General features: G+C 66.6%; 40 protein-coding genes. 36 read left to right on the top strand and 4 right to left on the bottom strand.

Translation table 11 applies throughout. The features are described from left to right. Positions 1–256: 256 nt before the first annotated feature. From H5T65_03840 to H5T65_03825, 4 genes are read left to right on the top strand one after another with little or no spacing between them, the layout of a single operon-like run. Positions 257–763: a DUF2795 domain-containing protein gene (locus H5T65_03840; protein ID MBC7258358.1), complete on the top strand. Its 507-nt coding sequence runs from the start codon at positions 257–259 to the stop codon at positions 761–763. Between the two features lie 10 nt (positions 764–773). Continuing rightward, complete coding sequence (locus H5T65_03835) at positions 774–986, top strand: hypothetical protein (GenBank protein MBC7258357.1); 213 nt, start codon at positions 774–776, stop codon at positions 984–986. 15 nt (positions 987–1,001) lie between these two features. After that, positions 1,002–1,421, top strand: a complete 420-nt coding sequence (locus H5T65_03830) for a YjbQ family protein (protein MBC7258356.1) — start codon at positions 1,002–1,004, stop codon at positions 1,419–1,421. 22 nt (positions 1,422–1,443) lie between these two features. Beyond that, complete coding sequence (locus tag H5T65_03825) at positions 1,444–3,459, top strand: DUF2723 domain-containing protein (GenBank protein ID MBC7258355.1); 2,016 nt, start codon at positions 1,444–1,446, stop codon at positions 3,457–3,459. Here H5T65_03825 and H5T65_03820 read toward each other — a convergent pair. From H5T65_03820 to H5T65_03805, 4 genes are all read right to left on the bottom strand, one after another. Further along, positions 3,398–4,438, bottom strand: a complete 1,041-nt coding sequence (locus H5T65_03820) for an NAD-dependent epimerase/dehydratase family protein (GenBank protein MBC7258354.1) — start codon at positions 4,436–4,438, stop codon at positions 3,398–3,400. The genes H5T65_03825 and H5T65_03820 overlap by 62 nt on opposite strands. A gap of 21 nt (positions 4,439–4,459) precedes the next feature. Then, positions 4,460–5,650 (bottom strand): MFS transporter, encoded by a 1,191-nt coding sequence (locus H5T65_03815; GenBank protein ID MBC7258353.1) that lies wholly within the window; start codon positions 5,648–5,650, stop codon positions 4,460–4,462. A gap of 86 nt (positions 5,651–5,736) precedes the next feature. Next, positions 5,737–7,458, bottom strand: a complete 1,722-nt coding sequence (locus H5T65_03810) for a hypothetical protein (protein MBC7258352.1) — start codon at positions 7,456–7,458, stop codon at positions 5,737–5,739. 26 nt (positions 7,459–7,484) lie between these two features. Next, positions 7,485–7,757, bottom strand: coding sequence for a MoaD/ThiS family protein (locus tag H5T65_03805; GenBank protein MBC7258351.1), 273 nt, complete (start codon positions 7,755–7,757; stop codon positions 7,485–7,487). A 512-nt stretch (positions 7,758–8,269) separates the two neighbouring features. Between H5T65_03805 and H5T65_03800 the strand changes: the two genes are divergently transcribed. The 32 genes from H5T65_03800 to H5T65_03645 form a co-directional block, all read left to right on the top strand. After that, a complete protein-coding gene (locus tag H5T65_03800) occupies positions 8,270–8,950 on the top strand; it encodes a response regulator transcription factor (GenBank protein MBC7258350.1) in 681 nt (226 codons plus the stop codon). A gap of 43 nt (positions 8,951–8,993) precedes the next feature. After that, positions 8,994–15,635: an Ig-like domain repeat protein gene (locus H5T65_03795; GenBank protein MBC7258349.1), complete on the top strand. Its 6,642-nt coding sequence runs from the start codon at positions 8,994–8,996 to the stop codon at positions 15,633–15,635. A gap of 135 nt (positions 15,636–15,770) precedes the next feature. Then, positions 15,771–17,240 (top strand): tetratricopeptide repeat protein, encoded by a 1,470-nt coding sequence (locus H5T65_03790; protein MBC7258348.1) that lies wholly within the window; start codon positions 15,771–15,773, stop codon positions 17,238–17,240. Positions 17,241–17,276: 36 nt separating this feature from the next. Continuing rightward, a complete protein-coding gene (locus H5T65_03785) occupies positions 17,277–18,629 on the top strand; it encodes a hypothetical protein (GenBank protein MBC7258347.1) in 1,353 nt (450 codons plus the stop codon). Between the two features lie 31 nt (positions 18,630–18,660). Next, positions 18,661–20,967 (top strand): GAF domain-containing protein, encoded by a 2,307-nt coding sequence (locus tag H5T65_03780; GenBank protein ID MBC7258346.1) that lies wholly within the window; start codon positions 18,661–18,663, stop codon positions 20,965–20,967. A gap of 280 nt (positions 20,968–21,247) precedes the next feature. Further along, on the top strand, positions 21,248–22,717 hold the full coding sequence (locus H5T65_03775) for a cobalamin B12-binding domain-containing protein (GenBank protein ID MBC7258345.1): 1,470 nt from the start codon (positions 21,248–21,250) through the stop codon (positions 22,715–22,717). Continuing rightward, positions 22,708–23,700 carry a radical SAM protein gene (locus H5T65_03770; protein MBC7258344.1) on the top strand — a complete coding sequence of 331 codons (993 nt, stop codon included), beginning with the start codon at positions 22,708–22,710 and terminating at the stop codon, positions 23,698–23,700. Before H5T65_03775 ends, H5T65_03770 begins: the two co-directional genes overlap by 10 nt. Before the next feature lie 87 nt (positions 23,701–23,787). Beyond that, positions 23,788–25,206, top strand: a complete 1,419-nt coding sequence (locus H5T65_03765; GenBank protein MBC7258343.1) for a glycosyltransferase family 39 protein — start codon at positions 23,788–23,790, stop codon at positions 25,204–25,206. 78 nt (positions 25,207–25,284) lie between these two features. Beyond that, entirely contained in the window at positions 25,285–26,739 is a 1,455-nt protein-coding gene (locus H5T65_03760) for a glycosyltransferase family 39 protein (protein ID MBC7258342.1), read from the top strand. Beyond that, complete coding sequence (locus H5T65_03755; protein ID MBC7258341.1) at positions 26,736–28,640, top strand: YfhO family protein; 1,905 nt, start codon at positions 26,736–26,738, stop codon at positions 28,638–28,640. Before H5T65_03760 ends, H5T65_03755 begins: the two co-directional genes overlap by 4 nt. 20 nt (positions 28,641–28,660) lie before the next feature. Further along, positions 28,661–29,014: an EamA family transporter gene (locus H5T65_03750; protein ID MBC7258340.1), complete on the top strand. Its 354-nt coding sequence runs from the start codon at positions 28,661–28,663 to the stop codon at positions 29,012–29,014. Positions 29,015–29,019: 5 nt separating this feature from the next. Next, entirely contained in the window at positions 29,020–29,763 is a 744-nt protein-coding gene (locus tag H5T65_03745; protein ID MBC7258339.1) for a glycosyltransferase family 2 protein, read from the top strand. 28 nt (positions 29,764–29,791) lie between these two features. Next, positions 29,792–30,742: an NTP transferase domain-containing protein gene (locus tag H5T65_03740; protein MBC7258338.1), complete on the top strand. Its 951-nt coding sequence runs from the start codon at positions 29,792–29,794 to the stop codon at positions 30,740–30,742. Continuing rightward, complete coding sequence (locus H5T65_03735) at positions 30,739–31,674, top strand: NAD-dependent epimerase/dehydratase family protein (protein MBC7258337.1); 936 nt, start codon at positions 30,739–30,741, stop codon at positions 31,672–31,674. The genes H5T65_03740 and H5T65_03735 overlap by 4 nt, the downstream gene beginning before the upstream one ends. Further along, entirely contained in the window at positions 31,640–33,706 is a 2,067-nt protein-coding gene (locus tag H5T65_03730; protein ID MBC7258336.1) for a hypothetical protein, read from the top strand. Before H5T65_03735 ends, H5T65_03730 begins: the two co-directional genes overlap by 35 nt. Further along, entirely contained in the window at positions 33,696–34,460 is a 765-nt protein-coding gene (locus H5T65_03725; protein MBC7258335.1) for a polyprenol monophosphomannose synthase, read from the top strand. The genes H5T65_03730 and H5T65_03725 overlap by 11 nt, the downstream gene beginning before the upstream one ends. Before the next feature lie 43 nt (positions 34,461–34,503). After that, a complete protein-coding gene (locus H5T65_03720) occupies positions 34,504–35,232 on the top strand; it encodes a glycosyltransferase family 2 protein (protein MBC7258334.1) in 729 nt (242 codons plus the stop codon). Beyond that, positions 35,233–36,123 (top strand): polysaccharide deacetylase family protein, encoded by an 891-nt coding sequence (locus tag H5T65_03715; protein ID MBC7258333.1) that lies wholly within the window; start codon positions 35,233–35,235, stop codon positions 36,121–36,123. After that, positions 36,120–37,358, top strand: coding sequence for a DUF2029 domain-containing protein (locus H5T65_03710; protein ID MBC7258332.1), 1,239 nt, complete (start codon positions 36,120–36,122; stop codon positions 37,356–37,358). The genes H5T65_03715 and H5T65_03710 overlap by 4 nt, the downstream gene beginning before the upstream one ends. Continuing rightward, a complete protein-coding gene (locus H5T65_03705) occupies positions 37,355–37,753 on the top strand; it encodes a DUF2304 domain-containing protein (protein MBC7258331.1) in 399 nt (132 codons plus the stop codon). The genes H5T65_03710 and H5T65_03705 overlap by 4 nt, the downstream gene beginning before the upstream one ends. Continuing rightward, positions 37,750–39,435 (top strand): glycosyltransferase family 39 protein, encoded by a 1,686-nt coding sequence (locus tag H5T65_03700; GenBank protein MBC7258330.1) that lies wholly within the window; start codon positions 37,750–37,752, stop codon positions 39,433–39,435. The genes H5T65_03705 and H5T65_03700 overlap by 4 nt, the downstream gene beginning before the upstream one ends. Positions 39,436–39,456: 21 nt before the next feature. After that, positions 39,457–41,046, top strand: coding sequence for a glycosyltransferase family 39 protein (locus tag H5T65_03695; GenBank protein ID MBC7258329.1), 1,590 nt, complete (start codon positions 39,457–39,459; stop codon positions 41,044–41,046). A 35-nt stretch (positions 41,047–41,081) separates the two neighbouring features. Continuing rightward, a complete protein-coding gene (locus tag H5T65_03690; GenBank protein ID MBC7258328.1) occupies positions 41,082–42,734 on the top strand; it encodes a glycosyltransferase family 39 protein in 1,653 nt (550 codons plus the stop codon). Continuing rightward, complete coding sequence (locus tag H5T65_03685) at positions 42,731–44,029, top strand: radical SAM protein (GenBank protein MBC7258327.1); 1,299 nt, start codon at positions 42,731–42,733, stop codon at positions 44,027–44,029. The genes H5T65_03690 and H5T65_03685 overlap by 4 nt, the downstream gene beginning before the upstream one ends. Further along, positions 44,026–44,991: an SDR family oxidoreductase gene (locus H5T65_03680; GenBank protein MBC7258326.1), complete on the top strand. Its 966-nt coding sequence runs from the start codon at positions 44,026–44,028 to the stop codon at positions 44,989–44,991. The genes H5T65_03685 and H5T65_03680 overlap by 4 nt, the downstream gene beginning before the upstream one ends. Next, a complete protein-coding gene (locus H5T65_03675; protein ID MBC7258325.1) occupies positions 44,988–46,604 on the top strand; it encodes a hypothetical protein in 1,617 nt (538 codons plus the stop codon). The genes H5T65_03680 and H5T65_03675 overlap by 4 nt, the downstream gene beginning before the upstream one ends. 86 nt (positions 46,605–46,690) lie before the next feature. Beyond that, on the top strand, positions 46,691–47,338 hold the full coding sequence (locus H5T65_03670) for an acyltransferase (GenBank protein ID MBC7258324.1): 648 nt from the start codon (positions 46,691–46,693) through the stop codon (positions 47,336–47,338). A gap of 98 nt (positions 47,339–47,436) precedes the next feature. Further along, on the top strand, positions 47,437–50,463 hold the full coding sequence (locus tag H5T65_03665) for a DNRLRE domain-containing protein (GenBank protein MBC7258323.1): 3,027 nt from the start codon (positions 47,437–47,439) through the stop codon (positions 50,461–50,463). A gap of 13 nt (positions 50,464–50,476) precedes the next feature. Further along, the gene (locus H5T65_03660) at positions 50,477–51,904 is read left to right on the top strand and encodes a radical SAM protein (GenBank protein ID MBC7258322.1); all 1,428 of its coding nucleotides are present in this window, start codon (positions 50,477–50,479) and stop codon (positions 51,902–51,904) included. 25 nt (positions 51,905–51,929) lie between these two features. Next, complete coding sequence (locus tag H5T65_03655; GenBank protein ID MBC7258321.1) at positions 51,930–52,628, top strand: class I SAM-dependent methyltransferase; 699 nt, start codon at positions 51,930–51,932, stop codon at positions 52,626–52,628. Then, positions 52,625–54,100 carry a lipopolysaccharide biosynthesis protein gene (locus tag H5T65_03650; GenBank protein ID MBC7258320.1) on the top strand — a complete coding sequence of 492 codons (1,476 nt, stop codon included), beginning with the start codon at positions 52,625–52,627 and terminating at the stop codon, positions 54,098–54,100. The genes H5T65_03655 and H5T65_03650 overlap by 4 nt, the downstream gene beginning before the upstream one ends. Position 54,101: 1 nt before the next feature. Further along, the coding region (locus H5T65_03645) for a glycosyltransferase family 4 protein (GenBank protein ID MBC7258319.1) at positions 54,102–54,937 on the top strand (836 nt) is incomplete at its 3' end.

Below are 54,937 nucleotides of genomic sequence, written 5' to 3'. Positions count from 1 at the left end.
CTTCGTGCACGTAGCGCGGGGGTTTAGCCCCGCGCGGCCATGCCGACCTCACCCCCTCTGTCCCCCTCTCCGCGCGCGGAGAGGGGGATGCCCAAGGCACGGGGTGAAGTGCGTGTGCCCACGGCGATTGCTTGGGCGCTATGCGCCCTCGCAATGATAGTCGTCAGCACACGTCGGAACAGTGGCGTCAGGGATGCCCTTGACGCCTCTTTTGTTTCCCGCTATACTTGGTGCATCACCGCAAAGGAGGTGGCCTATGGCGCTCTATTGCAGCCGAGAGATTTTTGAGGCCCTGGAGGGCCTGTCGTTTCCCGCGACCAAGGCGCAGATCATGTCCTACGTAACCCAGCGCGATGCCCCCGAGGCGGTTCTCATCTCGCTGAACAGCCTGCCCGACGGGGTGGAGTTCAGCGATATCGGGGCCGTCTGCGACAACGTCAGCATCGTGTGCTCGCTAGACGTCTACCGCGCGCTGGAGGGCATCCGCTTCCCCGCGACCAAGGCCGAGTTGCTGGCCTACGCGGTGAGCCGAAACGCGCCGGAGAGCGTCCTGTCGGCTCTGCGGGCGCTGGCCCCGCGCCATCGCTACCTCAGCATCGGTGAGGTCTGCAGCAACGTGCTGGTGGTGGAAGGCGAGGAAGTGCTGGCCAACGTTACGGTCAGCGCCATCTACGAGAGTGGCGTGTTCCGCCCTGTAGAGGCCGTCCCCCTTCCGGACGGGTTGCGCGTGCGCCTGATTGTAGAGCCGCTCGGAAAAGCGTAGCGAGGTGCGCATGAGACAGCGTAGAGGGTGCCTTGAGGGGCTATTCCAGGTCTTCTTGCTCACCGCGGCCTTTGACTGGCTGGAAAAGCGGTTCGGGTTCGGTCGCCGCACTTCCTGCACGGGCTGCGGCTGCGGGGTCATCCTGCTCATCATCTTTCTCATCCTGCTGTGCAACATCATCGGCGGCACAGATTGGTTCCGGCTGAAGGCGCTGTTGCCTTAGCGGTTGGGGGGAGCGATGCGGGTGGTGATTTCCGAAGAGCGCCTGGAAACCCGTGGCCACACAGACATCCTGGACATCACGGCCCGCGTCCAGGCCGCCGTGTCCCAGGCGGGCGTGGTCAACGGCGTCGCGGTGGCGTTCGTCCCTGGCTCCACGGCGTCCATCACGACGATTGAGGACGAGCCTGGACTTCACGCCGATTTGCGGGCGGCGCTGGAGCGCCTCGCGCCCGAAGGCGCTGCCTACCAGCACGACCGCCGCTGGGGCGACGGCAACGGCTACGCTCACGTGCGGGCCGCGATCCTGGGGCCTTCGGTGGCCGTCCCCATCCAGGGCGGCCGGCTCATGCTGGGCACCTGGCAGCAAATCGTGCTGGTGGATTTTGACAATCGCCCCCGCGCCCGCCGCGTGGTGATTCAGGTCATCGGCGAGTGAGCCTATGCTGTCCCGCCGCGTTGTGCTTCTCGCGATCGCCATCGCGGGCGTGGCGCTGCTGGTCTATCTGCTGACCCTGGCCCCCGGCGTCGGATTCACCGACAGCGGCGAACTCATCGTCGCCGCGTACACGCTGGGCATTCCCCATTCGCCCGGATTCCCGCTGTACGTCCTGCTGGGCTGGATTTTCGGCCGCCTGCCCTTCGGCGCGGTCGCCTGGCGGCTGAACCTGATGTCGGCGATGTGGGCTGCGGTGGCGGTGGGCGCGTTCCTCCTGCTGGCGCGGCGCACCCTGCACGAGGAGCCGCTCCACGAACCCGAGCGAACGGGCGCGAAGAAACGGGAAGTCGTCCGCGCGGATTCGCGCCATTCGCGGCTGGCCCCCGTTCTCGCCGCCGGGTGCGCGGGGCTGTGCCTGGCCTTTGGCATCACGCTGTGGAACTGGGCGACCGTGGCCGAGGTGTACACGCTCCAGGCTGCGATTTTGACCCTCATGCTGTGGGCGTTCTTCGCCGCGCTGTGCGGCGGGGGCCGCGGAGCGTGGTTCGCCGCGGGGTTGTGCGTCGGCCTGGGGCTGGCGAACCACCACGTGATGACGCTGGTGTTCGCGCCCGCCATGCTGTTCCTGCTGCTGTCCGCGCGTGAGCACAGGCGCGCTTTCGGGCGCGGCTGGATTCCCGCGATGCTGGGGCTGTTGCTCGGCCTCTCGCTCTACCTGTACCTGCCCATCCGCGCGGCGCAACAGCCGCTCTTGAACTGGGGCAACCCGGTCAACCTGCAACGGTTCGCGTGGCACGTCACGGGCCGGCAGTACCAGGTCAACCTGTTCGCCGTGCCGCTGTCGGCCATGCTGGACAACCTATCCTTCGGCCTGCGCCTGTGGTGGGGGCAGTTCACGCCGACGGGGCTGCTGCTGGCGGCGTGGGGGTTTGCGGCCATGGCCCGGCGCGACCGCCGTCTGGCGCTGTTCTGCGCCCTCGTGGTGGCCGTGGATGTGGCCTTCGCGGCGCACTACGACATCGCCGAGGACAGCGACGCCTATTACATCCCCACGTTCCTGATGACGGCGTTGGGAATCGCCTGGGGTGCGCACGCGGTTCTGGCCCGGTTCCGCGGCGCGCTGCGCGCTTCGGGGCGCGGTGGGCGTGGAAAGTCCAACCGCACGGCGCACCTGCCCATCGCCTACGCGGCGCTGGCCGTGCTGGTTGCCCTGAACCTGGGCCTGCACTGGCGGCAGTCCGACAAGCATCGGCTGTACCTGCCCGAGGACTACGCCGCGCAGGTTCTGGCCGAGTTGGAGCCGGGAGCGACGTTTCTGACCCGCGACTGGCAGGCGTACTCGCCGCTGCTGTACGGCCAGCACGTGGAGGGGCTGCGCCCCGACGTCCGCATTGTTGACGTGGAATTGCTACGCCGCACGTGGTACCTGGACTACCTGGCCCGCCAATATCCCGACCTGGTGTCGCGGTGCCGCGCCGAACTGGACGCCTACCGCGAGCAACTGCGCCTGTTTGAGTACGGCTTGCCCTACAACCCCGCCACGATTCAGGAGCGGTACATCGCCCTCATCAATGCGCTCATCCGCGAGGGGCAGCCCGCCCACGTGGGGCTGGACATGGAGGAGGGCGTGGGTAGCGGATACGTGGGGGTTCCCCTGGGGGTAACGGTGGCCCTGCGCGAGCAGGACGCATTTGAGCCTTTTGACACGGCCAGCGTGCGTGGCCGTGGGCTGAACGACGGCACGATTCCCGTGGATGCCGTGGTCAAGAAGATTCGCCGCACCTACGCGGCGGTGCGGGCGTACCGTGGCGTGTACCTGGCCCGCCACGGCCGCCCCGACGAGGCGCTGGGGACATGGGGCGAGGCCGCCGCGCTGGATCCCGAGTATGCGCTGCCGCACCGCCTGGCGGGGGACCTGTACGCGCAGATGGGCCGCGCCGCCGATGCCCGCGCCGCCTACCTGCGCGCGCTGGCCATCAACCCGTGGGACGCGGCGGCGCAACAGGGGCTTCAAGCCCTTGGCGGCACGCCGCAATAGCCTCTTGCAGCGCCAGGCGTATGGGCGTGTAGGTCAGGCCGAGTTCCCGCTCGGCCTTGCTCCCGTCAAATCGGAACCCCTCGCGCGTGGTGCGCATGGCGTCCACCGAGATCACCCAGCCGCGGTCGCGGGACATGCCCCACACAGGTGGCCGCTTCACCCGATCCGCAATCCACGTCAGCACGCCCGCGATGGTCATGATGGCGAACCCCGGCAGGTGCAGTCGGGGCATGGGCGCACCCGACAGTTCGCTGATGAGGGCGCTGTACTGTCGGTTGGACAGTTGCTCCTTGCCCAGGAGGTACTTCTCCCCGATGTTGTCGGGCTTCTCCAGCGCCCGCGCGATGCCTTCGGCCACGTCGCGCACGTGCACGTAGGTGAACACGGCGTCGTCAAAGCCGGTGGCGGGGATGCGGCCCCGCAGGAAGTCGCGGATGTACAGGCCGGTGAACTTGGGGTCGCCCGGGCCCAGAACCACACCCGGGTAGATGACGACGAGCGGCAGGCCGCGCTTCTGGTGCAGTTCCCACGCGACAAGGTCGCCGGCGTACTTGGTGCGGGCATATTCGCTGAACCGCACGGGGCCGACGGGACTGTCCTCGGTGAAAGGGCAATCGGCGGGGCAGCCGTAAACCGCTGCCGTGCTGATGTGGACGATCTTGGCGATGCCCGTTTCCAGCACGCTCTCCATGACGTTGCGGGTGCCGTCTATGTTGACGGCGGCGTACAGGGAGCGGTCGGGCTGCCAGAACGAGTAGAGATTCGCCAGGTGGACGGCCCAGTCGCACCCCCTCATGCCGGCCAGGACGGAGTCCTTGTCCAGCACGTCGCCGATGATGACGGTGGCGCCCACCTCGCGAAGCCAGGCGGGGTCGCTGGTCTTGCGCGCCAGGCACACCAGTTCGTGCCCGTCCTGCATCAGGCGGACGACTACGTGCCTGCCGATGAACCCCAGCGCGCCGGTGAGGAAGACTCTCATGGCCGCTCCTTGCTGTGCTGCCTACGCCTCGCGTTCGGGCGCGGGCTGCGGCGTGGGCAGACGTGCGCCGTTGAGGAAGACGAGCGAGCCGAGGAAGCCGAGCAGCATGATGACCGCACCGGTGTAGTAGGGCATGTGGTAACTGATGCTGAAGACGGCGCCGCCCCACAACGGCCCGGCCACCCGCCCCAGGCTCATGAATGACTGCTGCAATCCCATCGCCGTGCCCTGCCCGGCATCGGCGCGCTTGGACACATACGACGAGAGCGAGGGGTTCAGGAACGCGCTGCCCAGGTTCTGCACGGCCACGAACCCGATGAGCGTCAGCAAGTTGGTGGCGCGGGTAACCAGCACGTACCCGATGGCCGTCATCAGCAGGGCCGCGCGGCTGACGGTGATCTCGCCCCAGCGGTTGACGGCTTTCCCCACGGCGACGCCTTGCAGCACAACCCCGATGATGCCCACGACGGTGAACACCGTGCCCACCTCGGCGCTGCCGAACCCCAGTTTGGCTTCCACGAACAGCGCGAACATGGATTCCAGGTTGCCCATGGCGAAAGCCACGAGGAACGACAGAAAGAAGACATACCCCAGATTCCCCTTGAGCGCGGCCCAGAGCGACGGGCGCCGCGCCCGAGGCCCCTGCTGCGTGCGCCGTTCGGGCGGGAGCGATTCGGGCAGCAGGAAGAAGGCGAGGGCGGCCGTGAGGAAGCCCAGCCCTGCCGCCATGAAGAACGGTGCGCGGAAACTGAGCACGCCCAGGTAGCCCCCAATAGCCGGGCCGAAGATCATCCCCAGGCCCATGGCCGCGCCCATGAGGCCCATCCCGCCGCCCCGATCCCGCTCCGAGGTGGAGTCGCCGATATACGCCATGGCCGTGGGCAGGGTGGCAGAGGTCAGGATGCCGCCCAGAATCCGCGCTGCGAACAGCATCCATAGGCGCGTGGCCATCGCGAACATGAGGAAGGTGAAGCCGAAGCCCAATAGCCCCAGCAGAAGCACGGGGCGCCGCCCGACGCGATCCGAATAGCGGCCCCAGAGAGGCGCGCAGAGGAATTGCATGAGGGAATAGGACGCCATGAGCAGGCCCAGGTGCAGCGACGTGGCCCCCATGGATTCGGCAAAGTACGGCAGGATGGGGATGATGATGCCGAACCCCACCATGATGATGAACAGGCCGATGAACAGAATCAGAATTTGGCGGTTCTTCATGGGCAATCCTTGGGTGAGATATTTCGCAACGCGAATTGTATGCCTCTGGGCGAGGCGTGTCAATTCGCGACGGGGGTGAACCGTGGCTATCCGCCCCCCACTTCCCGCGCCAGGATGCGCCGCACGATCGCCGCCGAGGCCGCATAGGTCGCGTCCACGCCAAAGTACGACAGGCTCTTGGACAGCAACTCCTGCCGTCGGCTGTAGGGGGTGTCCGATGCGTAGTGGATGATCCCGATGTCAAACCAGGCGTTGATGAACAGGTTGACGATTTCGTTGATGGGGTAACGTTTGGGGTAGATGTTCTCGTACACGGCGCTCAGGTAAGGCCCTGCCTCCATCTCAATGTCGGTGTAGCCCTCGCGGTAGAACACGTGCATGAAGTCGCGGTTCTGCAGGAAGGTTCCGCGAACGGTTACGGCCTTCTGGTTGTCAAAGACCGCGCCTTGCAGCAGGTAGGGGGCCACATCGCCCGCCGAGAAGCAGTTCTTGAACAGGAAGGTGTTCTGCGAGTGCTCGTCGTATACGACGTTGGGGATCATCACGTCGCCGACGCGGCCGTTCAGGGTGGCGGCCTTGCCCATGGCGTAGAACCCGCGGAGTTCGCCCAGGTTGGCCGTGGCCTGCGTCAGCACCAGGTAGGCGGCCATGCCCAGCGGATAGTCCACGTTGAAGATGAGCGCAGGGCTTTCGGCCAGCCGCTCCAGGCGCGGCATCTGGATCCGACGGTCAAACCGCTCGGGGCGCAGTCGGCGCAGGTCAATCACCTGCGCGCCGATGTCCAGCGCCGCCGGCGCCGAAATCCGCAGGATGCCGCTCTCGGCTTCCCACGCCCGCATGGCCTCGCGCAGATGCCGATACGACGGGTGCGAGGCGCACAGGCGGTAGGCGTAGTACAGCAGGTTCTCCATCCCCGGCTCGCCTGTCCGACGGAGCCGCTGGTACTCGTCCCACAGACCCTCGGGGTTTTCCTGCCGCAGGTACTCGGCGATCTCGGCCTCGCGCGTTACGGCGAACCCCGACAGGAGATTCGCGATGCTGTGGGTGTTGCTGGAGACGAAGTACACGGGGCGCTGATTCAGCCCCAGGCTATCCGCCGCCCGCTCAATCTCGCGCCACCACTCTTCGGTAGCCTTGCGGTAGTCCACGAACGAGCCTGCCAGCAGCAGGATGGACATGGACTTGCGCCGCTGGGCAATGGTCAGAAGGTGGCGCGGCCATTCCTCGCCCCACAGGGCGTAGAGCCGCGCGAAGTCGGCCTCGGACAACTCCAGGGCCAGGCGGACGCTTTCGGCTTCCGACGGGGTCAGGGGGGCGTTGTTCTCCGCGTGCTTCCGAAGGATGTCCTCGGCGGGCGTGTTGGCCAGGTGCGCGTGGATCTTGTTCCATTCTATCTGGAGCGCCACCAGCATGGGCACCAGGTCGTCTATGTCCGAGACACTGGCGATCTGCGCGGCCAGGGTGTCCTTGCCGTCAAAGAAGGCCCTGCGCCGCCGCCCAGGGGACTGGACAGGCATCCACTCGCGGATGTCGGGGTATCCCCGGCGCATGAAGACCTCGGGTGTCTGGCCCAGCACGACGAGCCGCACCCGCTCCATCACGGGGGGCAATCGGAGATAGGCGTAGATGAACGCGCCCAGGTCTATGATGGGGTCTTCGGCGTGCAGGTGCAGCGAGGAGTTCATGCCCGCGTGGGTCTCCTCCAGCGAGCGTATCTGAATCTCGCCGCTGCTGCGAAGGAGAGAGTAGTACGTGCGCGTGTACAGCGCGATCTCTTCGTTCCCCGGCGATGGGATCGTCCTGTCCATATGGTGCCTCTCCGCGCGTGGCGCGGCTATCCGCCCGCCACGGGTTCAAACAGGTACAGCGTGTCCCCGTCCTTGAGCGCAAACGATGCCGCCCGTCCTCGCGGCACGATGCGGCTGTTGACGAACAGCGAGTAGGGCACGGCGGGCGCCCGCAGCATTGGCTCCAGTTCGGGCCATCGGGCCGAAAGGGCCGCCAGGCAGTCGGCCACGGTTGCCCCGTCGGGCAATTCCAGCGTGATTGGGCCTTCCCCGCCGATCTTGGAGCGAAACAGCGGATCCAGTTTCAGCGTGATGCGCATGGCGGTTGTCGTCCCCGTATCCAGGGTTCTGCACGCTCGTTGACTAGGTAGAGACCTGTGTGCACCTGCATTCTAGCATGGATTGCCGTGTGGGACAAGTGGGGCGGGCTGGCCCGCCTCTTGCACACCGGCTCTGGGGGCGGAAAGTCGCACGCCGGTTGCGTCGTTGTTTCAGCGCGTAGGGTGGCTATCCCTAGCCGCCGGGCTGATGGTCGGGTATGGAAACCCGACCTACGGTCAGGTATGGAAACCTGATCTGCGGATGGGGCCGAAAACCGTGGATTCGGTTCCATCTTGTGTTGGCGGCCGGGGCGCGACGCGCTTTCGGAAGTGCGTCGCACCTATGCCCATGGCGCGACCAACAGACTTTGGAACCGAGACAACCCGCGGGCACGGTTGCGCTGTTATGTCAGGCGTGGTATAATGAGCCACAAGGCAGTTGCCGGGTCGCCCACCTCGCCCTGGCAAACTGCGCAACCTAGGGTGTATTTGCGACCGCGGAGGAAAGGCAAATGCACGTTCTCGTGGTAGATGACGATGCCCCCAGCGTGAAGATGATCGCCTTCCTTCTACGGGAGGAAGGGTACACGGTAAGCACGGCCGACAACGGCATCAAGGCCCTGGAACTGGTAGAAAAGGAGTCGCCGGACCTGGTGATTCTGGATGTGATGATGCCGCACATGGACGGGCACGAGGTTTGCCGCCGCATCCGCAGCAAGAAGAAAGTGCCCATCATCTTCCTGTCGGCGCGGGGCGAGACGGCGGACCGCGTGCAGGGTCTGGAACTGGGCGCGGACGACTATCTGGCCAAGCCCTTTGAGCCGGCCGAGTTGCTGGCGCGGGTGAAGGCCGTCCTGCGGCGCACCGAAGCCTACGCCACGGGCGAACCGCAGGGGCGGCTCGTGGTCGGCGACTTCGTTCTGGATCCGCTGGAAAACAAGGCGACGGTGCGCGGCAAGACCGTGGACCTCACGCCCATTGAGTTTCGGCTGCTGTACTGCCTGGCCCGCAACGCCGGACGAGTCCTGTCGCAGGACTTCCTGCTGACGGCCGTGTGGGGGTACGACTACGAAGGGTACAGCAACCAGGTGGCCGTGTACGTGAGGCGGCTGCGCAACAAAATAGAGGCAGACCCGGCCCATCCGGAGTATCTGCTCACCGTGCGGGGGTTGGGCTATCGGTTTGAGGCGTAGCGCCGGGGCTGCCCCGGTATTCGCATTGCGGAGCGGTAGTCTTATGAAAAACACTGAAACCCGAAGGCAACAGGGCATTCGCCTTGCTGTTGCGTTTGGCGTCGCGGGCCTCTTGCTGCTGGGGGTCTTCTTCATTGGCGGCCAGGCGGCTCGCGCGGGCGTTACTCCCCATGCGGGCTTCCTGGACACCCCCGCCGCGCCCCCAGTACCGCCCCAGGCGGCCGAGGCGGCCACGTGGGACGAGTTCGCGCCCACGGGCTGGATCACCCAGAGCCTGGTCTCGGCCAGCGTCTCCGTTACCGACGCGGACGGGCTACAGGATACCACGGCGCAATACTCGTACTCCACCGATGGCGGCGGGTCCTGGTTCTCGTGGGGGCAGACGGGCCTTTCCATCGCCGGCGACCTGACGACCACCAAGCGGATGACCGTTACCAACCTGTTCCTGCCCGACTCGGCCACCGACAACCTCATCATGTTTCGTATCCTGGACGGGGCCGCGATGACGGAGACCAGCCCGGCCTATCCGCTCCAGGTGGACTCCACAGCGCCCGCCTCTTCGGTAACGACCGACGGCTGGTTCAAGACCCTCTCGGTCATCACGGGCACGGCGTCGGATGCCACGTCGGGCGTTGCGCGGGTGGACATCCTCATCCAGCGCGGCGACAACAATCAGTACTACAACGGCGTCGGCTGGCAGGGGAGTCCCTTGTGGCTCCTGGCCACCGGCACGACGAGTTGGTCCTATTCTTTCGCGCCCACCGAGACCGTAACCTACAACGTGTCCTCGCGCGCCACGGATGTGGCCGGCCTGGTGCAGACCGCGCTCGGCTCGGGCACCATCCACTTTGACAACACCGCTCCCACCTCGGCCGTCGGGACGTCGGGCTTCTACCGCGCCGCCACGTGGACGGGCTTCATCACGGGCACGGCCAGCGACGTGGGTTCCGGCGTGCAGAAGGTGGAGATCACGCTGAGGCGCGTGAACGACGGCCTGTACTACGACGGCAGCGGGTGGGTCGGCTCGGCCGTGTGGCTGCTCGCCAGCGGCACAGAATCGTGGTCCTACGCCTTCACGCCCGAGCCGGGGATGACCTACGAAGTGCGTTCGCGCGCCACCGATAACGTGGGCAACGTGCAATCCCCTCTGTCGGCGGCGGCCACGTTCATGCTGGACATCGGGCTGCCCACCTCGGCCGTGGGCACCAGCGGCTACTATGGGACTCTCACGTGGACGGGCAACATCACCGGAACCGCCGAGGACGCCGAATCGGGCGTTGCACGGGTGGACATCACCATCCAGCGCGGCGACACCAATCAGTACTACAACGGCTCGTGGTGGCAAGCCACTCCGGTGTGGCTGCTCGCCAGCGGCACGACGGCCTGGCACTATCCGTTCGCGCCGGAGCACGGCAAGACCTACACCATCCAGTCCCGCGCCCAGGATGCCGCCGGCAACCAGCAAACTGCCTACGGCACGGGCACGCTCGTCTACGACAGCGGCGTCCCCACGTCCTCGGTAACCACCAGCGGGCTGCTGGGCAAGACGGCGTGGACCGGCACCATCGCCGGCCTGGCGTCGGATGACTTCGTGGGCGTGGATGTGGTGCACATTACCGTGCGCCGCCCCGACGGCCAGTACTATGACGGCAGCGGGTGGGCGTCCTCACCCACGTGGCTGCTGGCCTCGGGCACCAACGCCTGGACCTACCCGTTCACCCCGACGCAGGGCATCACGTACACGGTGCAGTCCAGGGCCACCGACCGCGCGGGCAACGAGCAGACCACTTACGGCTCAGCGTCATTCTCCTACGACGGCACCGACCCCACGTCCACGGTGGGTGTATCCGGCTACTACGGGCCGCTGACGTGGTCGGGGGCCATCACCGGCACCGCGGCGGATGCCGAGTCGGGGCTACAGTCGGTGGCGCTGTCCATCAAGAAGTCGGACAACACGTTCTGGAACGGGACAACGTGGCAGCCGATTGAGATCTGGCTGCCCGCCACAGGCACGGCCAACTGGTCGTACCCGTTCTCGCCCCAGCACGGCGAGACGTACACGGTGCGTGCCAAGGCCACCGACCGCGCGGGCAACGAGCAGACGACGCCGTCGCAATCCACCTTCTCCTACGACGCGGCCATCCCCGTCTCGGCCATCGCGACCTCCGGCTTCTACCGCCTGGATACGTGGACGGGGCAGATTACCGGCACGGCCTCGGACGAAGGCTCGGGCCTCCAGCGGGTGGAACTGACGGTGCAGAGACCCGATAACTACTACTATAACGGGTCCGGCTGGCAGGCGACGGAGTTTTGGCTTCTGGCCACGGGCACGGATGCCTGGCAGTACGCCTTCACGCCAACGGATGGCTTGACGTACACGGTGCGTTCGCGGGCGCTGGACGTGGCAGGGAACATCCAATCCGTCTATGCGAGCAGTTCGTTCTGCTACGACCTCCAGCCGCCCGATTCGCAGGTGGCCACCAGCGGCTACTACAACGCCCTGACGTGGACAGGCGCCATCACCGGCACGGCTACCGATGCCACTTCGGGCGTGCTGGCCGCGGCCATCACGGTGCAGCGTTCGGGTGATGGAAGGTACTGGAACGGCGCCGTCTGGCAGGTTGCGCAGACGTGGATCACCGCGACCGGCACGACGACCTGGACCTACCCGTTCAGTCCCGAGTCGGACCGGGTGTACACCGTAACCTCGCGCGCCGTGGACAAGGCCGGCAACACCGAGACCACCTACGGCAGCGCCTCGTTCGCGCTGGACGTGCAGGAGCCCGACTCCATCGTGGGCACGGTGGGCTTCTACCGCGCCACCACGTGGACGGGTGCCATCACCGGCACGGCCTCGGCGGGGGTTTCGGGCGTCGCCCGCGTGGAGATCACCGTACAGCGCAGCACGGACGACAAGTACTACAACGGCAGCGGTTGGCAGTTGACCTCCCAGTGGCTCACGGCGACGGGGACCCTGAACTGGAGTTACCCCTTCAGTCCGACGGAGTCGGTTACCTACACGGTGCAATCTCGCGCGTGGAGCGTCTCGGGCAATCCGGAGTTGACCTACGGGACCGGCCAGTTCATCTACGACAGCACGCCGCCGACGGCTACCCTGGAGACGTCGGCGGCCTACCGCACGGCCACATGGCCCGGCGCCATCGCCGGAACGGCTGCCGATGCGGGCGTAGGCGTGGATTTCGTGGACTTCACCCTGCAGCGCAGTTCGGACAGCAAGTACTTCTCCGGCAGCGTGTGGGTGGGGAGTCCGGTGTGGTTGCGCGCCACCGGCGCCGAGACCTGGGCCTACACCTTTGCGCCGCCGGTGGAAGCCATCTACACCGTGCAGATGCGCCCGACGGATAAGGCCGGCAACGCGCAAGATCCGCCGACGCCATCTACGTTCATCGTGGACAATACCGCGCCCTTCGCGCCCACCGAGCCGCAGTACTACGACGGCTGGAAGAATACCAACGTGTTCACCGTAACCTGGACGAACGCGCCCGACCTGTCGGGCATTGCCGGCGCGTACTACAAGTTCACGCCGCCGACCTCGCCCACCGACGCTGTGCGCTTCGTCAGCACCACCAACACCATCACGGACATCAGCGTGCCGGCCGAGGGGGTTTGGGATATCCACCTGTGGCTTCAGGACAACGCGGGCAACGTGAACCACAACCGCCGCCTGGTGTGGCCGGGCATGTTCAAGTACGACGCCACGCCGCCCCAGACGACCCATGCCCTTTCGGGGCCAGCCGGCGACAATGGCTGGTTCCGTGGCGCGGTAACAGCCACCCTGACCGCGGTGGATCAGCCGGGGCTGTCCGGCGTGGATCAGCGCTTCTACCAGGTGGACGCGGGCGCATGGCTCACCACCACGGCTTCGTTCGTGATGTCGGGCGATGGCGTCCACACGTTTGAGTACTATTCCACCGACAACGCCGGCAACGTAGAGGCCACCCATGCGTACAGCGTGGGCATAGACACGGCCGCGCCGTCGGTTACGCACACCCTGTCGGGCACGTTGAGCGCGACGGGGTGGTACACGTCGCCGGTTACCGTGATTCTGGACGGCACCGACGCCACATCGGGCGTGGGGGAAGACGGGTATCGCTATCGCATGGGGACGATCGGCCCGTGGCTGTCGGGCAAGACGTTCGTCGTGGGCGGCGAAGGGACGCGCACGTTCTACTACTACGCCATTGACCGCGCGGGCAACGAGAGCGAGGTCATGTCGGGCACGGTGCGCGTGGACACGATTCCGCCCACCAGCAGCATCCAGATCAGCGGCGCGGTCGGCGACAACGGGTGGTATCGCTCGTCGGTCGGCGTTACAATCTCCGTTACGGATACGACATCCGGCCCGGCCGAGGGCGAGGTGTACTACCGGCTGGACGGTGGCCCGTGGGTCAAAGGCAACACCGTGGGCATCTCCGCCGATGGCGACCACGTCCTGGAGCATTACGGCGTGGACGAGGCGGGGAATCGGGGCGAACCGCAGGCAAGCCCGGTGCGCATTGACACCACAGCGCCCGGAATGCCGATGGATTTGACGCCTTCGCCCACGACGTGGACCAACGTGAACCACTTCAGCATCTCGTGGACCCCGCCGGCGGACACGTCGGGGATTGCAGGCGCCTACTATAAACTGGACGCCGAGCCGACGTTCAACACCGACGGCACGTATGTCCCCGGCGGCACCCGCATTGACGACATCACCGTGTCTGGCGAGGGCAGGCACAGCATCACCGTCTGGCTGCGCGACATGGCGGGGAACACCAGTTTTGTGAACCGTGCCGCCCGCATCAATGCGTTCCTGTACGACCCGCTGCCGCCCATCACGAATGCCTCGCTGAACGGCACGCTGGGCAACAACGCCTGGTTCACTTCGCCGGTTACCGTTACTTTCGTGTCGCAGGATCAGCCGGGGCTGTCCGGCGTTTCCGGCGTGGCCTATCGGGTAGATGCGTCGGCGTGGGTTACCGAGACGGGCGTCGCCACGGCGATGGCGGCGATCAGCACGCCCGGCAAGCACGTCGTGGAGTACCGCGGGCTGGACGCGGCAGGCAATGTGGAAGTCGTGCGCTCCCTCACCGTCCGCATGGACAATCGGCCGCCCGCCGCCCCAACCGATGTGCGCGTAACGCCTTCGGGGTGGTCCAGGGGCAGCACCTTCACGGTAACCTGGAAGAACCCGCTGCCCGCCGATGATTCCGGCATCGCGGCGATGTACTACAAACTCAACGCCCCGCCATCCGGGCCGACGGACGGGACGCGCGTGGCCGTTGTGGTCCCCAGCGCCTCCATCAACGTTACGGCCAACGGCGAGCATGACCTGTACGTCTGGCTGGAAGACGTGGCCGGGAACGTGGGCTATCAGAACTACGCCTGGCTGCCGCGGGCGATCCGCCGCGACGCGCTGCCGCCTACCGTTACGCACACCCTGGCGGGCACGCTAGGCTCCGAGAACTGGTACGTGTCGCCGGTTACGGTAACATTCGCGGCCACCGACACGCTATCGGGCCTGGCCGCCACCCGGTACCGAGTGAACGGAGGCTCGTGGCAGACGGGCAATTCCGTCGTTGTGAGCACGGACGGCGATCACACAGTGGCCTACAAGGCTGCGGATGTGGCCGGCAACGAGTCGGGTGTGATTACGGTGTCGTTCCGCATTGACCGCACGGCGCCTATCGTGGCGTTCATCCCGCCTGGTTCGTTCCAGACCGGTACGAACTTCACCGTGTCGTGGGTGGGGCTGGATCCTGCGCCCGGGTCGGGCCTGGCGCGTTACGATGTGCAGGTGGTCGATGGTCTTGGCGGCGCCTGGACCGACTGGCTCACCAACACCGACCTGACGTCGGCGCCGTATGTGGGACAGCGGGGGCACACCTATGGCTTCAGGGCCCGCGCGCGGGATGTTGCGGGCAACCAGGGCGACTATCCCCTGTCGGCCCAAATCCTGGTGCAGGTCTCGCCGGTGGTGAACGGTGACCTGGAGACCGGCAGCTTCAGCGGCTGGACGCTGGGCTGCACGCCCAGGTTCAACCGCAGCGTGGTGCGCGCCACGGACTATCGCGGGGTTGAGGGCTGGGTGGCCCGCCTGGGCGACCCCGCCTACACGCGCACGGACACGTTGCCCAGCGTGCCGGTCGGGGCGGCGTGCATGTCGCAGACGTTCACCGTGCCCACCGCCGACCAGGTGTTGACCCCGGTCTTGAGTTTCTGGTATCATATCTACACGTATGACGTGGTCGTGGGGAGCGATGGGATGCTCTACGATTCGTTTGACGTAACGATCACGCGGCAAGGCGGCTCGCCGCAGTTAGTCCTGCGCGACGGCAACTTCACAGAGCCGATCACGTCGGTGCTGATTCTGCGGGACCTGGGCTGGCGCTACGCGCAGATAGACCTGTCGCCCTACGCCGGGCAGACGATCACCGTGGAGTTCGCCAACTGGAACCGCGAGTACGATTACGACCCGCAGCAGGGGCTGGGCTGGTACAACACGTGGACGCTGGTGGATGGGGTACAGGTGCGCACGCGGCTTGCGCCAAAGGTGCGCCTGCCGCTGGTGCCGCTGAACTTTGACGGCACGCGCGCCGGGCGCACGTCGGCCGTTGGGCCGCAGGATGTGCCCGAGGCGCTTTGGGCCATACCGCTGACGGAGGGGCGCCCGAGACGCTAGGGGGCCGCGGCGAAGCGCGTCGTGTCGGCGGCACGAGGCCAAACGAGTTGCCGCCGTTTGAGGTTTTGGAATGCTTGGGGGGAGAAGAATGCGAGTTGCAGTATGTTGCACCGCGCCTGGGCATCGGGAGGGGCTATGGATGATCCCCTGAATAAGATGGCCCAGGAGGCTGCTGGGGACCCGAACCCCGACGAGGAACTGGACGCAGAGGCGCTCTACACACGGGGCATGGCCCATTACCGTCGCCGCGAGTGGCAGAGGGCCATGGAGTACTTCGTGCGCCTCAAGGCGCTTGAGCCGAATCGGCCTGGGATTGACGCCCTGCTGGACGAATTGGATTGGTTCATCCAACTCCAGGCCATGGGACCTGAAGGCCAGGCGACAGAGACCGAGGCGGTGCGTACCGGGCCGTCTGCGGAGCCGGAAGTCCGCGAGGTGGTCGCGCGCCCGCCGAAGGCCCGCCGCGCCCCCATCCGCTTCAACTGGCGCGTCCTGATATGGCCGCTGGTGCTGGTCGTCGTCGCCCTTGGGGCGTTCCTCATCTTCAAGACCCAGCAGCCCGATCCCATTGATGTGCTATACAACCGCGCCCAGGCGAAGATGACGGTCGGGGATTACGAAGAGGCGATCCGCATCTACGAGCAGATTCTGGAGCGCGATCCCAATCACAAGGGCGCGCAGTTTGGCCTGGACAAGGCACGCCGTTTGTCCAATCTCAGCATCCTGTACCAGAACGCGAGGACGTACATTGCCAACGAACAGTGGGACCTGGCCTGGGCCGAACTCAACAAGATTCTGGAGATAGATCCCAGTTACAGCGATGCCAGCACGTTGGCCTCGTTTGTGGAGCGCCGCAAGACGGTCGCCGACCTGTACAAGGAGGGACAGGGCTACTACGAGAGCGGCGAATGGGGCAAAGCGATAGACCGCCTGGAGCGCGCCCGCAGTCTGGAGCCATCCTACAATGAGCAGTTGGTCCGCAAAATGCTGTTTGAGTCGTATGTGAACGAGGCGAAGCGCCTGATAGACGATCAGGCGAGCCAGGTGGCCGACCTGCGGCGCGCCATCCAGCATCTGTCCAGCGCGCTGACTCTGAACCCGCAGGACAGTCGGGTGGCGGCCATCAAGAGCGACGCCGAGTCGTACCTGGCCGGCGTCGTGGCCTTCGGGAATGGCGAGTTTGATTTGGCCCACGCGCGTTTCAACAAACTCTACAGCGCGCCGGGCGAGTATCCCATTCGCAACGCGGGCTATTGGCTGTACAAGACCTACATCGCGCGCGGCGATGCTCTGCGAGATGCTGGCCGCTACACCGAGGCGCTGGCGCAGTACGGCCAGGCGCAGGCCGTGGCGGGCGTGGATACCGCCGAGGCGCAAGCGCGAATCGCCGACATCCTCACCAACTATGCGACGCCGACGCCCACCACTACGCCGACCCGCACGCCGACGCGGACGCGCGCGCCCACGAACACGCCGGTGCCGCCCACGGCGACGCCGGTGCCGCCGACCCAGCCGCCTCCGCCGCCGCCCACAAAGCCGCCGACGCCAACCCAGCCGCCCACGGCGACGCCGGTGCCGCCCACGCCCACGAGGCCGCCGCGCTAGGGGATGCCCATGCAAGTCCCGATAACCAGGGCCCGAGTGATTCAGGCGCTAGCGGCTAGCCTGGTCTTCTTCGCGCCTCTGCTGCTGGTGTTCGCCGTTCCGCGGGATTCTCTGGCGAACGCCTGGCGGCCCCTGGGCATGGAGGGCAGCAAGGTGGATGCCGTCTATGCCTTGAGGAGCGACGGGGAAACCCGATACCTCTGCACCACGTCGGGGCTTGGCGTGTGGCATCTGACGGACGGACGCTGGCGCGCGCTCAACGGCGGCCTGCCCACAGGCGCGTGGGGCCAGGTTCCGCGCGTGCGCCTGGCAGCCCAGGATGGGGAGCAGATACGGCTGTACCTGGCCCTGGGAGAGCGGGCGGATTCGGTGGGCTTCTACGCCCAGACGTATCCCGCGTCGTGGGCCTTGCTGCGCGTGGACTTCGGGAAGGATGTGGTTCGGGCGGTGGCGTTGGAGTCGGACCCGAACATCCTGTACGCGGCCACCGGTACGGATATCTATCGCAGCGCCGATGGCGGGCTGACCTGGCAGCGGCTGGGAGGCCCTGCCGCCGCCAGCGCGCCTTCGGTGCTGGTGGTGCACCCGCGCAGCCCGGGCGAACTCTGGCTGGGCACGTCGCGGGGCGAAGTGTACATCTCGCGGGATCGGGGCCAGACGTGGGCCCTGTCGCTGCGCCTGTCGCTGGAGCGGGTGGTGAACTCCATCGCCATTGATCCGGTGGAACCCAACATGGCGTACATGGCCGCCGGGGCCAGCGTGTATGCGACTACCGACGGCGGGGGGACATGGACGCGCCGCGCGGCCGGTTTGGGGTCGGGGTTTGCCGTCGCGCTGCTGGTGGATCCCGCCGTGCGCGGCACGGTGTTCCTGGGTACAAACCCCGACGGCGTGTACTGGAGCAACAACTACGCCAGGACATGGCAGCCCTTCCGCGAGGGCATGGGGAGGCTTGGGGTGAACAGCCTGGCGCTGGATCCGCTGGACAACGAGACGCTTCTGGCGGGCACCGACAACGGCGTGTGGGCGCGGTCGCTGGCATGGGTGAGGAGCGGCGCTGGGATAACCGTGCCGCCGCCGTACACGCCCACGCCGCTGCCCCCTACCGAGTCGCCGACGCCCACGCGCTCGCCCACGGGAACGCCGACGCCGACCCGCACGCGCCTGCCCAGCCCGACGGCTACGGCGACGCTGGCGCCGACCGCCACGCCGGCACGGACGGCGACGGTTGCGCTGTCGCCCACGGCCACGTTCTCTCCGAGTCCCTCGCCGACGGCGGTCGTTCAGGAGCCGACCCGCCCCGCGCCCACGTTCACGCCCACCGCGCCGGGGCCGTCGCCCACCCCAACGCCGGCGCCGACGGCGACGCCGACCTTGCCGCCGCGATGACGGCGCGACCGAGGATGAGGGGGGCTTCGCCATGAGCGCATCCACGACGATCTACATCCCACCGCCGACGCTCCACTACCGCAAGGATGGGTTGTTGCGCCTGGAACGGCGGTTCGGCGCGCCGTTGCGCTGGGGCATGTTCCTGGTGGGCGCCATCAGCGTGTGGACGACGCAGCAGGTGCCGTTCCCGCGGGCGGCGGCGCTCGGCCTGGCGGTGTTCATGGCCTTCGCGTTCCTCATCTCGGTGCTGGTGTACGGCACCTGGCGCGACAGGATTCCCGTCTGGCTCGTGCCGGCGGCCACCATCGTGGACTCGCTGGCCATCCTGTTCCTGATTCCGTACTCCGGCGGCGTGGGGAGCGAACTCTACCTGCTCTACTTCGTGCTTGCGGTGAAAGTGGCCCTGTGCTACCCGTTCGCGCACTGGCTCATCTTCCTGCCGTTCCTCTACGGGCCGCTGTACATCCTCGGCGTGTACCTGCAGATTCAATCGCTCTTGTTCCTGCTGTCGCCCGGGTTCGTGCTGCGGTATCTCATCCTGTTCGCGATGGTGCTGGCGGCGCTGTACGTGGCATGGCTCTTGGAGCGCCGGTATCGCCTCGTGCGCGGGCTCAACTACGCCCTGGAGGAGCAGGGGCAGGAACTCCGCCGCAAGACGTCGGTGTTGCAGCGGACGGCGACGGACTTGGGCGACCGGGTCATGCAGTTGCGCTCCCTGCAAGAGGGGATCAAGACGATCAACTCGGCGGTGGCCCTGGAGTCGCTGCTGGGGATGATTGTCGCCAACGCCTCGCAGGTGCTGCGGGGCACTCGCTGCTCCATCGCGCTGCTGGACGAGGCGACGGGCGAGGTGGTAACCCTGGCGGCGTCGGGCGTGCCCGCGCAGAGCCTGTGGGGGTCTCGCTTCCCCGTGGGCAAGGGCGTCGCCGGCTGGGTCGTGGCCAACGCGGCGCCGGCGCTCATCGGCGACGTGAGCCAGGATGCCCGCTACATCCGCCTGGGCCAGATGCCCGTGCAGTCCATCATCAGCGTTCCGCTCATGTCCGACGGGAAGGCCATCGGGGCCATCAGCGCCACCAGCCCCGAGGCCAACGCATTCGGGCCGGATGACCTGAACCTTCTGGCGGCCTTTGCCGACCAGGCGGCCATCGCGGTCAAGAAGGCGCGGCTCTACGAAGACCTGGCCCGCGAGAAGCGCCAGACGGAGCAGATTTACCGGAGCGTGCAGGAGAAGAGCAACGAGTTGGAGGCGGTGCTCCAGGGTATTGGCGACGGCGTCCTGGTTACCGACACCGACCTGAACCTGGTGATGATGAACCCCGTGGCGGTGCGCATCTTCGGCGTGGAGGACGCCCCCTCGCTGGGCAAGCCGCTGGCCGACACGGTGGGCCACCGCGAACTGATGGGCGTGATGCGCGAGGCGCTGGCGGCCCCGGGGAAGCCTGTCATCCGCGAGATTCGGGTGCCGATGACCCGCGAGCACCCGGAGATGATCTACCAGGCCCTTGCGACGACCGTCCCGGGCGCTGCCGGCGAGGCGCGCGGCGTCGTTACCGTGCTGCGCGACATCACCAGCCAGAAGCAACTGGAGCAGATGAAGTCCAATTTCCTGTCCGTCGTCTCGCACGAATTGAAGACGCCGCTCCACTCCATCAAGGGGTTTGTGGACATCATCCTGATGGGCAAGACGGGCAAGATCAACGACCTCCAGCGCGACTTTCTGGCTACGGTTCGCGAGCAGACCGACCAGTTGCAGAATCTCATCAGCGAACTCCTGGAGTTCTCGCGGCTGGAATCGGGGCAGATTCGGCTGCGCATAGAGGAGATTTCGTTCGCCGACATCGCGGCGCGCGTCGCCGAGAAACTGGCGCCGCAGGCGCAGGAGGCGCAGATCGCGCTGGAGTCCACGATTCCCGCCGATTTCGCCACGGTGGAGGCCGACGCGACTCGCATGGAGCAGGTGCTCACCAACCTGGTGGACAACGCCATCAAGTTCACGCCGGCGGGCGGCCGCATCGTTATCCACGGCGAGGATTTGGGCGACCGCGTGCTCATCTCGGTGGCCGATACGGGCATCGGCATCCCGCCAGCCGAGCGCGAGAAGGTCTTTGAGCGGTTCTACCAGGTGGACAGCGGCGCGACTCGCCCCTATCGCGGCACCGGCCTGGGCCTCAGCATCTGCAAGCACATCGTGGAGCATCACCGCGGGCGCATCTGGGTGGAGGGCGCGGAACCGCAGGGCAGCGTGTTCAAGTTCGTCCTGCCCAAGCGCCTGGAAGGCGGGCGCGACCTGTCGCTGGACTTCACCACGTTGCCCTCCGAGGGCGCCCGACAGTGAGGTCTCGTGTCCTCGCCCTGGCGTCGGTTATCATGAACAGTTTGTCATGCGCGCCCGACGGGTTTGTCATCCGTTTTTCATCAAGGTTGTGTATAATCGGGATGAGGAGACCTATCATCACAAGTGGGCCGCTGCCTGCGTCGGCTCCCGGCACTCGGGGCCGACGTAATTGTGCAGGTGGGATGGCGAGGGATGCGCGGCCCGAACATGGGGTGCAAAGAACAGTAACGCCCGACACTTCTGCCCTTCCTCCACATCCGAATCCAGAGGAGATGATGATTTGAGAGTTGCGCTGATTGCGCCGAAGTGGCACGAGAAGATCACCGACTACCCGCCCTTGGGGCTGGCGTACTTGGCGGCAGTCCTGGAGCGTGGCGGGCACGAGGCGCGCATCTTTGACTTCGGCCTGCATCCCCACCGCCCACAACAGGAGGACGTGGCGGACGTGGTGGGCTACGCGCCCGCGCTCATCGGGTTCACGGTGATGACGGGCGGGTACCACAGCGTAACCGAAGCCATCGCGCTGCTGAAGCAGGCGCTGCCGTCGGTGCCCATCGTTCTGGGCGGGCCGCACCCGACCGTCTTCCCGGAGGCCGTGGCGTCGGATCCGGGCGTGGACTTCGTGGTCTACGGCGAGGGCGAGGAGACGCTGATGGAACTGATCGCCGCGCTGGAGGCCGGGGCCGAGGATTTTTCGGGCATTCGCGGCATCGCCTACGCCCGCGACGGCGACGTGGTGCGCACGCCAGAGCGCCCGCTCATCGCCGACCTGGACGCGCTGCCGCTGCCCGCGCGCCATCTGCTGGAACTGGACAAGTACCCCCTCGCCGCGCCCGACGGCGGCAAGATGCTGACCGTCCTGTCCAGCCGCGGCTGCCCCTTCAATTGCAGTTACTGCTTCAAGGGCATCGTTGGGCGTACCTACCGCCAGCGGAGCGCCGAGAACGTGGTGAACGAACTGCGCCTGCTGCGCAATCAGTACAACGTGCGCAACTTCTACTTCATTGATGACCTGTTCACCATCAACACCAAGCGCCTCATGGCCATCTCGCAGATGATCATAGACGAGGGCCTGGACATTCGCTGGCAGTGCCTGGGGCGCGTGGACCGCGTAACGCCCGAGAGTTTGGCCATGATGTACCGCGCCGGCTGCCGCGAAATCCACTACGGGATTGAGTCGGGCAACCCGCAGGTCCTGGCGGCCACCGGCAAGAACATCACCATGGATCAGGTGCGCCAGGCCGTGAAGTGGACGGCGGAGTCCGGAATCCGCAGCAAGGGCTACTTCATGCTCGGACTGCCGGGCGATACCGAAGAAACGATGGAGCAGACGATTCGCTTCGCCTGCGAACTGGAATTGGACGAGGCCATGTTCAGCATCACGACGCCATTCCCAGGCACGCGCCTGTGGGACGAATTGGTCAAGAAGCGCCCGGAGACCCGCTACAATGCCGACTTCACGCGCGCTTACTATTACAACGCCTACACCGAGGAGATCGCGCCTTTCCTGAACGTGTCGGAGGTGTCGGACTCGCGGCTGGGGAAACTGGCCCTGATCGCGCGGCGGCGGTTTGAGGAGAGCCGCCAGCGTCGCCGGTACCTGAAGGCTTTCGGCCCGCGCCTGGGCGCTGTGGCGTGGGCTATCTCGCGCGTCAAGCCTATCCGGGCGCTGGGCCGCAGGCTGATGCGCCTGGGGCTGTTCAAGCGTTTCGCATCCCTACGAAAGGAAGGAAAACACGCATGGGCATAAGGATTCCGCGGGGCCGCCGCCTGCGAAAGCGAGCGGCTTCCCTAGTCAAGTATCTCGGATACAAGGCCGGCCTGGTTCGGTTGCCCTACTATCCCGACCGCATGTACTTGGAGTCCACCAACGCCTGCAACCTGAATTGCATCATGTGCCCCAACGGCATCGGCACCATGAAGCGCAAGCGGGGCTACATGGATTGGGATCTATTCCGGAGCATCGTGGACGAGATGGCCGGCCACGTGCCGGTTACCACGCTCCACATCTGGGGCGAGCCGCTGCTCCATCCGAAACTGCCCGACATGATCGCCTACGCCCGCCAGAAGGGCATCCGCCCCGAGATTTCCACCAACGCCACGCTGCTCACGGAGGACCTCAGCAAGGAGATCCTGCGGGCGGGGCTGGGGACGATCTATATGTGCCTGGACGGCGCGTCGGCCGAGACCTACGAGACCATCCGCCGTCGCGGCGACTTTGAGCAGACGCGGGCCAACATCCAGCGGTTCATTGACCTGCGCCGCCAGGTGCCCGGCGCGGAGCCCCAGGTCAACGTGCAGATCATAGAGATGCAGCCGACCCTGCCCGAGGTGGAGGAGTTCACGAAGCAGTGGCGGCAGGCGGGAGTGTACCGCGTGAGCGTCAAGCCCTTTGACTCGTGGGGCAATCAGGTGGACGCCATCGCCAGCCTGCGGGCCGCCGAGGCCAAAGTGCCCCCCAAACGCTGGCATTGCCCCAACCTGTGGTTCCATGTCCACATCTACTGGGACGGCACGCTGGTCTGCTGCGACCGCGACTTTGATGCCCTGTACCCGCTGGGCAATGTGGCGGGCGGCGTGATGAAGGCGTGGAACGGCCCGGCCATGCAGGAACTGCGCCGCAAACACCTGGCGCGCCGACTGGACGACGTGCCTTCGTGCCGCAACTGTGTGGAGTGGTCGTGGTGGAAGCCCACGCCGTTCCAGTCCTTCGGCAACCGCCCGCAGGAGTAGGCACCAGGAGCACGCACACACGAGGTCAACGTGAAGACCCAACCCGCCACCGCAACGAGAATCGTTCGGACAACATGGATTGCGCCATTGGCATTGTTCTTGCTGGCCCTGGGCGTGCGATTGTGGCGCATCGGGGCCGAGAGCCTGTGGCTGGATGAGGCGACCAGCCTGTTCCTGGCGCGCAAGTCGGTTGCGGGCGTCATCGCGTGGACGGCGAAGGACATCCACCCGCCTCTGTATTACCTGTTGCTGCATTTCTGGCGGGTGTTCGGCGAGAGCGAAGCGGCGCTGCGCAGTTTGTCGGCCGTGGCGGGCGCGTTGAGCACGGTCGTGCTCTACGCGCTGGGCGCGCGCCTGTTTGACCGTCGCACGGGGTTTGCGGCGGGCGCGCTGCTGGCCCTGGTGCCCATCCACGTGTGGTACTCGCAGCAGGCGCGGATGTACGCCTGGCTCGGGTTCTGGGCGCTCCTGTCCAGTCTATGCCTGGTGGCGTTTCTGGACACCCGAAGGGCGCGCTTCGCCGTGGGCTACGCGCTCGCCAGCGCGGCGGCGCTGTACACGCACTACTACACGGTGTTCGTGTTCCTGGCGCAGGGGGTGTACGTGCTGTACGAGGCGTGGCGGGCGCGCCGCTGGCGGCACGTGGGCGAGTTCGCGGCGGGCGTCGGGGCGAGCGTGCTGCTGTTTGCGCCGTGGACTCCGACGATGCTGTTTCAGGTTACGTCCGGCGGTGGGGGCTGGGTGGCCCGCGGGGGCACGCCGGGTTTGCGCGCCCTGGCCGATATCCTGGTCGGGTTCAGCGTGGGCAACGTGAGGGCGCTGTACCCGTTTTGGCTGCGCTGGCTGGCATACGGTTTGCTGGCAGGGTTGAGCGTCTGGGCCATCTGGGCGGGGCTGCGCTGGCCCGACCGCGTGCCGCGCCGGGGGGTGTTCTTCGCTGCCGTGTATCTCGCCGTGCCGGTGGGGACGGCCTGGCTTATCTCTCAAGTCAAGCCGCTGTACTCGGAGCGGTACCTGGTAACCTTCCTACCGGGCTACCTGCTTCTGGCGGCCGGGGGTGTGGGCGCGCTGCCGAAGGCGTGGCTGCGGCGCGTCGCGGTGGCGCTGCTCGTGGCGGCGATGGCCTTCGGCCTGTGGCAGATGGGCAGCGTGTTGCAGACCGAGGACTGGCGCGGCGCGGCGGCGTATGTCTCCGAGCGCGCCGCCGATGGCGACGTGGCGGTCTTCTACCCCGGCTGGAACGAGAAGCCGTTTGGCTACTATTCCACCGTGGACCTGCCCGCGTGGACGTGGTTCAAGGTCCCGCTGCCGCCGAACGAGGTGGAATCCAGCGTGCGGCCCGGGGTGGAGGGGTATCGCCGGGCGTGGCTGGTCTGGTCTATCGGACACTACGGCGACCCGCGCGGCATGGTCAAGCAGTTCATGGACGAGCACTACACGCGGGTGGACGAGCGGCAGTTTCGCGGGCCTATCGGCGTGGCGCTGTACATCTTGACTGCACCGTAGGAGGCGCGTCTGAAACTATCGGATTGGCGTGGGCAGCGGCGTGATGCGCTGATTTCATATTGGGGGCCGGCCCTCCCTATGGACAGGTGGATCGTCGTGGAACTGGTGGCGATCGCCGTGCTGCTTCGCATCGTCGCGCTGGGGGCCGAGAGCCTGTGGTTTGACGAGGCTTACAGCGTGGCGTTCGCGGGGGCGGATCTCTCGCTGTTGAACTTCTTGCGTCCGGGCGGGTTCGCGTTCACCGATAAGAACGTGTATCACATCCTGCTGCACTTCTGGCTGGGCCTGGGCCGGACAGAGTTCGTGATCCGCCTGCTGTCGGTCCTCTTCGGGGTGGCGACGGTGCTGGTGGTGCTGAGAGTGGCGCGGCGGCTTTTCGGCGGGCGCGCTGCGGCCTGGGCGGCGGGACTCCTCGCGGTCTCGCCGTTCCACATCTGGTATTCGCGCGAGGCGCGGATGTACGTCCTGGCGGGGCTTTTCGCCTGGCTGGCGGTGTTGGCCGTGCTGGAAGCCGTCCAGCGCCGACGTGTGCTCGCGCTATGGGGGATGTACGCCCTCTGCGCGGCCCTGGGGCTGTACACGCACACCTTTTCCATCTTCGTCGTCGCGGCGGTCAACGTCTGGGTGGCTGTGGTGCTCATCGTGGAGCCGGCGCGGCGAAAGATGCTGTGGCCGTGGCTGGGCGCCAACGCCGCGCTTGTGGCGCTGGCGGTGCCGTGGTTCCTCGGCATCTCTGCCCAGCAGAGCGCGGGATGGTGGGCCTGGATCGGCCAGAAGTACGGCACGCCAGGGCTGAAGCAATTGCTCCTGCTTCCGGTGGATTTTGCGCTGGGCACGATTCGGCCCCCGTGGTCGTGGGCCTTGTGGCTGGGGGCGGGATGCTTCGGGCTGGGCCTGCTGCTGGGTGCGGTGCCGCCTCCGCGACGGCGCGGGGAATCGTGGTGGCAGGCCGGCGGGCGCGAGTGGGCCTGCGCCGTGCTGCTCGCGGTTCTGCCGGCGACCGTCGCGTTCGCGCTGGCCCAGGTGAGGCCGATGTTCGTGTTGCGGTACATGGTGCCGTTCGCGCCCGCCTTCGCCATCGTCGCGGGCAGGGGGTTCTGCCAGATTCGGCGCGTGTTCCTGCGGTGGGCGGTGATGATCCCGTACCTGGCGGGGGTCGCGGCGGTGCTGCTTGTCATGTACTTGGTGCCGCAGAAGGAAGATTGGCGAGGCGCTGCCGCGTACTTGACCCAGCACGTGCCGGCCGGGGGCACGATCTTCCTGGTGGATGAGGACATCCGCGTGCCGCTGGTGCACTACTACCAGACGCCTGCGGATTTGCACCCCGTGTGGCGCGGGCACACGAGCGACGCGGATCTGGAGCCGAAGGTCGCGCCGGTGATGGCGACGGTTTCCGAGTTCTGGCTCGTGGTCAGCCACACGGACAACGACGCGCTGGAGCAGTATCTGGGGCGTTTTGCGGATGTGGTAGAGCGGCGGGAGTTCCGCGACATAGTGATTCTGCATTTCCGGCGGCGCGGAGGCGCGGGATGAAGGCCGGGGGCGCGATGTCGTGGCGGGAGCACCTGGCGGTCTTGGCGGCCTTCGCGGTGCTGGCGGCAGTGGGCACCTGGCCGCTCGTCGCCCATCTGTCCGATGCTGTGCTGGGGCCGCCGGGCGACAACTACGAGTACCTTTACAAGATAGGGTGGTTCAAAACCGCCCTGCTGGAACGCGGGCAGTCGCCGCTGTTCAATCCGGACGTTTTCTACCCATCGGGCTACGACGTCAGCCTGTCGGAGACCACGCTCGCGAACATGGCGCTGGCGTTGCCATTCGCGGCCATCTGGGGCGAGGTGGCGGCGTACAACGCGGTGGTGCTGCTGTCGTTTGTGTTGTCGGGGTGGGCCATGTACTGCCTGGCGCGGTACCTGACCGGTAGCCGACTGGCCGGGGCGGTGGCGGGGGCCGTTTTCGCCTTCAGCCCCTACCGCATGGCCCACCTGGGGGCGGGGCATCTGCCGCTGCTGGGCACGCAGTGGATTCCCCTGGCGTTCCTGTTCGTGGAGCAGGCCTTTCGGATGCGGCGGGCAAGGGACGGCGCGCTGGCCGGATTGTTCTTCGGCCTCACGGCGCTGTCGTCCTGGTATTACGCCTACATGGTGGGGTTGTTCCTGGGGCTGTTCGGCGTGATCCGATGGGTGCAGACGCGCCGCGAGTGGGAGCCGCGCCGCTTGGCGGCGGTTGTCGCGGCCCTTGTGTGCGTGGCCGGCGTGGTGATGCTGCCCGCGGCGATTCCCCTCGTGCGCAACGCGGGCGCGGGGGCCACGGAGTACCGCGACCTGGCCTACATTGACCAGTGGTCGGCGAGCGTGGCCGACTTCCTGTGGCCCAGCGTGCTGCATCCCCTCTGGGGCGAAACGCTGGCCGCCCGCTATATCCCCAACATCCACGAGGGCGTGCTCTACCTGGGGTGGGCGGCGGTGGCGCTGGCGGGGGTCTGGCTGTGGAAGCGGCGCGACCGGCAGTTGCGGCCCTACGCCTGGCTTGGGCTGGTGGGGCTTGCGCTGGCGCTGGGGACGACGCTGCACGTCGCGGGCGGCCCCGTGCGCATTCCCGCGCCCGAGGCAGTATCGCGGGCGTTCGCGGGCGGTATGTACTTCCTGACGGAGAAGGCGGCGCTGAACCCGCTGGCGTTCGGCAAGATGGATGTGCCGGGTACGGTGCTCGTGCCCATGCCGACGCTGCTCTTGTACCTGTTCTTCCCGTTCTTCACGGCGATGCGGGTTCCGGCGCGTTTCGCGCTGATGACGGTCGTCTCCGTGTCGGTGCTGGCGGGGGCGGGCGCGGCGTGGCTGGCGGGGCGGGCGAAGGCTCGCGGGGGGCGGGTCGCCGTCATCGGCGGCCTGGCGCTCTTCCTGGCGCTGGATTTGGCGTCCGCGCCGTTTCCGTTAGGATATAGCGAGGCCAGGGGGCAGCCGGTGGACGCTTGGCTGGCGGCGCAGCCCAGGCCGTCGCCGGTGGCCCAGTTCCCGCTGGAGCGCACCTGGTACGGTTATCCGCTGTACCAGCAGCGGGTTCACGGCCAGCCCATCGCCTACGGATACGGGACTTTCGTACCCCTGGCGTTCCGGCAGGCGGAGCAGACTCTGCGAGGGTTCCCCTCGGACGAGGCGCTGGACTGGCTGGAGGACAACGGCGTGCGCATCGTTCTGCTCGCGCAGGGGAGTCTGGGCGCGTCTTGGGATGAGGCCAGGGCGCTCATGGACGCTCGCAACGGGTGGGAGTTGGCGGGCCGGTTTGAGGACACGGCGCTGTATCACGGCGGCGCGCTGATGCGCCTGGTGCCGCCCACGCCGGCAATCCCGTCGAGCGAGTGGGTAAACGGGGACAAGAAGACCTATATCCAGGATACGATATGGGCCTACCGATTCACAGGCGTGGAGCACAAATGACGCGATCAAGGAGAACGGGCATGAATCCGGTGATATTCCTGCTGCTGGCCGTGTTACTGGGCGTGGCCGGCCAGATGGTGATGAAGACGGGCATGACGCAGGTGGGGGCGCTCAACACCCTGACCTTGCGCGCGCTGGTTCGGATGTTCTCCAACCCCTACGTGGTGCTGGGGATTCTCTGCTATGCCCTGTCGTCCATCGTGTACCTGGTGGCGCTGTCCAGGCTGCCGTTGAGTTTTGCCTATCCGATGGTGGGCCTGGGGTACGTGGTCGTGGTCTTTCTGTCGTGGCTGGTTCTCAAGGAACCGGTCTCGCCAGCGCGATGGATCGGCGTTCTGCTGATCTGCGGCGGGGCGTTTCTCATCGGCAGGTGAGGGGAATGGACGAGCGGACAGAGGATAGACCCGAAATCTCCATCTGCGCGCCGGCCTACAACGAGGAGGAAGGCATCGCGCGGGTGGTGCGCTACTGGGCGCAGGTCATCCGCGAGGATGGCATTCGCGGCCAAATCGTCGTGGCCAACGACGGCAGCACCGACCGCACGGCGGACATCCTGCGCGAACTGCAGGCGGAGATTCCGTTCCTGGTGGTGGTGGACTACAAGCCCAACGGCGGCTACGGGTACGCCCTGTCGCAGGCCATCGCCCACGCCGACGGCGACTACGTGGTTACCATTGACTCCGACGGGCAGTTTGACGCCGCCGAGTATCGCCTGCTGCTGGCCGAACTCCGCCGCGGCGGGTACGATCTGGTAACGGGCTACCGCAAGGGCAAGCGCGACACCTTCGTGCGCGTGGTGGCCGACCGCGGGCTGAACGTGCTGGTGCGGCTGATGTTCGGGCTGCGCCTGCGCGACACAAACTGCGCGTTGAAACTGTTGCGCCGCGACGTGGCCCAGGCCATTCCGATTGAGGCGCGCGGCTATCCGACGCCGACCGAGATTCTCGTCAAGGCGCAGACGCTGGGCTACCGCATCGGCGAGGTGGGGATTACGCACTCGGAGCGGTTGGCGGGGCAGTCCAAACTCAAGACGTTTCGCACGGCCTGGCAGATGGGCTGGTTTCTGGTCTATCTGAAGTTCAAGCAGATTCTGTATCGGGCGCGGGTGCTCAACCGCATCTAGGCGGCGACGCCCGTCAGGGGGTGGGTTCATGAATGGCAAGATGATCGGAGTGATTCTGGCGGCGGGGCAGGGAAGCCGCATTGAGCCGCTGAGCATCTATCGGCCCAAGCCACTCCTGCCCGTCTGCAACAAGCCGATTTTGCAGTACCAACTGGAAGACATGCGGCGCATCGGCATCCGCGAGGTCATTCTGGTGGTGGGCCACTTGAAGGAGGGCATCGTCTCGCGCTTCGGCGACGGCGCGTGGCTTGGGATGCACATCACCTACGTGGAGCAGAAGGAGAAACTCGGCATTGCCCACGCGGTGGGCCAGTTGGAGCCTTACGTCAACGACCCCTTCCTGCTATTCCTAGGCGACATTTTCATGGCGGCTCCGCGGCTCCACGAGATGGTGGAGATGTTCTGGGAGCGCAGGGCCGGCGCTGTGCTGGCCGTCAAGCGGGAGGCCGACCCCGCCCGTATCAGCCGCAACTTTGCCGTCGTCGTCCACCCCAGCGGCATTGTTACGCGGGTCATTGAGAAGCCTCGGTGCCCGCCCAGCAACCTGAAGGGCTGTGGCATCTACGCCTTTGACCTGTCCATCTTTGACGCTATCCGCCGCACGCCTCGGACTGCCCAGCGCGACGAGTACGAACTCACCAATTCCATCCAGATTCTCATTGACGACGGCTATCCTGTGTATCCCGCCGAAGTGGTGGACATGGACGTGAACGTTACGGTGGCCAAAGACCTGCTGGAATGCAATCTGGCGGAACTGCAGCGGCTGGGCGTCAACGCCGTCATCGGCGAGGGGGTAACGCTGGCCCCAGGCGCGCGCGTGCAGAACTCCGTCTTGGGCGACGGCGTCGTGGTGAAGCATCCCATTCTCGTGCAGGACTCGCTGATTCTGTCGGGCACCGTCGTGGATGCGCCCCACGACCTGGTGCGCCAACTGGTAACGCCGGAGGTAACGCTGGACTTGAGGGAGACCGCGCCATGAACGGGCCTGGATTCCGACGGGCGCTTGTAACAGGGGGCGCCGGGTTCATCGGGTCGCACGTGGCCGAGCGGCTGCTGGGGTTGGGCGCGCAAGTGCGCGTGCTGGACAACCTGTCGGTGGGCGTGCGCGAGAACGTGCCCGACGGGGCCGAACTCGTCGTCGGCGATGTGCGCGACCCCGCGGCGGTGGAGCGCGCCCTGGATGGCGTGGACATCGTGTTCCACCTGGCCGCGCGCGTGAGCATCCGTGCCTCGGTGGATCGCTTCTACGAGGACGCGCAGACCAACGTCATGGGCACGCTGACCCTGCTGCAAGCCTGCGCCGAACGCAAGGTGCGGCGCTTGGTGTATGCGTCGTCCATGGGGGTGTACGCCGACGCCCCGACGCCCGCCCCGATTCCGGAGACCCACCCCACGGAGCCGATTTCGCCCTACGGCGTGGGCAAACTCGCCGGCGAGAAGTACCTGCTGTGCCTGGCGGAGACGCTGGGCCTGGAGCCGGTCATCCTGCGCTACTTCAACACCTACGGCCCGCGCCAAGGCTACACGCCCTACGTGGGCGTCATCACGATTTTCATCAAGCGGTTGCTGGCCGGTGAGCCGCCCGTCATCTTCGGCGATGGCGAGCAGCGCCGCGATTTCGTGTACGTGGGCGATGTCGCCGACGCGACGGTGCTGGCGTCGCTGAAGGACGTGGCGGGCGAAATCTTCAACATCGGCACGGGCCACGCCACGTCGGTCAACGAAGTGGCCGCCCTGCTGTGCCGCAAGTTGAACCCGACCATTCGGCCCGAGCACGCTCCCGCCCACCCGGGCGAGTTGCGCTATTCCGTGCCCGACATCTCTAAGGCGCGCCGCCTGTTGGGCTACGAGCCGAAGGGACGGCTGGAGGACAAGATTGACGAGGTCATCGCCTGGCACCTCCGCGGATAGCCGCGAGGGGTACAAGCGAATACTCGGCAGCCGCTGGGCGCACTGGGCGTTCCTGGGCGTGGTGATGCTGTTCTTCATGCGCGGCTGGCTCAATGGGCGGTTGCCCACGTCGCCCCGCATGGAGATGATCGTGCAGTTCGCCACGTCGTGGTTTGTGCTGGACGAACTGCGCCAGGGCCGATTCCTGACGCCGTGGAACCCGTGGGAGTTCGGCGGATTCCCGTGGATGCGCCTGCTGGCTTGGCCGCTGTACGCGGGCATGGCCCTCATCGGGTGGGTTGGCATCCCGATGGAGCAGGCGCTGAAGGGCGTGGCGTTTCTGGGGTTTGCGGCGTCGGGTGTGGCGATGTACGAATACGTGCGGCTTCTCACGGGGCGATGGCAGGCTGCCTTGGTGGCCGGGCTGGTCTACATGATCGCGCCGTACCATATCCACACGGCGGTGGATTGGTGGGAGTTTGTTCCGTTTTGGGCGCTGCTGCCGCTGCCGTTTCTGTTCTACGAGTTGGCGCTGCGCCGTCCCGAAAGGCGCGCGCGGATGCTCGCCCTGGCTGCGTTGTGCCTGGGGCTGTTCCCGTGGGTGAGTCCGGAGCGCGCGCTGGTGTCGGCGGTGTGGTTCGGGGGCTACGCGGCCCTGCGCGAACTGTCGCGGGTGGCGCGCCGCGAATCCGCACCGGGCGGGGCGTTGCTGCGCCTGGCCGGGGTGGCCCTCGGCGCGGCGGTGGTGGCGCTGGGCATGGCGCTTCCGGCGACGGTGGAACTCAAGCACCTGGGCGCGTACCACATGCGGGGGAGCGCGGGGGGCGCGGCGACGGCGCTGCTGGCGGACTACTCGGCGGCGCCCGCGCTGTTGTGGGGCGCGCTCCTGCGGCGCGTTGGCGTGCCCGTGGACACCGCCGCCCTGCCGACGATATGGAAATCCTTCGGCGGGCTGTTTGCATGGTACCTGGGCTGGCCCGTGCTGGGGCTTGCGGCGCTGGGCCTCGGACAGTTGCGCAGGCAACGCGAGGCGTGGGTGGTGGCGCTCCTGGGGGCGCTGGCCCTCTGGATGGCGTTCGGCCCCACGGTGGCGTGGAATCCATTCCAGGCGCTGCCCCTGTTCAAGACGCTCATCCCGTTCCGCGCGCTGATGCTGGTGGTCTTCGCGTTGGCGGTACTGGCGGGGCTTGGGCTTCTGACGCTGGAGCGCGCCGTGCGCCGCGTGCCGGTGAATGGGTGGCTGGCGCTGGCCGCGCTGGTGATTCTCGTGGATTTCCGGCCCGCCGGCGGAGTCTTCACGACGACCGACTCTTACTTTACCCGCGATGAGCGGGCCGCCTACGCATTCCTGGCCCAACAGGGCGGGGACTGGCGGCTGTGGGAACCCGCGAGTCAGAACGCGGTGCGCTACGCCGCGTCCTACTCCCTGCCGCTGGCGCCGGTGCTGCGCTTCGCGGGCCACTGGGTGGAGGGGACGCCGATTCACACGTGGGAACTGCTGGACTGGGGCGATTACAACACGGCGCTGCACATCCTGAGCGCGCGCTACGCCATGCTGCGCAAGACCGACCCGCAGTACAGCGCCATCCGCGCCGGTGCCGTGGCCGCCGGATTCGCGCAGACCGTGTGGGATTCGGATACCGTGGAGATACTGGAGAAGCCGGACTACCGTCCGTTCGCCGTGTTGCGTTCGCCTGCGGCGTCGGCAGAGCCTGTGGGCGGCGACGTGGCCTACGTGCGCGAAAGCCCCACGCGCATCCGCGTGCAGGCGGCGCCGACCTCGCGGGCGCTGCTCGTGGTCAGCGAGGGCTGGTATCCGCACTGGCGCGTGTCTGTGGATGGCGCGCCCGCTGCGCTGGAGCGCGTGGACGACATGCTCCTGGGCGTGGAACTGGAGGCTGGGGAGCACGAGGTGTTGTTCGCGTACAGAGAGCCATCCTATATTGCGGTTACGTGCGTGCTGAGCGGGCTGGCGGCGATGGCGCTGCTGGTTGTCGCGGTCTGGAATCCGAATGTACTTGTATTGCAGGATGAGGTGAAACATGCAGTCTGATCCCATTGCCGTTGTCATCCCGACATACAACGAGGCCGAAAACATAGAGCCGCTCGTGTGGCAGTTGCTGGCCCTGCCGCTTGATTTGCGCGTCATCGTGGTGGATGACAACTCGCCCGACGGGACAGGGGCTATCCTGGACAGGCTGGCTGCCGAGGATGGGCGGATTATCCCGATTCATCGCCCCGCCAAACTGGGCCTGGGCACGGCTCACATCGCGGGGTTCAAGCGGGCGTTGGCCGATGGCGCGGGGCTGATTTTGAGCATGGACGCCGATTTCTCGCACAATCCGCGCTATATCCCCGCCATGGTGGACAAGATGGGCGAATGCGACCTGGTCGTCGGGTCGCGGTACGTGCGGGGCGGCGGGACGCGGTTCTGCACCCTGCCGCGCAAAGTGCTGAGTTGGGGGGCCAATGCCTTTGCCAGAATCATGCTGGGGCTGCGCGCCCATGACTGTACGGCTGGGTTCCGTTGCTACCGTCGCGAAGTCCTGGAGCGCATTGCCCTGGACGAGATTTTCTCCGAGGGATATTCGTTTCTGATAGAGATACTGTACCGCTCGCAGCGGATGGGTTACCGTATCCGCGAGGTGCCCATAATTTTTGAAAATCGCAGACGGGGCGCGTCCAAAGTCTCCAAGAAAGAAATCTACCGCGCCCTGGATACTGTATTGCGCCTGCGGTTGGGTCGCCCGCCGGGGGGACGCGGAGCGGCGCGCCGCGCAGGCGACGAGCACGCGCAGGAAAACTGACCTGGGAGCACAGAACTTGAGCGGGAAACGTCGGTTGGTCATCATGCCGGCCCACAACGAGGCCAACAACATAGAGGCCGTCCTGGATCAGATTCGGGCCGTGGACCCTGGCCTGGACGTGCTGGTGGTGGACGACGCTTCCACGGACGATACGGCCGAGCGCGCCCGCCGTAAAGGGGCCACGGTGGTGAGCCTGCCCTGCAACCTAGGCTACGGGGGCGCAGTTCAGACGGGCTTTCGCTACGCGGTGGAACACGGCTACGACATCGGCATCATGATGGACGCCGACGGCCAGCACGCCCCGCAAAGCCTACCGGCGCTGCTGCGCGCGGTGGAGGAAGGCGCGGACGTGGCGCTGGGGTCGCGCTTCCTGGGCCGTATGGAGTACGACGCAGGGTGGGCGCGCCGCACGGGCATGGGCATCTTCCGCGCCATCGTGCGGCGGGTTACCCGTCGGCCTTTCACCGACCCCACATCGGGGTATCAGGCCCTCACGCGCGAGGTGATGGAGTTCTTCGCGCGCGACAACTATCCGACGGATTTTCCCGATGCCGACACGCTCATCGTGCTCCACCATGCGGGGTTCAATGTCGTGGAGGTTCCCGTCGTTGTTCGGGCGCGGATCAGCGGCACGTCCATGCACGCCGGCTGGAAGCCCATCTACTACGTGGTCAAGATGCTGCTGTCTATCTTTGTGGTCCTGCTCCGCAAGCAAACGCACACCAACGCCATTCGCCCCTCACAAAACGGAATCCGCCAGGGAGGTAAGTGAATGGTACAGGTGATCAACGCATTCACCGTGGACGTGGAGGAGTGGTACCAGGCTGAACTCCTGCGCCAGCGTCGGCTCCCCGCGACGCCGGAGGATCAGGCCAAGGAAGCCATCCAGCCCCTGCTGGATTTGCTGGAGGAGACGGGCGTCCGCGCGACGTTCTTCGTCGTCGGCGAGGTGATGAAGAAGCATCCGGCCCTGTTCCGCCGCATCCACGACCTGGGGCACGAAATCGCCTGCCACGGCATGAGCCATCGCCCGCTGTGGACCATGTCGGAGGCCGAGTTGGAGCGCGAACTGGGCGAGTTCTCCGATCTCTACGACCGTGTTCTGGATGGGAGGCGGCCTGCGGGGTTCCGGGCGCCCACGTTTTCGCTGAATCGGGACACCCGCTGGGCCGTGCCGGTGCTGCGCGAATTCGGGTACACCTACGATTCCAGCATTTTCCCCGCACGGACGCCATTGTACGGGGTGCCCGGCGCGCCGCTGGCTCCGTACCGCATCTCGGCGGCGGATGTGAGGCGCGAGGAGCCGCGCGGGCCGCTGTGGGAATTCCCCATGACGGTGTGCGACGTGGCGGGGCTGCGGCTGCCCGTTTCGGGCGGGGCGTACCTGCGGCTGTGGCCCTATCGGCTGGTGCGGCGGTGCCTGCGCGAGGTCAACCGCACCCGGCCCTTTGTCGTGTACGTGCACCCGTGGGAGTTGTACGAGGGCACGCCCAAGGTCAAAGGTCTGACCCCGCTTGAGCACGTGGCGACCTACTGGGGACGCAGGGGCGGGCTGGCCAAGGTTCGGGCCTTGCTGCGCGATTTCGCCTTCGCGCCCATGCGCGAGGTCTTGCAGGCGTGGGCGGCGCAGGTCAACTCGGTGAAGGAGGCGCAGCCCTCATGAATCGGTGGCTACAAGTTGTCGTCGTTGCGGTTCTGGTCGCGCTTGTGGCGTGGTGGGGCGTGGGCGTCTATCGCATCACGAACAATCACGATTTTGAGGTGCAGTATCAAGCGGCCGAACGGCTGCGCGCCGGTGAGAACATCTACGCCGACAGCGCGGGGTTCAAGGCGGCCCTGGAGAGCGGCCAGTTCAACATGCGAGACAACAGCATACGCTGGCCCTACGCCAACCCGCCGCTGCTGGCCATCCTGACCGTGCCGCTGACCTATCTGCCCTACGACGTGGCGGCGGCCATCTGGACAGGCCTCACGACGCTGTTCTTGCTGGGCGCGTGCGCGGCGATTTTGGCGGCCATCGGGCGGCTGGACTGGACGGGGGCGGTCGTGGCGCTGGTGCTGCTGTACGGCTACTATCCGGCGACGGTGTGTCTGCGCCTGGGGCAGGTGGAAATCCTGCTGTTCCTGCTCATCGCGCTGGCGTTCCTGGCGCTGAAGCGCGGGCGCGACGAGTGGGCAGGGGCGGCGCTGGGGTTCGCCACCGCCATCAAGTTCTTCCCGGGCGCGCTCATCCTGTTCCTGGCGTGGAAGCGGAAATGGAAGGCGGCCGCGTGGGGGCTGGGCATCGGCGCGGTGGTGCTGGCCGCGAGCATCCTCATCGCCGGGCCTGAGAACTTCGCCGCGTACACGGAGGCGTGGGGGGTCTATGCGGGCGGGGCGTTCAGCGCGTTTCCGCTCAATCAGTCGCTCAACGGGTTTTTCAGCCGCCTGTTCCGCCCCAACGTGTTCTGGCCGACGCTGCGCGGGCTGGAACTGCCGGGCCTGGCGACGGGCCTGTGGTTGGGGGGCGCGGCGGTCCTGGGCGCGGCGCTGGCCTGGCTGACGCGCAAGGGCACCGATGCGCGAGACCGGCGGTTTGACATGGAGTTCTCGGCGGCCATCCTGGTGCTCCTGCTGGCGCAGCCCCACTCGCAGGTCTATGCCTTCGTGTGGGCGCTGTTGCCGCTCATTGTCGTGGCCTGCCGCGCCGTGAGCACCTACCCGTGGTCGTGGCTGGAAGTTGGGGCGCTGGTGGTGGGCTACTTCATGCTGGGGAGGCAGTGGTTCCGGTTGCCGCCCATACCGGTGCGGTTCGTGCGCTCGCATGTGATGTTCGGCGCGCTGCTGCTGGCCGCGCTGGTCTTCTACATCCTGTGGCGCAAATTGCCTGCGCCGGCGGCGCAAGGAGGGGAGACATGAGCCTTGCTGCGAGGATCTTGCTCATCGCGGTGGGCGTCGGGATACTGGTGTTCGTTGTCAACCTGGTGCGCACCCGCAAACTGAAAGAGGAGTACGCCATCCTGTGGCTGTTCACCGGCATCGTCCTCGTGCTGCTGCCCGTCGTCATTGACCTGCTGGACGCCATCTCGTTCGCCCTGGGCATCACGTACCCGCCGGCGTTCATCGGGCTGGTGGCGGCGGTCTGCATCCTGTTCATCCTGTTCCAGTTCTCCACCAGTATCTCGCGCTTCAGCGAGCGGACGAAGGTTCTGGCGCAGGAGGTGGCGATCCTGAAGGAGCGGGTGCGTCGCCTGGAGGCGCAACTGGCCGAGGCCCGCGCCGCGCAGCATGCGGAGGTGGAAGACACGGAATGACCGTTCGGGCGGGGCAGACTTCGCGGAACCGAGAATGGCTGTGGGTGGGGCTGCTGGTCGGCCTGGCGTTTCTGGTGCGGCTAGGGCTGGTGCTGTTCGTGGACCGCGTGGTGTGGGGCGACGAGCCGTTCTACCTGTGGCTGGGGCGCAACTGGTTTGAGGGGCGCGGCTATTCGTTCACGGGCTACTCGGACGTGCACCACACGCCTGGGTATCCGTTCCTGAGCGCCGTCTTCTATCTCATCACGGGCAACCTGGAGACCGCCAGCGACATCTGCTACGTGCTGTTTGGCACGGCGCTCATGGTGCCCTTGTACCTGCTGGCGCGGCGTATCTACAGCCGCGAGGCCGGGTATATTGCGCTGCTCGTGGCGGCGGTCTATCCCGCGCTCACGGGGACTATCCTGTTCTGGGGCACGATGACCGAGCCGCCCTACTACTTCTTCGCGTATGGGGCTCTGCTCGCGCTCCTTGCGGGGATGGAGCGGCGGCGCGCGTGGGCGGTGTTCCTGGCGGGCCTTGCGGCGGGCGCGGCGTACATCGTTCGCCCGGAGGGGATCGCCTATTTCGCCATCCTGCTGTTCTATCTCGTTGTGATTCGCCTGGGCGAGTGGATTGCGGGCCGGCGGGCTGCAAACCCGCCCCTACAGGCGCGGCGCGTAGCGCTGGAACTGCTGTGCCTGGCGGTGGGATTCGCCCTCATCTTCATGCCCTACATGATCTACGTCCGCCTGGAGACGGGGGCGTGGATGATCAGCGAGAAGGCGGGCGTAACTTTCGTTACCAGTTGGCGGCTGGCCTACGGCGACACGGTGGCCTTTGACAAGGCCACGTGGGGGCTGGACTCCACCGGGTTGGAGGTGTTCTTCTTCTCCCGCGAGAGTTATCACGTGAGCATGGTGGAGGCCATCCTGCAAGCGCCCGCGGAGTTCGTGCGCCTGGTGTATCAGAACGTCCTGGCGCTCCTGGCGCAGGCGTTCTCGCCGCGCATGTTCCCGTACTTCTTCCTGCCGCTGGTGGGGCTGGGACTGTTCGGCGAGACCTGGAGCCGCACGCGCGCCAAGCGGGAGTTCCTCATGCTGTTGTCGCTCCTGCCGGTCATGGCGTTCCTGGTCTTCTTCATCCAGGAGCGGTACATCGCGGCGTTGCTGCCGACGCTCATCCTGTGGCTTGCGGCGGGTCTCGTCCGGTTGGGCGAGTGGGTCGCGGGGACGGCGCGCCTGCTGTTCGGGGCGTCGGAGGCCCCGCGCTGGCGGCGCTGGGGGACATGGCTGCCCACGCTCCTCATCGTCGCGATGCTCGTGGTGGCGCTCCCGCGCATTATGGACAACACGGCGCGCGGCTCGTTCCGCTTCGCGCACAAGACCGTTGGCCTGTGGATAAAGGACGCGCTGCCTACGACGCGGGACACGGTCATCATGGCGCGCTATCCGGCCATCGCGTTCTATGCGGATGCCCGATGGGAACCCACGCCCAACGCCACCTGGCCCGAGGTGCTGCGCTACGCTCGGCACGTTGGGGCGGACTATTTCGTGCTGGATAGCCGCGAGGTGGAGAAACTCCGGCCGCAACTGGCCTTCCTGATGGACAAGACGCAGATACCGCCCGAACTGGAACTGGTACACGTGGACACCAGCGAGGGCGAGACGCTGATGGTGTACCGAATCAAACCGAATCCGTAATCGCACGCTGGAGATGGGTGAATGGAGTTGTTGCGCAAAGGGATTTCGCAGTTGAGGCAGGCGCTGGGCAAAGTCGCCGCGCGCCTGCGCTGGGACGTGTGGACGGTGGCGGCGTTCACCCTTGCGGGCGCGGCGCTGCGGCTGGGGAAGTTGGGCGCGGATGGCCTGTGGCGCGACGAGGCACAGGGGCTGTTCGTCGCCGCCAAGTCGTTCCCGACGGGAATCACGGGGGCGCTCGTCGCCGATGGCCACCCGCCGCTGTTCTTCTTCCTCATGCATTTCTGGGCGAAGATTTGGGGCACCAACGAGTTCGGCATCCGCCTGTTGCCGGCGCTGCTGGGGATTGCCACCATCCCGCTCCTGTACGCGGTCGGGCGCGACATGTTCGGCCGGTACGTGGGCGTGCTGGCTGCGGGCATTGGCGCCCTGTTGCCGATGCACGTGCTCGTGTCGCGGCAGGCGCGGATGTACACGCTGCTGCCGCTCCTGGCGCTCCTGTCCATCTGGACGCTGTACGACGCCACGCGCCACAACATGCGCCGATACTGGGCCGGTTGGGTGGTGTCGTCGGTGCTGATGATGTACAGCCACAACTGGGGCATCCTGGTGTTTGCCGCCGAGAACCTGTTCGTGGCGTGGCACTGGCTCATGCGAGACCGGCGGCCGTCCTCGCTGGGCGCGTGGATGGTGTCGCTGGCGGGCGTGGGCCTGCTGTATCTGCCGTGGCTGCCCACGCTCCTGGAGCAGTTCCGCATTCCGGGCATCGTCATGGGCCCCTGGGTGCGCAGCGAGAACTCGCCTATCGGCCACTTCTGGCGCATCTTCAACGAGTTGACGTCCATGACCTGGCCGGGCGACCGTCCGCTGCCGTATGTGCTCCTGCTGGCTATCGGGGTGCTGTCGTTCACCGTATCCCGCAAGCGCCTGGCGGTGGCCTACGAGTTCTCGCCCGCGACCGACCTGGTGGTGCTGGCCTTGCTGTTCCCGATGGCGGTGGGCATTCTGGCCACGAGCCGCACGCAGGGGCTGATCCCGTCGTATGTGGCGATGGCGGTGTTTCCGCCGCTGTGCTTCCTGTTGGCGCGGGCGATTTCGGGCCTGCGCCCGGCGTATGGGCTGATGGCGCTGGCGGTCATCGCGCTGCTGTTCTGGTATCCGGCGCTCCAGAACCTGTACGCCAAGCCCGTGTCGGCCATGCGCGAGATCGCGCGGTACGTGCAGGACTCCGCCGGGCCGGACGATGTGGTCATCATCGCGCCCGACTACCTGGCCACGCCGTTCAACTTCTACTTCTCGGGCGAGCAGGCGCAGGTGGCATTCCCGCAGCCGCCCGGCCGCGTGGAGGAGATCATCTGGCAGGGCTGGCGCGCCCGCTGGGAGCAGGCGGACGAGGCGGTGTCGCCCACGCTGGAATTCGTGGCCACCGGCGCGCTCGATGGCCGAATCTGGCTCATCGCGCCGCTTGACATGTACCCGAACGACCCCTACTTCGGCCAGATCAGGGTGCTGAAGGCGGCGCTGGACGAGCAGTACGACCTGGTGGAGCATGAAGGCCGCTTCCGCAAGATGGCTACGGAAGGGGCGGATGTCTTTGTGTATCGGCGGCGCTGACGGCGTCGCGGGTACAGGCGAGGGTTTGAGGAATCGTGTTGGAGAGCAAACGGGCGGGGCGAAAGGAATACGTCGCGGTGGCGGGCATCGCGCTGCTGGCGCTGGCCGTGCGGCTGGCGCTGGTTCTATGGGCCGACCGCGCCATCCGCTGGGACGAGCCTGACTACCTCACGCTGGCGCGGAATCTGGCCACGGGGCGCGGCTTCTCGGTGGCGGGCCACCCCGAATTGCACTACGCGCCGCTGTTCCCGCTGGTGGCGAGCCTGTTCTACCGGCTGCTGGGCAACCTGAAGGCCGCCAGCGATGCGGTGTACGTCCTGGCGGGCGCGGCGCTCATTGTGCCGTTCTTCGCGCTGGTGCGGCGACTGTTCGGCGGGCGCGTGGCGCTGGCGGCGAGCCTTCTGCTGGCGCTGTGTCCGGCCCTCAACGCCTCGGTACTGTACTGGGGGACGATGACGGAGCCGCTATATCTGCTGTGCATCTTCGCGGGGCTGTGGCTCACGTGGGTGGCTGCCGAGAGCGGGCGCGTGGGGCCTGCCGTCGCCGCTGGCGCGGGGTTCGCCCTGGCCTACCTGACGCGGCCCGAGGGGAGTTTCTACGCCGCGTTGGGCGCGCTGGTGCTGGCGGTGGGCGTGGTGGCGCGGCGGCAGGCGCGTTCGGGCAAGGCGTGGTTGGCGCTGGGCGGATACCTGCTGGCGGCGCTGCTGGTGGCGATGCCCTACCTGGTGTACATCCACGCGCAGACCGGCCGGTGGATGGTGAGCGGGAAACTGGGCGTTACCTACGACATCGGGCGGGCGGTGCTGGCCCGCGACCCCGCCGAGTACGACCGCGTTACGGCGTCGCTGGACAGCACGGGCCGCGAAATCATCTGGTACTCGCCCGAACGATTCCAGCGCGACCTGGCCGCGGAGTTGGCGGCAAGCCCGATGGAGGCGCTGCGCCGCGTGTGGGCCAACTTCCGCCTGCTCCTGGACGCATGGTTTGACATAACCGTATTCCCGACGCTGCTGCTCGTCTTCGTGGGCCTGGCGTGGTTTGCTGCGCCCTGGGACAGGCGGCGCGCGGTTGCGGAATTGTACTGGGCGGCGGCCCTCACTCCGCTGCTCATCGCATTCCTGCCGTTCCACGTGGAGATTCGGTTCTTCGCGCCAGCGCTGCCCATCGCGCTGGCCTGGGTGGGACGGGGCGCTGTCGTCATGGGCGACTGGGCCGTGGACACGGCGCAGGCGCTGCTGGCAGACCGGCCGCTGGCGGCGTGGGCGCGGCGCTTGTTGGTCGCGTTGCCGCTCGTCCTGGTGAGCCTGGCGTTTCTGGGCCTGACCGTGGTGGCCGTGGGCGAGGGCAGGCGGAGCACGGACTTCGGCCACCGCGAGGCCGGGCTGTGGCTCAAGCGCCACGCGCCCGCCGGTAGCGTGGTCATGGCGCGGGATTTGGCCATCGCCCTGTACGCCGAACTGGACTGGGTTCCCTCGCCGCGCGCCGAGATGCCCCAGTTTCTGCAGTACGCCCGCGTTTATGACGTGGACTACGTCGTGGTGGACGAACGCGAGGTTACGGTCATCCGCCCGCACATGAAGGCGCTGCTCCACGCCGAGACGGCCCCGCCGGAACTGAAACTAGTGTACCAGTTCGTGGGCAACAAGGGTCGCACGCTGGTGTACGCCCTGGGGGGAGGTGCGCCGTGAACAGCCGCACGGTTTGTGTGAACCCGCCCGGCCTGCCGGGTACGACCGCCAACCGCGAGGGCGCGGGCGGCATGGGCAATGTGTACCCCGAACCGGGCGCGTTCCTGTACCCGCCGCACACTCTGGCGGCGGTGGCGGGGGCCTTGCGGGATGGCGGGCTGGAAGTCGTGGCGCGCGATGGCGTCCTGGAGGGCGACTCGGTGGATCGGGCGGTGGCCTGGGCGGCCGGCCAGATGCCCACGTGGTTGATCGTGCAGGTGTCGTGGGCTACGCGGGAGGCGGATGTCGCCTTTCTGCGGGCGGCGCGCGCGGCCCTTCCCCACACGCCCATTGTGGCGATCGGCGCGTCGGTGGCGTGGATGGAGGATGCGCAGCGCGCGGTTCCCGATGTGGCGTGGCTTGTCGGCGAGCCGGAGCGGACGCTGGGCCTTTTCCTGGCGTTGTTCGGGACGGATTCGGAGCGGTGGCGTGGGGCGCTATCGCCAGCCGTGTTGAGCAAGCCCGGAGCACCGACACGGCAGGTGCAGTCCCTGGAGAATCTGCCGCGGCCCGCGTGGGATTTGTTCCGCTGGCAGGGCTACGGGATGCTCACCGTCGTGGGCAGCAAGGGGTGCGACCACGCCTGCGCCTACTGCCCGTATATCGTGGCCCAGGGCAATCGGTTCCGCCCGCGTCCGGTGGACGAGATCGTGGACGAGATGGCGTATCTGGCGCGGGAGTTCCGACCGGCGCGGGTGGTGTTCCGCGATCCGGTTTTCGCCCGGGAGCGCGACCGCGTCCTGGCGCTGTGCGAGGGGCTGGCGCGGCGCAAGGTGCGCCTGGCGTGGGAGTGCGAGTCGCGCGCCGACGACCTGGACGCCGAACTGGTGCAGGCGATGGCGCGGGCGGGGTGCACGGCGGTGAAGTTGGGCGTGGAGTCCGCCGACACGGCGGTGCTTGTGGCCGCGAGGCGCGTGCGCGACGCCGCCAGCGCGGAGGTGTACCGCGGGCGCGCCCTGGCGGTGGCTGCGGCCTGCGCGCGCCATGGCGTCGCGCTGCGGGTGTTTCTGCTCACGGGCTTGCCGCAGGAGAGCGACGCCGCCATCGCCGAGACCGCGCGCTTCGTGGCGGAGATGCGGCCGTCGGCGTTGCACGTCAAGGTTGTGGACAGGTATCCGGGCACATCCATGGACTGGGCGGTGCCTGCGGGGGATGCACAGCGCCGCGCCGAGGTTCTCCGCGCGTCGTGGACGCCGCCGTCGGCGCAGGCGCGGCGCGGACTTTTGGCGAGGGTTGCGAGGAGGCTTGGTCGGTGAAGGCATTCGTAACGGGCGCGACGGGTTTCATCGGTGGCCTTGTGGTGCGCGAACTGGCGGGCGACGGCGTGCCGGTGCGCGCTTTGGTGCGGCCTGGGCACGACACCCGCTGGCTGGAGCGACTGGGCGCGGAGGTGGCGCCGGGCGACTTGCGCGACCGCGACAGCCTGGCCGCGGCCATGGAGGGATGCGACACGCTGTTCCATGTCGCGGCATTCTACTCCACCAGCGAGGCCGACAGCGCGCTGATGTACGAGACCAACGTGGTGGGAACGCGGAACATTTTGCAGGTGGCGGCGGGGTTGCGCTACGCCCGCGTTGTCGTTACCAGCACCATCGGCACCATCGGCAGGCCCGCCGACGGCTCGCTGCCCAATGAGGATGTGGAATTCAACCTGTGGGATTCATGCAGCCACTACGTGCGCTCCAAGTACTTGGCCGAACTTCTGGCGCTGAACATGGCGCGGGAGGGGCTTCCCGTCGTGGTGGTCAACCCCACATCGCCCATCGGCGCGGGCGACGTGAAGCCCTCGTCCAGCGGGCGCAGGGTGTTGGACGCGCTCCGGGGCAAGACGCCCTCGTTTCCGCCGGGCGGCCTGAACGTGGTGGCCGCGAAGGATGTGGCGCGCGGGCATATCCTGGCGGCCCAGCGGGGGCAGCCGGGCCGCCGCTATATCCTGGGCAACGTGCAGGGCAACCTGACGCGGGACGAATTCCTGCGGCTGGTGGGCGAGGTCGCGGGGGTGCGGGTGGCGCGGCCGCCCCGACAGTCGCCGCTGCGTGCCGTGCGCCTGGCGCTGGGCGGCGCGGCCGGACGCAGGGGGTTTCTCCCGCCGGCGCTGACGTGCGACTGCCGCCGCGCCGTGGAGGAACTGGGCATGCCCCAGACGCCCATCCGACAGGCGCTGGCGGAGGCTGTGGAGTGGTTTCGCCGGAACGGATACGTGGAGGTGGCACCATGATGCGCGCAGTCTTCGGGCGCGACCGGGGCGAGGGACGTGGGCACACCTGGGCCGTCGGGTTGGCGGCGCTTGTGGCGATGGCCCTGCGCTACCTGCAAGGCCCGCAGGTTGTGGACGATGCCTTCATCACGTTCCGCTACGCTCGGAACCTGGCGCAGGGCCTGGGGTTCGTGTACAACGTGGGTGAGCGGGTGTTGGGCACGACTACGCCGCTGTTCACCCTGCTTCTGGCCGGGTTGGGCAGCGCGCTCCCTGTGTCCCATGCCCACCTTGCGCTGGCGATCAGCGCCGTGAGCGACGGGCTGACGTGCATCCTGCTGGCGGGGCTTATCTGGCGACTGACCGGCAGCAAGAGCGGCGCGGTGCTTGGCGCCGCGGCGTTTGCCCTGTGTTCGCAGAGCGTCGCGGGCGCGACTACCGGGATGGAAACGTCGTTCTGCACAATGCTCCTCGTAGCGGCGTTCTGCCTGTATGCTTGTGGGCACTTCATCTCATCGGCCGCGGTCTTCGGCCTGGCCGTGCTCACGCGGCCCGACGCCATCATCGCCGCAGGCTTGGCGTTTCTGGGCATCTTCGCGGTCAGGCGATGGGCCGCGTGGCGCGAGGCGGCTGTGTTTGCCTTCGTGGTGCTGCCATGGGTTGCCTTTGCCACCGCGTACTTCGGCAGCCCGGTTACGAACAGCCTGTGGGCCAAAGAGCAATCGTATCAGGCCATGCCCGCGTTTGCGGCGCTCATCAACTTCTGCAGCCGGTTCAGCAATCTCTTTGTAGATCAGATTGCGGGGCGATTGGGGAATCTGCCGATTCTGCGCGCGCTCCTCGCATGGCCTGCGCGCAGCGTGCTCCTGTACGAGCACTATACGCCGTGGTTTCCGCTGCTTGGGGTGGTGCAGGCGGCTCTATGGGGTGTGGGGGCGTGGGATGGGGTGCGGAAACGCGGCGCCGCCTGGCCCATTTTCGCCTTCCCGCTGGCCTACGTCGCGGCATATTCGGTGGCGGACCCGCTGATGTTTGAGTGGTACTTCGTGTTGCCAGCACCGTTCTATGTCGCGGGCATCGTCGCGGGGCTGGTGGCGGTGGGGCGGTGGGTACAGGGACGGCTCGGTTCGCTGCGCCTGGCCCGCGCGGGAGCGGTCGCAACAGTTGGCGCGGTGGCGCTAACGCAACTGTTCGGTTACAACCTGATTCCGGATGCCGGGGGTGGTTGGATGTCGCTGCGGCGGCCTGTGTGGCTGGAGCGTGAGAACTTGTACCGTGAGGTGGCGCTGATGCTGGATCCCGCCGTAACTCCTGCCACTGTGGTCGCCGCGCCGGAGATAGGGGCGCTCGGCTACTACTGCGATGCGACGATATTGGACACCGTGGGGCTGGTCTCGCCGCAGGCCATCCCGTTCAATCCGGTGGAGCCTTCGCTGGCGGACAGCAACTATGCCGTGCCCGAGCCGCTCATCTATGCCTTCATGCCGGACTATGTCGTTGCGCTGGAGATCTTCATCCGGCGAACGCTGCTTTCTTCGGAGGGGTTTCGCCGGATGTACCCCTTGCTGGCGCGTCTGGAGACCCGCGCGTGGGGCACGGATGGGCTGCTGGTGTTTCGGCGAGCCGTGCCGTAGCAGCGGGGCTTATCGCGGCCTAACACGACGAGCGAGGAGTGAGTTGCATGGCCTTGGGGATACGTAAACAGGTGCTAACCGTCTTGATGCAAGGGGCTGGGGCGCCCGTCATCGGCGGGCTGTGCGTGCGGCTGGCATCGGCGCTGCGGGGGCCGTACAAGGACAAGAAATACCTGGCCAACCTGACGCGCAACCCGTACATCTCGCCGAAGGCGCAGATTTGGGCGAAAGACCTGGAAATCGGGCCGCAGTGTTTCGTGGACGACTACGTTACGATCTACGCGCATCCCGACGGCGGGCGCATCGTCCTGGGCGAAGGGGTGCACCTGTACCGCGGCACCATCGTGGAGGTCGGCGCCGGCGGGAGCGTGGTCATCGGCCCGCATACGCACATCCAGAGCAACTGCAACCTCAAGGGGTTTCTCGGCAACCTGCGCATCGGGGCCAACGTGCAAATGGCGCCCGGGTGCGGGTTCAGCCCTTATGAGCACGGGTTTGATGACACTTCGCGTCCCATTCGCGAGCAGGGTATCACAACGCGCGGCGACATCGTTATAGAGGATGATGTCTGGCTGGGGCTGGGGGTGTATGTGCTGGACGGCGTCCGTATCGGCAAGGGCGCGGTCATCGGCGCGGGGTCGGTGGTAACCCGCGACATCCCTGCCTACGCCATCGCCGCCGGAGTCCCGGCCAAGGTCATCCGCTATCGGGGCCGCCGGGCAGTGGAGGTATGATCACGGTCAACCTAGGGGTGAACATGGGCACACATGGTGAATCTGCATCGCGAAAAGGTAACGGGAAAGCGCTGGTATTGGTGCTTGTGGTGGGCACGGTGGCGCTGCTTGCTCTGATGTGGAGCGCGGCGCTGGATTCCTCGGACGCGGCGGGGGGCGCGGGCATGCCTCAGCCCGTTGGGGTGCTGAACGGGGAGACGATTTACCACGTCCAACTGCGCCACAACGTCAACGGCTATACGGGGGCGTCGGATACGTACATCAACGAGGACGCGGCCGACACCAACTTCAACGACCCCAGCCATTGGGGCGAGTTGCAGGTGCGGACGGGCGGCCCTGCCAAGCGTGCCCTCCTTCGCTTTGACCTGGCGGGGCAGATTCCAACGGGCGCCCGCATCCTGACGGCTACGCTGCATCTGTGGACGACTTCGTGGCGCTCGGCTGACAGGCCCATAACCTTGGAACTGTATCGTTTGCTCCAGGATTGGGATGCGAGCCAGGCCACGTGGCGAAGCCGCCTCACGGGCGTCCCCTGGGAGGGGGCGGGAGCCGATGGCGCAGGCGACCGCGAGACCAGCCCGGTCTCTTCGGTTACGGTGAATGCCGTCAACGCTGAATACACCCTGGACGTTACCCGGGCGATTTCGGACTGGTTCGGAGCGCCGGACACGAACAAGGGGTTCCTGCTCTTGCCGACGGCCTCGTCCATCATAGAGTATCGGTTCTGGGCATCCGATTGGCTCAATGACGCCCAGAAGCGCCCCCTGCTGGACATCTACTACACCTTTGAGCCGGGCGTAACGCCGGAGCCGACGGCTACCCGCACGCCGACGCCGACGCCCACGCCCACCCCTGTGCCGGGCACGGTGATCACGTCCACCGTGGCTACCGACTGCGTCAAGGTAGGCTCCACATTCGGGACCGAGGCCAAGACCAACGTCTTGCTCGTGTACACAGGGAGCCTCACCCGCGCCAAACTGATCATGGACATTTCCAACAGCAAGGCGGGCCACAGCATCTACGTGAACGGCCGCAAGATCGGCACCTCGTTTCCTTCTGGAGGAAGCACCTGCGAGCCGGGGCGCACGTTCCCCTGGCCGTTTGACCCAGCCATCCTGACCAGCGGGTTCAACGAGATCACCATCACCGCCGACGCCGACCCCGCCGATCTGTGGGGCGCGGTGAACATCCGCATTGAAGCCGAGGGCGATGTGGTGCCTGCAAGGATTCGCACCGTGTCGTTCAAAGCGAGCAACGGCAGTTGGACCTACAGTGCTGCCATCATGACCCCTTCGGGCTACATGGGCGATGTGCCGCTGCCGCTGTTGGTGAGCATCCACGGCTGGAGCGGCAAGCCGATGGACGCGCTGGGAATCCACGCCGACGCGGCGAACCGCAACGGCTGGCTGGTGGTGGCCCCCGACCTGGAACAGAACCACACGCTTTCGCTGAGCGTGCAACAGCAGTTGCTGGACACCATCAACTACATGAAGGCCAACTACCGCGTGGACGAATCGCGCATCTACATCACGGGCGTGTCCATGGGCGGGATGATGGCCAGCGGGATGGTGGGGAAGTACCCTCATCTGTTCGCCGCCGCCGCCATTGAGCGCGGCCCGTCGGACCTGGATCAGTGGTATTGGGAGACGGAGGACTGGAGGCGGAACTGGCTGGAATACGAAATCGGCGGGTCGCCTCTGGGCAAGCCCTTTGAGTACGAACGCCGCTCGCCGATTGAGTACGCATCCAATATGGCGAGTATCCCCATGCTCTTGACCCACGGGCTGCAGGACACCGTGGTACCGGTTTCGCACACCCTTCGGCTGTCCGACGCCGTCGGCACCTATGCTGCCACACCGCCCAGGGTGGAACTGTACACCGGCGGGCACGATACGCCGTGGCCCGGCGGCAGCGACGGCGTTCTGAACTTTCTGAAGCCGTACCGCCGAGTGGGGATGCCCCAGAGCCTGGTTGTCCGCACCGACGGCCGCTGCGCCTTCACCGACCGCACGTGCACCTACTACTGGCTCACCATCACCCAGACGGGCAGCGACCACTGGAGCCGCGTGGCGGCGACCTTTGACGCCGACGGCGTCATCACCGTAACCAGCGAGGATCCCAGGCCCGCTTCCACCACAGCGAGCACGCCATCCATGACCCTGGGCTTCAACCTGGAGCAGATGGGGCTGGCGGGGTTGTCGTCCACGTGGGTGGTGCAGAATTTTGACGCGGCTACAGGGCGCTATTCGCACACGAACGCCTCTTCCGTCGGGGGGTTCCTGTCGGTAACGCCGGGCTGGGGCACGCACGAGATACGGATTTCGCCGCCCGCGTTGGCCCCGCAAATCCACGAGGTGGAATTGCGCGCCGTGGAGGATACCTACATCGTCAAAGACGACAACACGCCGAAAGGCTCCGAGTCTTACATGACGATCCAGTCCGACGGGAATCAGCGCGCGCTCATACAATTTGACACCGCGGCGATTCCGGAGAACGCCGTTGTCCTGGGGAGTTCGCTGCGCCTCGTTGCCACCTCGCAGCGCAACACCGAGACGTTGACCGTTTCGGCCTACCAGATGCGCCGCGCCTGGAACGCGGCCGAAGCGACGTGGTTCAAGGCCACCGCCTCGGAGAACTGGGGCGTCAGCGGCGCGGAGAGCACCGAAACCGACCGCTTCCCCGACGCCGAGGGGGTGGTGGACATCAGCCAGGTCTTCAAGACCTATGAGGTGAACGTCCGGCCCATGACGCGCCAGTGGGTGGCGGACTCGGCGACCAATCGGGGCCTGTTGCTGAAGGGCCAGAGTAAGAGTTACACCTGGTACCGCATCGCGTCGTCGGACGGGGACAACCCGAACGGCCCGCGCCTGTGGGTGGCCTACGCGCTGCCCACGCCTACGCCGACGCCATCACCGACGCCGACTGCCACGGCGACGCTCACGCCATCGCCGACGCCGACCGCCACGGCGACGCGGACGCCGACGCCAACGCCGACGGGCACGCCATCGCCGACGCCGACCGCCACGCCCACGCCGTCGGCAACGCCTACACCTACGGCGACCCGTCAGGCGCGGCCGCAACTGTTTTTGCCGTTTGTGTCGGTGCCACCCTATTTCTGGCACTAGAAGCGAGGAGCGCATGAAGATTCTGTTTGTGTATCCGGACATAGAAGGAGTGGAGCATTACGGCGCGCGCAAGTTCTACCATGGCCTGGCCTACCTGTCGGCCATGGTCAAGCAGGACGGGCATGAGACCGAACTGTACTACGCTGACCGCGAGCCGACCCGCGACGAACTCCTGGAGCGCATGGCCCGCGCTAACCCGGCCATCGTGGCGTTCTCGTCCACGACGCACCAGCACCCGTTCGTGGAGAAATGGGCGGCGTGGTTGAAGGAAGCCAGGCCCCAACTTGTGCTGGTATCCGGCGGTACCCATCCCACGCTGGCGCCGGAGGAGGTCATCGCCAGCCCCAATTGGGACGCGGTGTGCGTGGGCGAGGGCGAGTACGCCTTCCGCGAACTGGCCCAGCGCGTGGCCGAGGGGCAGCCGTTTCACGACATCCGCAACTTGTGGGTGCGGCGCGGCGAGGAGATCATCCGCAACCCCTTGCGGCCCCTCATCGCCAACCTGGACGAACTGCCGTTCGCCGACCGCGAATTGTTCGCCTTTGACGAGATTCTCGCGGCCAACGATGGCTGGGTGGACATGATGAGTGGGCGCGGTTGCCCGTACCAGTGCTCCTATTGCTGCAATCCTGGGCTTCAGAGCCGCTACAAGGGCCTGGGCAAGTACGTGCGCTTCCGCAGCGTGCCCCACGTGCTGGCCGAGATTCGTGCCCTGCGCGCGCGCTACAACGTGAAGACCATCAACTTCCAGGACGACACCTTCACCCTGGACGAGAAGTGGACGCTGGAGTTCTGCGACGCCTACGGGCGGGAGTTCAAACTCCCGTTCTGGATCAACACGCGGGTGGAGCGCCTGTCCGAGGAGATCGTGGCGGCGCTGGCCCGCGCCGGCTGTAGGGGCGTGCGTATCGGCATTGAGTCGGGCAATGAACTGCTGCGCCGCGACATCCTGAAGCGGCGCATGAGCAACGAGGACATCATCGCGGCCTTCCGCCGCCTGCGCAAGCACGGGCTGAAGGCGTACACGTGCAACATGCTGGGTGTGCCGGGCGAGACCAAAGAGATGATAGAGGAGACGATTGAACTCAACCGCCGCCTGGAGCCGGATGACTTGCAGTTCTCGGTGTTCTACCCGTACCCCATGACGGAACTTCACGACGTGGCGGTGGCCAAGGGGTACTACGTGCCGCAGGCGGGCGCGCTGTCCACGTACTACAGCCGCACCAGCGTGCTCAACCTGCCCACGCTGACGCAGGAGGAACTGGCCCACGAGTACGACCGATTCATGGCGCTCAAGAGCGAGTTGAGTTTGAGGCGCACCCACCCGTGGAAGTACCGCGCCAAGAAGGCGCTGCGTGCGCTCGTGCGCGGCGACGAGGCCCGAATGGAGCGCGTGCTGAATGTCTGGCGCGGGGTCAAGCGCGCCCTGCGCCGAGCGTGAGGCCACCACACACAGAGGAGAGAGCATGGATTTAGTTGCCTACTACGACGCCTATTGGACGCAAGCCGACGACACCTTTGACCACGAGCGGTTGGAACTGCTGGCGAGCCGCGTGAGGGCGGGCGAGAAGGTGCTGGAGGTGGATTGCGGGCCGGGCGTCCTTGCGAAGAAGATGCGGGAGCGCGGGGCCGACGTTACGGCGACAGACCTGTCGTCGGTGGCGGTGCAGCGCGCGCGGGACAAGGGCATCCCCGCCCAGCAGGTGGACATAGACACGCAGGATTTGCCCTTTGCCGACGCCACCTTTGACGTCGTGGTGTCCAACTCGGCCATTGAGCACCGCTTCTTCCACGAGCGGTCGTTTGACGAATGCGCGCGGGTGCTGAAACCCGGCGGGCGGTTCATCGTCTGCCTGCCCAACATCGCCCACTGGAAGTGCCGGCTGTGGGTGCTGTTCGGCCGATTCCCCTACGTGCAGCATTCGCCTACCGACGCCATGCACCTGCGCTTCTTCACCGTGGGCGAGGCGAAGCGGCTGTGCCGCACGCGCAACCTGGAGCCGGTGGAGGTGGACGGCAGCGCGTCGCTGTGGGCGCGGGACTTCTATCCGGCGTTCTTCCGCAAGCCCGTGGTGCGGAGCGTGTACAAGTGGCTGGCGCACGTGTGGCCTTCCATGTTCGCGCGCGATTTCGTGCTCGTCTGCCGTAAGAAGGAGACGGTATGAGCCTGAAACGGCAGGTGGGTTCGGCCATCGTCTGGGTCATATTGTCCGTGATTTTCACGCGGTTTCTGTCGTTCTTGACGAAACTCGTCCTGGCGCGGTTTCTCGCTCCGGGCGATTTCGGCCTGCGCGCGCTGGCGAACCCGGCCATCAACCTGCTGATGATGTTCCAGGAGTTGGGGTTCACGTCGGCGCTCATCTACAGGCAGACGGAGGTGGAGGAGGCGGCGGACACCGCCTTCTGGACGGTCCTGACCAGCAGCCTGACCCTGTACCTCGTCGGGTTCTTCTCCGCGCCCTGGGTCGCCGATTTCTTCCACGAGCCGCAGTTGATCCCTGTGATGCGGGTGCTGGCGCTCACCATGCTCCTGTCGTCGTTCGCCCAGGTGCCCGTTACGCTCCTCGTGAAGGAACTGGCCTTCAAACGCAAGGTGATTCCCGACCTGATCGCGGGAGTCCTGGGCAACGGCCTTTCCATCGTGCTCGCCATGCTGGGGTACGGCGTTTGGAGCCTGGTCTATGGCCAGGTGGCGGTGTCGCTTATTGCGGCGGGGCTTATCTGGTTCTTCACGCCGTGGCGGCCCAGGCTTCGCTTCAGCAAGGCCCGCGTGAAAGAACTCATTGACTATGGCAAGCACATCGTGGGGAGCCAGACGCTGGTGTTCGCCATCACCAACGTGGACAACGTCTTCGTCGGCAAGTTCTTGGCTACTGCGACGCTGGGGTTCTACGACCTGGCCTACACCATCGCCAACCTGCCCGCCACGCAGATCACGCGCCTGGTGAATCAGGTGATGTTCCCCACGTTCTCCAAAGTCCAGAGCGACCTGGAGATGTTCCGCAACGTGTATTTCCGCGCGCTGAAGTACGTGTCGCTCCTGTCGGTGCCTATTGCGGTAACTACTATCGGGTTTGCCGACAACTTCGTAACGCAGGCCTATGGGCGCGAATGGAGTCCCGCCATCTTGCCGATGCAGTTGCTGGGCATCTACGGGCTGGTGCGTTCGGTGGCGGCCAACATGGGCAACGTGTTCAAGGCGGGCGGGCAACCCAAGTGGCTCACCTACATTGCGCTGTGGCGGCTGACCATGATGCTCATCTTCCTGTACCCGGCCATCCGATGGGGCGGGATCGTCGGCGTCAGCCTGTTCTCGGCGATCATCTCGGTCATTGATTTCGGCATCTCGGTCTTCTTGGCGAACAAGATCATCCACGCCTCGTGGGGCAAGTACGTGCAGATTCTCGTGCCCCAGGGGATTGCTTCGGTGATCGCCGTGCTGGCGGGCAAGTTGGTGTACTGGAACACGTGGGGCCTGACGCGGGCCATCGTTCGGCTGGGCGCGGCGGGCGTGGCCATCGTGGTGGTGTACGCGGCCATCATGTGGGCGATTGACCCGGAGGTGCGCCAGTTGGCGCAGGCCGCATGGGAATTCGTGCGGCTCCGTGGGCGCAGCGCCGTCGCGAAGGAGGCCTGAGATGACCGCATGGGGAGCCGACCGCCCGCGCGACGCAGACCGGAACCTGCGCGTGGCCCTCATCTCAACGGTTACGATGAACCCCTACGTGGAGTTGCTCCGCCAGGCGCTGGACGCCATCCCGGGCGTGCGCGCCACTTCTCACCGCGACCTCACGCCCGACTGGGTGTGGGGCCATCGGCGGCTGGACGTGATCCACCTGCACTGGGTGGAATTGCAAATCGCGTCGCCGTCGCGCTGGCGGGCGCTCAAGAAGTTCACGCGGTTGGTGAGGGCCGTCCTGTTGGCACGGCTTCTGGGCATCACGTTCGTGTACACCGTGCACAACCTGGCCCACCACGAGGGGCAGAACGCGCGCTTGAACCGATGGGCCAATCGGTGGGTGTTCTGGCTGGCCGACGCGGTGCACGTTCACGACGAGGGCGTGGCGGCGCAGTTGGCGGCGCTCTACGGCCGCAGGCGCGGCGTGTACGTCGTCCCGCACGGGAACTACATCGGCGCGTATCCCGTAACCGCCACGCGCGAAGAGGCTCGCCAACATCTGGGCCTTCAGCCGCACGAGAAGGTCTTCCTCTTCCTGGGGCAGATACGGCCCTACAAGGGCGTGGAGGAACTGATTGCGGCGTTTCGCCAGTTGGAGGGCGATGGGTACGTGCTGCTCATCGCGGGCAACCCGCAGGACTCGGGCTACGCGGCGCGCATTGAGGCGGCGGCGCACGGCGACCCGCGCATTCGCCTGCGGCTGGGGTACGTCCCCGACGAGGAACTCCACCGCTACCTGTTGGCCGCCGATGCAGACGTTTTGCCCTATCGGGAGGTAACCACGTCGGGCGCGGC

The sequence above is a fragment of the Chloroflexota bacterium genome (assembly GCA_014360805.1).
In the GTDB taxonomy this organism is placed as follows: domain Bacteria; phylum Chloroflexota; class Anaerolineae; order DTLA01; family DTLA01; genus DTLA01.
Note: the sequence above shows the minus strand (reverse complement) of the source record. Positions and strands in the feature narration are given on the sequence as shown.

What these genes read in the sequence shown, in the direction of transcription:
- H5T65_03840 (MBC7258358.1), top strand. Translation starts at nt 257, where the DNA reads ATGGCGCTCTATTGCAGCCGAGAGATTTTTGAGGCCCTGGAGGGCCTG.
- H5T65_03835 (MBC7258357.1), top strand. Translation starts at nt 774, where the DNA reads ATGAGACAGCGTAGAGGGTGCCTTGAGGGGCTATTCCAGGTCTTCTTG.
- H5T65_03830 (MBC7258356.1), top strand. Translation starts at nt 1,002, where the DNA reads ATGCGGGTGGTGATTTCCGAAGAGCGCCTGGAAACCCGTGGCCACACA.
- H5T65_03820 (MBC7258354.1), bottom strand. Translation starts at nt 4,438, where the DNA reads ATGAGAGTCTTCCTCACCGGCGCGCTGGGGTTCATCGGCAGGCACGTA.
- H5T65_03815 (MBC7258353.1), bottom strand. Translation starts at nt 5,650, where the DNA reads ATGAAGAACCGCCAAATTCTGATTCTGTTCATCGGCCTGTTCATCATC.
- H5T65_03810 (MBC7258352.1), bottom strand. Translation starts at nt 7,458, where the DNA reads ATGGACAGGACGATCCCATCGCCGGGGAACGAAGAGATCGCGCTGTAC.
- H5T65_03805 (MBC7258351.1), bottom strand. Translation starts at nt 7,757, where the DNA reads ATGCGCATCACGCTGAAACTGGATCCGCTGTTTCGCTCCAAGATCGGC.
- H5T65_03800 (MBC7258350.1), top strand. Translation starts at nt 8,270, where the DNA reads ATGCACGTTCTCGTGGTAGATGACGATGCCCCCAGCGTGAAGATGATC.
- H5T65_03795 (MBC7258349.1), top strand. Translation starts at nt 8,994, where the DNA reads ATGAAAAACACTGAAACCCGAAGGCAACAGGGCATTCGCCTTGCTGTT.
- H5T65_03790 (MBC7258348.1), top strand. Translation starts at nt 15,771, where the DNA reads ATGGATGATCCCCTGAATAAGATGGCCCAGGAGGCTGCTGGGGACCCG.
- H5T65_03780 (MBC7258346.1), top strand. Translation starts at nt 18,661, where the DNA reads ATGAGCGCATCCACGACGATCTACATCCCACCGCCGACGCTCCACTAC.
- H5T65_03770 (MBC7258344.1), top strand. Translation starts at nt 22,708, where the DNA reads ATGGGCATAAGGATTCCGCGGGGCCGCCGCCTGCGAAAGCGAGCGGCT.
- H5T65_03760 (MBC7258342.1), top strand. Translation starts at nt 25,285, where the DNA reads ATGGACAGGTGGATCGTCGTGGAACTGGTGGCGATCGCCGTGCTGCTT.
- H5T65_03755 (MBC7258341.1), top strand. Translation starts at nt 26,736, where the DNA reads ATGAAGGCCGGGGGCGCGATGTCGTGGCGGGAGCACCTGGCGGTCTTG.
- H5T65_03750 (MBC7258340.1), top strand. Translation starts at nt 28,661, where the DNA reads ATGAATCCGGTGATATTCCTGCTGCTGGCCGTGTTACTGGGCGTGGCC.
- H5T65_03745 (MBC7258339.1), top strand. Translation starts at nt 29,020, where the DNA reads ATGGACGAGCGGACAGAGGATAGACCCGAAATCTCCATCTGCGCGCCG.
- H5T65_03740 (MBC7258338.1), top strand. Translation starts at nt 29,792, where the DNA reads ATGAATGGCAAGATGATCGGAGTGATTCTGGCGGCGGGGCAGGGAAGC.
- H5T65_03735 (MBC7258337.1), top strand. Translation starts at nt 30,739, where the DNA reads ATGAACGGGCCTGGATTCCGACGGGCGCTTGTAACAGGGGGCGCCGGG.
- H5T65_03725 (MBC7258335.1), top strand. Translation starts at nt 33,696, where the DNA reads ATGCAGTCTGATCCCATTGCCGTTGTCATCCCGACATACAACGAGGCC.
- H5T65_03720 (MBC7258334.1), top strand. Translation starts at nt 34,504, where the DNA reads ATGCCGGCCCACAACGAGGCCAACAACATAGAGGCCGTCCTGGATCAG.
- H5T65_03715 (MBC7258333.1), top strand. Translation starts at nt 35,233, where the DNA reads ATGGTACAGGTGATCAACGCATTCACCGTGGACGTGGAGGAGTGGTAC.
- H5T65_03710 (MBC7258332.1), top strand. Translation starts at nt 36,120, where the DNA reads ATGAATCGGTGGCTACAAGTTGTCGTCGTTGCGGTTCTGGTCGCGCTT.
- H5T65_03705 (MBC7258331.1), top strand. Translation starts at nt 37,355, where the DNA reads ATGAGCCTTGCTGCGAGGATCTTGCTCATCGCGGTGGGCGTCGGGATA.
- H5T65_03700 (MBC7258330.1), top strand. Translation starts at nt 37,750, where the DNA reads ATGACCGTTCGGGCGGGGCAGACTTCGCGGAACCGAGAATGGCTGTGG.
- H5T65_03695 (MBC7258329.1), top strand. Translation starts at nt 39,457, where the DNA reads ATGGAGTTGTTGCGCAAAGGGATTTCGCAGTTGAGGCAGGCGCTGGGC.
- H5T65_03675 (MBC7258325.1), top strand. Translation starts at nt 44,988, where the DNA reads ATGATGCGCGCAGTCTTCGGGCGCGACCGGGGCGAGGGACGTGGGCAC.
- H5T65_03670 (MBC7258324.1), top strand. Translation starts at nt 46,691, where the DNA reads ATGCAAGGGGCTGGGGCGCCCGTCATCGGCGGGCTGTGCGTGCGGCTG.
- H5T65_03660 (MBC7258322.1), top strand. Translation starts at nt 50,477, where the DNA reads ATGAAGATTCTGTTTGTGTATCCGGACATAGAAGGAGTGGAGCATTAC.
- H5T65_03655 (MBC7258321.1), top strand. Translation starts at nt 51,930, where the DNA reads ATGGATTTAGTTGCCTACTACGACGCCTATTGGACGCAAGCCGACGAC.
- H5T65_03650 (MBC7258320.1), top strand. Translation starts at nt 52,625, where the DNA reads ATGAGCCTGAAACGGCAGGTGGGTTCGGCCATCGTCTGGGTCATATTG.